Raw genomic sequence first — 52164 nt, 5'->3', positions numbered from 1 at the left:
TGCCGCTCCGGCTGCGGGTGCTGCGGCTCCGGCCGCGGGTGCCAAGGCTCCCGCCGGCGGTGGCGACAAGAAGAAGTAATCGATCAGGTCGGCGCGCGATCCTCTGATGGCGCGCCGACGCGGGATGCCGCGCCATGCGCCTTTTTGTCGGTCTCGGTAATCCCGGCGCGAAATACGCCAGCAACCGGCACAATATCGGTTTTCTGGCGGTCGACGAGATTGCACGGCGTCATGGTTTCGCACCATGGCGCCGTCGCTTTCAGGGCGAGACCTCCGAAGGTGTCGTCGATCGTGAGAAGGTCGTGCTGCTGAAGCCGACTACTTTCATGAACGAGTCCGGACGCGCGGTGCAGGAGGCGGCGAACTTCTTCAAGCTCGCGCCCGCCGACATCACCGTGTTCCAGGACGAGCTCGAACTGCCGCCCGCCAAGGTGCGGGTCAAGATCGGCGGCGGGATCGCCGGCCATAACGGGCTGCGCTCGATCTCCGCACATATCGGCAACGAATATCGGCGGGTGCGGCTCGGGATCGGTCATCCCGGCGTCAAGGAGCTCGTGCACAGCCACGTGCTGTCGGACTTCGCCAAGAGCGACCGGGCGTGGGTGGAGGCCTTGTGCCAGGCCGTCGCCGACAATGCCGGCCTGCTGGCAGCGGGGCACGATGCGTCGTTCGCGAACAAGGTGCATCTGACAATGCAGGCCAAGGGATTTTTCGACAAGGGTGAGAACGGCGGCGAGCCGGCCTGATCCCCTTGTGTCCGGCGCGAGGCCGGGCATGACGAAGATGGATAGAGGAAGACATGGGATTCAAATGCGGGATCGTCGGGCTGCCTAACGTCGGCAAGTCGACGCTGTTCAATGCGCTGACCGAGACGGCGGCCGCCCAGGCGGCGAACTATCCGTTCTGCACCATCGAGCCGAATGTCGGCGAGGTGGCGGTTCCCGATCCGCGGCTGGAGAAGCTCGCCGCGGTCGCGAAGTCGGGGCAGATCATCCCGACCCGGCTCACCTTCGTCGATATCGCGGGCCTGGTCCGCGGCGCGTCGCAGGGCGAAGGCCTCGGCAACCAGTTCCTCGCCAACATCCGCGAGGTCGACGCCATCGCCCATGTGGTGCGCTGCTTCGAGGATTCCGACATCACCCATGTCGAAGGCAAGATCGCGCCGCTCGCCGATATCGAGACCATCGAGACCGAGCTGATGCTGTCCGACCTCGACAGCCTCGAGAAGCGCGTCGACAATCTCACCAAGAAGGCCAAGGGCAACGACAAGGAAGCCAAGGAGCAGCTCGAGCTGGTCAACCGCGCGCTGGCGTTGCTGCGCGACGGCAAGCCGGCCCGCGGCATGGAGCGCAAGCCGGAAGAGGAGCGTGCGTTCCGCATGCTCGGGCTCTTGACCTCCAAGCCAGTGCTCTATGTCTGCAACGTCGAGGAAGGCTCGGCCAAGGACGGCAACAATTTCTCCAAGGCGGTGTTCGAGCGTGCCAAGGAGGAGGGCGCGGTGGCGGTCGTGATCTCCGCCAAGATCGAATCCGAGATCGCGACGCTGTCGCGCGAGGAGCGTACCGACTTCCTGGAGACCTTGGGTCTCGAAGAGGCCGGGCTCGACCGGCTGATCCGCGCCGGCTACCGGCTGCTCGACCTCATCACCTATTTCACCGTCGGCCCGAAGGAAGCGCGCGCCTGGACCATCGACCGCGGCACCAAGGCGCCTGCCGCGGCCGGCGTGATCCACACCGATTTCGAGAAAGGCTTCATCCGCGCCGAGACCATTGCGTACGACGATTATGTCGCCGGCAATGGCGAAGCCGGCGCGCGCGATGCCGGCAAGCTGCGGCTAGAAGGCAAGGAGTATGTCGTCGCCGACGGCGACGTCATGCATTTCAGGTTCAATACCTGATCGCAATGTTCAGCCGCGCGTGAGGCGGCAGTGAATTAAGCACCGCTCGTTCCCACGTCGTCCCGGCGAAGGCCGGGACCCATAACCACGGCTCTCTGTGATTGGAGGCGCTGTGGCCCCAGCTTTTCCTTAAGGCAGGCAACGGTGGCTATGGGTCCCGGCCTTCGCCGGGACGACGCTGAATGTGAGGTGCCGCTTTCGGCTCTCCCCCACTCCCTGTGGTTATGGGTCCCTGCTTTCGCGGGGACGACATCGAGTATGCGGTACTTCTGACGCGTTAGCGATCCGCCCGCCCGATCACATCCATCAGCTCGGCGATCTTGCGCCGCTGGTCGGCCCTGTCGCCGGACGAGATCGCATGCTCCACGCAATGCGCCACGTGATCGCGCAGCACCTCTTCCTCGACGCGGCGCAGCGCTGCGCGCGCCGCGGCGATCTGCGTCACCACGTCGATGCAATAGCGGTCGTCCTCGACCATGGTGGCTAGCCCGCGGATCTGACCCTCGATCCGTTTGAGCCGTTTCAGACAGGATGTCTTGACCTCGTCTCTCATAGGTCTCATATACCCCCCTAGGGTATCTAAATCAAGAGGCCGGGATACCGGCCGGGAAGAGTTTCGTGGCACAGGCAAAGCACGACCATTCGCACGCCGATCATCACCATCATGGCGCGGCCAAGCATTCCTGTTGCGGCGGCAAGCATGATCACGCCGCCGCGCCGGCCGAGGCGGCGTTCGCGATCGATCCGGTCTGCGGCATGAAGGTCAACCCGGCGACGGCCAAGCACCGCTTCAGCTACAAGGGCGAGGAGTATTTGTTCTGCAGCGGCCGCTGCCGCGAGCGCTTCGAGGCCGAGCCGGAGAAGTACCTCAAGCCGCGCGAGGCGGAGCCGCCGGCGCCTGCCGGCACGATCTACACCTGCCCGATGCATCCCGAGGTGCGTCAGGTTGGTCCCGGCAGCTGCCCAATCTGCGGCATGGCGTTGGAGCCCGAGCAGGTCTCGCTCGACGACGGACCGGATCCTGAATTGATCGACATGACCAGGCGGTTCTGGATCGGCCTCGCGCTCACGCTGCCGGTGTTTGTGCTCGAGATGGGCAGCCATCTCGGGCTGATGCATCTGGTGCCGCAGTCCACCTCGAACTGGATCTCGTTCGTGCTGGCGACGCCGGTCGTGCTGTGGGCGGGCGCGCCGTTCTTCGTGCGCGGCTGGCAGTCGCTCGTGACCCGCAATCTCAACATGTTCACGCTGATCGCGATCGGCACCGGCGTCGCCTATGTCTACAGCGTGGTTGCCACGCTGACGCCGCAGCTGTTCCCGCCTGCATTGCGCGACATGCATGGCGCGGTCGCGGTGTATTTCGAGGCGGCGGCCGTGATCACGGTGCTGGTGTTGCTCGGCCAGGTGCTGGAGCTGCGTGCCCGCGCACAGACCTCGGGCGCGATCCGCGCGCTGCTCGGCCTTGCGCCCAAGACCGCGCGACGCATCACCGAGCATGGCGACGAGGACATCGACATCGACGCGATCAAGGTCGGCGATCGCCTGCGCGTGCGTCCCGGCGAGAAGGTGCCGGTCGACGGCGTCGTCATCGAGGGCAGCGCCGTCATCGACGAATCCATGGTGACGGGTGAATCGATGCCGGTCACGAAGGCCGAGGGCGCCAAGGTGATCGGCGGTACCGTCAACCAGAGCGGCGGCCTCGTGATGCGCGCCGAGAAGGTCGGCCGCGACACCATGCTGTCGCGCATCGTTGATATGGTGGCGAAGGCGCAGCGCTCGCGCGCGCCGATCCAGCGGCTCGCCGATCGCGTCGCCGGCTGGTTCGTGCCGGCGGTGATCGCCGCAGCCGCGCTCGCCTTCATTGCCTGGTCAGTGTTCGGCCCCGAACCGCGCCTGACTTTTGCGCTGGTCGCAGCCGTCACGGTGCTGATCATCGCCTGCCCCTGTGCGCTCGGATTGGCAACGCCGATGTCGATCATGGTCGGTGTCGGCCGCGGCGCGCATTCCGGCATCCTGATCCGCGATGCGCAGGCGCTGGAGCGGATGGAAGCGATCGACACGCTGGTGCTCGACAAGACCGGCACGCTCACCGAAGGCAAGCCGAAGGTCGTGCGCGTCATTGCCGCCGAAGGGGTCGACGAGAGCGATCTGCTGCGCCTGGCCGCTAGCGTCGAGCGGGGCAGCGAGCATCCGCTGGCGCAGGCGATCCTTGCTTCCGCCCGGGAGCGCAAGCTCGCACCCGCCGCCGTCAGCAATTTTACCTCGTCCTCCGGCAAGGGCGCGACCGGCACGGTCGACGCCAAGCAGGTTGCGCTCGGCAACGCCGTGCTGATGGCCGAACTGAAGATCGCGACGGCAACGCTGGATCAGGCCGCCGAGACTGCGCGCCGCGACGGTGCCACGGCGATCTATGTCGCGGTCGATGGCAGCATTGCCGGCGTGATCGCGATCGCCGATCCGGTCAAGCCGTCGGCAGCCAGCGCGCTGCAGGCGCTGCGCGCCGAAGGCCTGCGCATCGTGATGCTGACCGGCGACAACGAGACCACCGCGCGCGCGGTTGCGAAGACGCTTGGTATCGACGAGGTCGAGGCCGGCGTGCTGCCGGAGCGCAAGAGCGAGGTCGTGCAGCGGCTGCGCGGCGAGGGCCGCACCGTCGCGATGGCGGGCGACGGCGTCAACGATGCGCCGGCGCTCGCCGCCGCCGATGTCGGCATCGCGATGGGCGGCGGCACCGACGTTGCGATCGAGAGCGCGGGGATCACGCTGCTCACCGGCGATCTGATGGGCCTCGTCCGCGCGCGGCGATTGTCGGTCACAACCATGCGCAACATCCGCCAGAATCTTGCGTTCGCGTTCGTCTACAACGCCGCCGGCGTGCCGATCGCGGCAGGCGTGCTGTATCCGCTGTTCGGCATCCTGCTGTCGCCGATGGTCGGCGCCGCGGCGATGGCGCTGTCCTCGGTCAGCGTGATCGGCAACGCGCTGCGGCTGTCGCGGGTGAAGCTGGATTGAGCCGATGACATCCGTAGCCCGGATGCAGCCAACGGGTCGCGCGAATGCGCGCCCGATGACAGGCTCCGCGAAATCCGGGGTTTTCACCGCGTGGTGAGACCGCCCCGGATTGCGCTGCGCTTCATCCGGGCTACGAAGCTTTCTTACCTCGCCCCGCTTGCGGGGAGAGGTCGGATCGCATCGTGAGATGCGGTCCGGGTGAGGGGGACTCTCCGCGAGTCTGTCTCTCACCATGTCCGCGGAAGCGCCTCCCTCACCCCAACCCTCTCCCCGTAAGAACGGGGAGAGGGGGAAGAGGACTACGCCGGCATCAGCAACTGCGCGCGGCGCTCCATCTCGGCATCGAGCCAGGTCGCGAGGTCCTCGCTCACCTCGACCATCGGCAGCCGCACCTCGGGGCTGTCGATCAGGCCCTGCCGCCACAGCCAGTGCTTGGCCGGCGCGGGGCTGGGTTCCGCGAACAGCAGCCGGGTCAGGCCGACGACGCTCTGCCAAGCGGCCAGTGCCGCGTCGCGCTTGCCCTGCTGCAGCAGCGAGCGGATCGAAGCGAAGGTGTCGGTCTCCAGATGTGCGGACAGCAGGATCGCGCCGTCGGCGCCGTCCGAGAGCGCGTCGAATGTCTGCGCATCCTCGCCGGTCAGCACGCGGAAGCCGGCCGGCCGCCGGTTGAGGAAGTCGATCGACTGCGCGCGGTCGGCGCAGCAATCCTTCATGCCGGCGATGTTCGGATGCTCCGCGAGCGCCAGCAGCGTCTCGTTGGTGAGGTTCACCGCCGTGCGATACGGAATGTTGTAGAGCACGATCGGCCACGACGCGTGATCGGCAAGCGCGTTGAAATGCTGCACGAGCCCGCGTTGCGAGGGCCTGATGTAGTAGGGGCTTGCGATCAGATAGCCGTTGATCGGCCAGTCGGCCGTATCATCAAGCGCATCCTTCATCTTGGCCGTCGAGGCGCCTGACAGCCCGAGGACGACCGGCAAATGGCGGGAGTTGGCACTGAGCTCGTCGAGCACGACGCTGACCAGCCCCTCCAGCTCATCGGTGCTGAGCGCCATGCCTTCACCAGAGGTCGCGCCGAGAATGAAGCCGTCGACAGGGCCGCTGGCATAGTGCCGCACGAGGCGGCGCAGCGAGGTGACGTCGAGTTCGCCGTCACGGAACGGCGTGATCAAAGGCAGCCAGAGGCCCTGCAATTGCTGGTGTAGCTCAGTCATGTTCCATCTCCTTAAGGGGACAAAGCCGGAGACGGGACCAACAAAAAACCCCGTCCAGGCGGCGGGGTTTCGGGATCGTTGAATGCGAAGGTGATCTTATCGCGCGCGATCTCGTGTCCCCGGGAGGGGAGCTTTTTTCGACGAGAGAGCGGCGCACGAAGTCGTGATCATCTGCTAATGATGCTGCGCTGCGAGGTTGTTGTCAATGCACATGCTGACCGTGACGTGCAGCACGTTTCAGCATGACATCGAGGTGAAGGGACGTGACGATGAAAAAAAGCCGGGCTCAGCAGAGCCCGGCTTAAGGTATTGGCCACGTGAGGCCGACACAATCACCTTCCAAGAGGGATTACTGAACTTCCGCGCCACTGGAGGAGGGGGACATATGCGCGACGCGACCGCTCAGCGTGGCAACACTATGATCCCCATCGACGCCATGCAGCAACTATCCAGGTCGCATGTCAGTCATGCGGAGATTCAGGGGCGTCTTGGGGCAGCACGGACATCCCTATAAACCAGCCCTATAAGACCGGCTTAATCAGGACGGCCAGCGCTGCGCCTTGCTGACCACGAAGTCGCGGAACACCTGCACCCGGGCCACTGTCTTCAGCTCTTCCGGATAGACGAAGTAGGTGTCGAGCGCGATCGAGTCGGACTCGCCGAACAGCTGCACGAGGTTGTTCTGTTCGACCAGATAGTCCGGCAGCGCGGCGATGCCGAGGCCCTGCTGGCAGGCGCGCACCAACCCTAAGATGTTGTTGACCTTGAAGTAGGGTTCGCGCGGACCAGAGCCGTTGCGGCCGGCATCGATCAGCCAGCTGCGGTTCTGCAGATGCGGCGGCACCTGCGAGTCGCCGAGCATGATGATGCGATGCGAGTCGAGATCATCCAGCGTCCGCGGCGTGCCGAAGCGCTTGATGTATTCCGGCGAGCAATAGGCATGGAAGCCGATCGAGAACAGCTTGCGCTGGATCAGATCCGGCTGGGTTGGCTTGCGGGTGCGGATCGCAACGTCGGCCTCGCGCATCGACAGATCGAGATCCTCGTCGGTGACGATCAGCGAGATTCGGATGTCCGGATAAAGCGCGGTGAATTCGTCGAGCCGCGGGATCAGCCAGTTGATGCCGAGCGCCGGCGGCGTCGTGATCTTGAGGTCGCCGCTCGGCCGCTCGCGGCTGTCGGTGAGCTTGGCGCGCGCCGCCTGCAACTGCATGAACACGTCATGCGCGGTGCGGAACAAGAGGTCGCCCTGTTCGGTGAGGATCAGGCCGCGCGCATGGCGGTGAAACAGCGAGACCGAGAGCTCCTGCTCCAGCGCACTGACCTGGCGGGAGACCGCGGATTGCGACAGGCCGAGCTGCTCGCCGGCATGCGTGAAGCTGCCAGCCTCCGCCGCTGCGTGAAAGACCTTCAGCTTGTCCCAATCCATATCCGTAAATCCGTCGCGAGATCGTGCCATGATTATTCCGCCGCTGCGCGATCGCTCGCGCGAAGAGCCAGGAAGCGTTCGGCCTCGAGCGCAGCCATGCAACCGAGGCCGGCGGCGGTGACCGCCTGCCGGAAGGTTTCGTCCGCCACGTCGCCCGCGGCGAACAGGCCGGGCATCGAGGTCGCCGTGGAGTTCGGTGCCACCTCGACATAGCCCGACGGTTTCAGCTTGATCTGGCCTTTGACGAGCTCCGTCGCCGGCGCATGGCCGATCGCGATGAAGACGCCGTCGGTCTTCAGGTCGGTCAGGGCGCCGGTCTTGACGTTCTTGAGCCGCACATGGGTGACCTTGTTCGGATTCTCCGATCCGCAGATCTCGTCGATCGCGGAGTCCCACACCACATTGATCTTGGGATGCTTGAACAGGCGCTCCTGCAGGATGCGCTCGGCGCGGAAGTGATCGCGGCGGTGCACGATGGTGACCTGCGAGGCATGATTGGTCAGGTACAGCGCTTCCTCGACCGCGGTGTTGCCGCCGCCGACCACCACGACCTCCTTGCCGCGGTAGAAGAAGCCGTCGCAGGTCGCGCAGGCCGACACGCCGCCGCCTTGGAACTTCTCTTCCGAGGGCAGCCCGAGCCAGCGCGCCTGGGCGCCGGTGGCGAGGATGACGGACTCGGCAAGATAGACGTCGCCGGAATCGCAGGTCAGGCGGAACGGCCGCTGACTGAGTTCCAGTTTGTTGACGAGGTCGGTGACGATCTTGGTGCCGACATGAGCCGCCTGCTTCTCCATCTGCTCCATCAGCCAGGGGCCCTGGATCACGTCGGCGAAGCCGGGATAGTTCTCGACGTCGGTGGTGATGGTGAGCTGCCCGCCCGGCTGAATGCCCTGGATCAGGATCGGTTCGAGCATCGCGCGCGCCGCGTAGATCGCTGCGGTGTAACCGGCGGGGCCGGACCCGATGATGACGACCTTGGCATGGGTAGGCGCGGGCATTTTGAGATCCCTCTCTTTTGGGGATTTTGATCAAGGACTTGTGCGGGAAGCGCCCCGGAAACGCGTCACGGCGGCGCCAAAAGTGTCAAATCCAAGTCTAGGATATCTGGGAAGCTATGCAAGATTTGCAATCCATGGCAGCGATTTTTCCCCGGAACTGAAGTCACATTCGCGAAATCATGCGCTGCACGCGCAATAAAATTGCGCAATGCTGGCTGGCTGCGCTATGAGAGTTGCCGGCAGACCTGCCAAACTTCCAAACCCCAGGGAACCGTAGTCGCGTGTCGAAGAACCTTGACGAGATCGACCTCAAAATCCTCGCCGAGATCCAGGCCGATGGCCGAATCACCAATGTGGAACTCGCCAAACGCGTCGGGATCTCGCCGCCACCCTGCCTGCGCAGGGTCCGGGCGCTGGAAGAGGAAGGCTACATCCAGGGATATCGTGGCCTGCTCGATCCGCGCCGCCTCGGCTACGACGTCACGGTGTTCGCCTCGGTGCATCTGTCGAGCCAGGCCGACGCCGATCTGCGCGCCTTCGAGAATTTCGTGCGGGCCGAGCCGCTGGTGCGCGAATGCTGGATGCTGTCGGGCGAAGTCGATTTCATCCTCAAATGCGTCGCCCCCGACATGGCGACGTTCCAGGATTTCGTCACCCATCTGACCGCCGCGCCGCATGTGCGCAACGTCAGGACGTCGCTGGTGCTGCACAATTCGAAGTATGAAGCCGCGGTGCCGCTGGGCGTGAAGGCGGCGAGCTGAGGTTTGCGCTATTCCGCAGCTTGTCTGAATTGCGGCTCCTCGTCGCGCGAAGCGCGCTGCCTTCCGATCGCCGTGTCTACGCTCGTCGGCCCACCGCCCGCCACCGCGAGGTAGAGACAGGCAAAGCAGAACAGGATTGCAGCTGTTCCACCGTTGTTGAGCGGCAGAAGCACCGGCTCGCCCGTCTTCAACACGTGGCCGAGGAAGTAGGCAAAGGCCATTTCACCGGACAGGATGAAGGCAGACATCCGCGAGAGCATCCCGATCATCAAGAGCGCGCCGAGCACCAGTTCAAGCCAGCCCGCAGCCTGGATCAACGGCGGGATGTTGGCGAAGTACGCCAGCTCCGGAAACTTGAAGATTTTTGCAACGCCGTACTGGAACAGAAGCAGGCCGGTGATGAACCGGAACAGGCTCAAGAGATACGGCTGAAAGCTCGCCGCAGGTCGATCCACATTCATTGCGCTCTCCACCATTGATCCCCAGCGTCAACAATGGCGGAGCTGTTTGGTTCAAGAGGTTGCGGGATCGCGAGACCGCAACCTCCTCACAATTTCGTGGATACACAATTTCGTTGATACATGCGTGGGGCGCATCTTACGCCCTCTTCGTTACGCCCCGGTGGAATGGAACTCGCGCTTCTGGAATTTGCCGCAGGTCCATCATATCAGCATGCTTCTGCCGCCAGCGCGCTATGGCCTGCGCTTTCGCAATGCCTCGAGGCCGAGCGGCCCGCCGCCTGCCGCGGCGAGGTAGAGGCAGACGAAGCAGAACAGTATCGCAAGCGTGCCGTCGCTAAGCAGCGGAAAGAAGCTGACAGGCGCGTGCTCGATGAAATAGGCGAATGCCATCTCGCCGGAGAGGATGAAGGCAACGATCCGGGTGAACAGGCCCAGCATCAGCATCCCGCCGAGCACCAGTTCGAACATGCCCGCAACGCCCCATAGCGAGAACGGCGTCACCTCCGCGAAGATCTCGACATGCGGAAACTTGAACAGCTTGGCGACACCGAACTGGAAGAGCAGCAGCCCGGTGATGAAACGGAGAAGGCTCAGCAGATAAGGCTGAGCAGTTGAACTGAGGCGGTCCAGGTCCACGCTACCCTCCATAATGCAATAATGCGCGCCGTTGCCGGCGCGCATTATGGAGAACGAGGCGGCGCTGTCACGCCCTCCGCGTGCAATTCATTGGGAGCGCTATGCGGTCTTGCCTTCGCGGATCGTGTCCAGGCTCAACGGGCCGGGGCCGGCGAACACGAAATAGAGGAAGACGAAGCAGTAGACCGCGGCGAGCTCGCCGCCATTCAGGATCGGATAGAAGCTCTTGCCCGCATGCGCCATGAAATAGGCGACCGCCGTGAAGCCCGAGAGGAGGAACGCAACCGGACGCGTAAACAGGCCGAGGATGAACAGCGCACCGCCGATAAGCTCGATCAATCCGCCGACGCCCATCAGCGACCCGATTTCGACGTTGGCGAACGTCGGAACGGTCGGAAAGTGGAGAATCTTCGCGGTGCCGTGCTGCAGCAGGCTGAGCCCGATGTAGATACGAAGGATGCTGAGAAGGCTTGGCGAATATCGCGCAGCCAAAGTGCTGATCATGTTGCTGGTTCCCAGATAGTTATGCTTTATAACCATTCCGGGGCGGATTCATTAACAAGTTAATCAGCCTTGCCAAGTCACAATCGTGTCAGCGGCTGTGGAGAGATGTCGCACAACCCGCGCAGCAAAAAAGCCGCGTGCAGGACGCGGCCTTTTTGCACCAGTCACATCGAGGTAACTACCGCCACTCGACCTTGGTGATCTCGTAGGCCTTGGCGCCGCCGGGCGCCATCACTTCGACGGTGGTGCCCTTCTTCTTGCCGATCAGCGCGCGCGCAAGCGGCGAGGTGATCGAGATGCGGCCCTTCTTGGCGTCGGCTTCGACCTCGCCGACGATCTGCCACACCGCCTTCTTCTCGGTGTCCTCGTCGATCAGCGTCACGGTCGCGCCGAACTTGATGGTGTCGCCGGACAGTTTCGAGATGTCGATGATGTCGGCGCGCGCGAGCTTGTCTTCGAGCTCGGCGATGCGGCCCTCGTTGTGCGACTGCTCTTCCTTGGCGGCGTGATACTCGGCGTTCTCCGAGAGGTCGCCATGCGAGCGCGCTTCCGCAATGTGTTCGATGATGCGCGGACGATCCTCCGACTGGCGTCGCTTCAACTCGTCCGTCAGCGCGGCGTATCCGCCCGCGGTCATCGGAACCTTATCCATCATCTTCGTCCTTCACCCTGCGCGCCCGGCGGCCGTGCAGGAATATCCAGTTCAGCTAACGCAGGAATCAGGACGCACGCGCGCCCGGAAGCCCAGTGATTTTCGGCCCCGCTAAGGGCCGTGACAACATCCAATCGCGCGGTGAGTTCCAGCCATTCGGCTAATTGACCGCTGCGGGCCTGCAGCCCGGACAGCGGTCAGCTTTCGGAAAAGTAACTCTGAAGCGTGCGGACCTCAAGGTCCCCGTCCCGATAGGCCCGGATCCCCCGTGCGGCCGCCACCGCGCCTGAAAGAGTGGTGTAATATGGCACTTTATGCAAGAGGGCAGCCCGCCGCAGCGAGCGGCTGTCGGCCAGCGCCTGCGGACCTTCGGTGGTATTGAAGACCAGCTGGACGTCGCCATTGGTGATGGCGTCCACGATGTGCGGACGGCCTTCGAGCACCTTGTTGACCTTCTCCGTCGGCACGCCGTTGTCGCTGAGATAACGCTGCGTGCCCGAGGTCGCCATCACCTTGAAGCCGAGCGAGTGCAGCAGCCGCACCGCATCCGCGATGCGCATCTTGTCGTCGCCGCGCACCGAGACGAACACCGTGCCCTGCCGCGGCACGCGCGTGCCGCCGCCGAGCTGGCTCTTCGCGAACGCGACCTCGAACGAGCGATCGATGCCCATCACTTCGCCGGTCGAACGCATCTCCGGTCCGAGTACGGTGTCGACGCCGGGGAAGCGTGCGAACGGGAACACCGATTCCTTCACGCCGACATGGCCGAGCTTCTTCTTCTTCAGCTTGAAGTCGGCGAGCTTCTCGCCGGCCATGATCCGCGCCGCGATCTTGGCGACCGGCGTGCCGATCACCTTGGCGACGAACGGCACGGTGCGGGATGCGCGCGGGTTGACCTCGAGCACGTAAATCTCGCCGTCCTTGATGGCGTATTGCACGTTCATCAGGCCGACCACGTCGAGGCCGAGCGCGAGCTCGCGGGTCTGCCGCTCCAACTCCTCGATGGTCTTGGCGTCGAGCGAGTGCGGCGGCAGCGAGCAGGCGGAGTCGCCGGAGTGGATGCCGGCTTCCTCGATGTGCTCCATGATTCCGACGATGAAGGTATCCTTGCCGTCGCAGAGGCAGTCGACGTCGACTTCGGTCGCATCCGACAGATATCGATCGAACAGCAGCGGATTCTTGCCGAGCACGGTGTTGATCTGCCCGGTCTTGTCGTTCGGATAGCGCGCCTTGACGTCGGCGGGCACCAGCTCGGGCAGCGTTCCCAGCAGGTAGTCGTTGAGCTGGGTTTCCTCGCGGATGATCTGCATCGCGCGGCCGCCGAGCACGTAGGACGGACGCACCACCAGCGGCAGATCGAGATCGGCGGCGACCAGGCGGGCCTGCTCGACCGAATAGGCGATGCCGTTCTTCGGCTGCTTGAGACGGAGCTTGTCGAGCACGCGCTTGAAGCGGTCGCGGTCCTCGGCGAGGTCGATCGCCTCAGGCGAGGTGCCGAGGATCGGCACTTCGGCGGCTTCGAGCGCGCGGGCGAGCTTCAGCGGGGTCTGGCCGCCGAACTGCACGATCACGCCGTGCAGCGTGCCGTTGGTGCGCTCGGTCGCGATGATCTCGAGCACGTCCTCGGCGGTGAGTGGCTCGAAATACAGCCGGTCGGCGGTGTCGTAGTCGGTCGACACCGTCTCCGGATTGCAGTTGACCATGATGGTCTCGTAGCCGGCGTCCTCCAGCGCGAAGCAGGCGTGGCAGCAGCAATAGTCGAACTCGATGCCCTGGCCGATGCGGTTCGGTCCGCCGCCGAGGATGATCACCTTCTTGCGGTCCGACGGCGCGCTCTCGTCGGCAAACTCGCCCGCGAACGGCCGCTCATAGGTCGAATACATATAGGCGGTGGGCGAGGCGAACTCCGCCGCGCAGGTGTCGATGCGCTTGAACACCGGACGCACCCCGAGCGCATGGCGCCTGGCGGTGACGTCGGCTTCGGTAGTCTCCGTCAGCACGGCGAGCCGCGCATCCGAGAAGCCCATCGCCTTCAGCATGCGCATCGAGAATGCATTCGACGGCAGGCCGCTGCTGCGGACCTTGTCTTCCATCTCGACGATGCTGCGCAGTTCGGCGAGGAACCAGGGATCGATCTTGCAGGAGTTGAAGATCTCCTCGTTCGACCAGCCGAGCCGCATCGCCTGCGCGACCTGCAGCAGGCGGTTCGGCGTCGGCGTGCCGAGGGCGGCGCGGATCGCGTTCTTGTCGTCGCTGCGGCCGAGGCCTTCGATGTCGATCTCGTCGAGGCCGGTCAGCCCGGTCTCGAGCCCGCGCAGGGCTTTCTGCAGGCTCTCCTGGAAGGTGCGGCCGATCGCCATCACCTCGCCGACCGACTTCATCGAGGTCGTCAGCGTGGAGGAGGCGCCGGGGAATTTCTCGAACGCGAAGCGCGGAATCTTGGTGACGACGTAGTCGATCGTCGGCTCGAATGAAGCCGGCGTGGCGCCGCCGGTGATGTCGTTGGCGATCTCGTCGAGCGTGTAGCCGATCGCGAGCTTGGCTGCGACCTTGGCGATCGGGAAGCCGGTGGCCTTCGACGCCAACGCTGAAGAACGAGAAACCCGCGGGTTCATCTCGATCACGACCATGCGGCCGTCGTCCGGATTGATGCCGAACTGCACGTTGGAGCCGCCGGTCTCCACGCCGATCTCGCGCAGCACCGCAATCGATGCGTCGCGCATGATCTGGTATTCCTTGTCGGTCAGCGTCAGCGCCGGAGCCACCGTGATGGAATCGCCGGTGTGTACGCCCATCGGATCGACGTTCTCGATCGAGCAGATGATGATGCAATTGTCCTTCTTGTCGCGCACCACCTCCATCTCGAACTCTTTCCAGCCGAGAACGGATTCCTCGATCAGCACCTCGTTGGTCGGCGAGGCATCGAGGCCGCGCTCGATGATGTCGAGATATTCTTCCTTGTTGTAGGCGATGCCGCCGCCGGTGCCGCCGAGCGTGAAGGAGGGGCGGATGATCGCGGGCAGGCCGATGTCGGACAGCGCCATCAGCGCTTCGGCCAGGGCCTGCTGTTGGTAGCGCTTGCGCCGCTCGTTCTCGCCGGCTTCCCACTTGCGTTCGAAGGCTTCGAGCTCGGTGCCGGACAGCTTGGCCTGATCGGCGAGGTACTTGTCGCGGTCGGACTTCTTCAGCGCGGAGGCGTTGGCTAGCCGCGACCGTGGCGTCTGCAGCCCGATCTTCTCCATGGCGTCGCGGAACAGCTGGCGGTCTTCCGCCTTGTCAATCGCGTCCGCCGTGGCGCCGATCATTTCGACGTCGAACTTCTCCAGCGTGCCCTGCTTGCGCAGCGACAGCGCGCAGTTCAGCGCGGTCTGGCCGCCCATGGTCGGCAACAGCGCGAAGCCGCCGGGCAGGACGTAGCGTTCCTTTTCGATGATCTTGGCGACGATTTCGGGCGTGATCGGCTCGATATAGGTCGCGTCCGCCAGCTCCGGGTCGGTCATGATCGTGGCCGGGTTGGAATTGACCAGGACGATCCGATAGCCCTCTTCCTTCAGCGTCTTGCAGGCCTGCGTGCCGGAATAGTCGAATTCGCAGGCCTGGCCGATCACGATGGGACCGGCGCCGATGATCAGGATGGTGGAGATGTCGGTTCTTTTGGGCATCAGCTCTCGCGGACTGGAATTTAGGCACAAAAAAAGGGCGCGCTTCCCGCGCGTCCCTCGAGCCATGCGCTACATTTTGTAGCGCCGGAAGCGCGAACCCTCGCGCGCGGGTGGTCTTTAGACCAGTTTCCGCACCCGCGAAACCCCCAAAAGCGCCCAATCAACCGCGATTCTGGGGGGAATTCCTCATTCGACCTATGCCCGGTTGGAGGAGCTGAGGCGGGGGATGGGGCCCGGCTTCGCCCTGCGGGCTACGCCGCGGCAGCCTTCGCTACGCGCGGGCTTGCCGAGCCGAAGCTGCGAGAGCAGCGAAGGCTGGAGGCCCGGCCTGGATTTGAACCAGGATAAACAGTGTTGCACCACTGCCGCGTCGAAGCTTCCGCCACCGGGCCGAGTGGATCATTGCTGATTATTTCAGCGGCCGCTACGTTTACTTTTGGTTAACCCTAATTTTTTCTGCAACCTTTGATCAGTGGTGCGCCACGAACGTCATCCGCCACGGATTGTGCCCGATGTTGCGCGGCGCGCGCGTGGCGCTGAAGCCGGCGGCGGCGAGCTTTTTGATCATCTCATCCTCGCGGTAGCGTTGCAGCCCGATCCTGGTGCGCAGCTGCCGGTAATCGGACAGTGCGGTTGAGGCCAGCCCGACCAGCGCGTCGCGCAGGAAGCCGTGGACCGCCGCAAAGCGCAGCAGCGCGACGACGTCCTTGGCCATGCCAACTTCGGGCCGCAGGATATCGCCGAGCACGAAACGGCCGGTCGGCTTCAGCAGGCGATGGATCACGTCGAACGCGGAATCGAGCTCCTGCGGCGTCATGTATTGCGCCACCGAGTTCATCACCACGAGGTCGATCGAGTCGGCCTGCATGTTCTTCAGCTCATCGAGCGAGCGGACGCGGATCCGGGTGTCGTACGCAAAGCGCGCAACCAGACGGCCGCGCACGCCGGGCGCAGGCTCCGCCAAATAGAGCTGGGCGCAGGCATTGGCGACCTTCGCAGCCGAGAGCGCCTCACCGCAGGCGTAATCCAGCACCACGGCGTCGGGCGAAGTGATGTATCCGATAATGTCGTTTGCGATGACCTGGAAATGCAGGTCGCGGTGCAGTCGGCTCGCATAAATCGTATGCGTGGAATCGTAATAGTCGATCCATTCATCCATCGCGTTTGGTATCCGGCAGAATGGGTTCCTGACTTCCAGGAACGGGTGGGCTGACGATGCGTTAGCGGTCCGGCGGCCAATGTTCAATGCGCCGAAATACGGGTTCCTAACAGGAAGGTTCAACGTGAGCAAAGCCAAGATTGACGCCAACAAGACTGACAAGATCTCGCCCGACCTCGACACGCCGAGCGATCTGCCGCAGGCTGCGGTGGATACGATCTCGACCTCGCTCAACACGCTTCTGGCTGATGCCTTTGCGCTCTATTTGAAGACCAAGAATTTTCACTGGCATGTCAGCGGCCGGCATTTCCATGATTACCATTTGTTGCTGGACGAGCAGTCGGACGCGATCTTCGCGACCACCGACCAGCTCGCCGAGCGGGTGCGCAAGCTCGGTGGCGCGACGCTGCGCTCGATCGGCGACATCGCCAGGCATCAGACCATCAAGGACAATGACGAGGACTATGTCCCGCCGCGCGAAATGCTGCGCGAGCTGATGGAGGACAACAAGCACATCGCGGCTGCGATGCGCAAGGCGCACAAGCTCGCCGACGACCACGAGGACTCCGGCACCGCCGGTCTGCTGGAAACCTTCATCGACGAAACCGAGCGTCGCACCTGGTTCCTGTTCGAGGCAAGCCGCCAGGAAGGCAGCAACGCGGCTTAGTCTTCACCCTCTCCCCTTGTGGGAGAGGGTGGCTTCGATGCGGAAGCATCGAGGCCGGGTGAGGGGTTTGTCTCCGCGGATGCAGACCCCTCATCCGGCTCGCATCTGTCGATGCGAGCCACCTTCTCCCACAAGGGGAGAAGGGAAGGGGCACCGGCGCCAATCCCTAACGCCGCCACAGCCGCAGCAGCGGCCCGTCCTTGCCGAGCACCGGATCGGTCGCGGGGATCGTGACCAGCGGGATCGTCTTCAGCGCCCGCGCGTGGTTCTCCGGCGTCGGCCGTTGCAGGTCCATCGGCGGGCCCGGCGGATAGGCGCCGACCACGCTGAAATCGCCGCTCGCCGACAGGCATTGATGCCCGGTGCCGGCCGGCAGGATCGCGACATCGCCGGCTGCGATCTCCAGCGCACGGCCATGCTCGCCGCCGAACTGCACCCGTGCGCTGCCGCGCGCGACGCCCAGCACCTCGTGCACGGTGGCGTGGTAATGCGCAAAGTCATAGACGCCGTTCCGCCACATCGCGCCCCAGCCATTGCTGCCGAACAGCTGCTCGATCGTTGCCTCCGGATTGCTGCCGACGTCGATGGCGGCCCTGTAAACCAGGAACGGCATCGGATTGTTCGGCACCAGGCCGTCGTCCTGGAAGACGAAGGTCTGGGGCTCGGCATCGGGACTCACGACGGGCATGGCTATTCTCCAGCGTTGCGAGCGGCGGTGATGTCACGACAGACCAAGCGGCCGGTCCGGAAACCGTTCCAGCTAGATCTTGAACTTCAACACCTCGTCCCTGAATCTGAGCCCGTGCCCCGGCCGCTCCGGCGCCGTGATCATGCCGTTGGCGATCTCTGGCGGATCGACCCAGAGGTCGTCGATCAGCGCCATGTTCTCGCACCAGATGCCGTTCGGGATCGAAGCCAGAAGGTGCACGTTGAGCTCAGGGAACAGATGCGGTGCGATCGTGATGCCGAACGTGTCCGCCAGCGTCGCGATCTTGCGCAGGTCGGTCATGCCGCCGCGCATCGGGTCGGGTTGCAGGATCGGCAGGCAGGGATTGAGAAAGAACGGCCGCAGATCGTAGCGCGTGAAATGCGTCTCGCCGCCGACGACGCGCATGTCGAGCGCCGCGGCGATGCGCTGATAGCCGGCGAAATCATCGGCCGGCACCGGCTCCTCGAGCCAGTAGATATCGTACTTCTCGAACTTGCGTCCCATCTCGATCGCGACATCGGCGCTCCAGCCCATGTTGACGTCGATCATGATGTCGATGTCGGGGCCGAGCGCCTCGCGCATGCGGCGCACATTGTCGAGGTCCTGCGCCGGCGTGTGAACATGCGCGACCTGCATCTTGATCGCCTTGTAGCCTTGTTTGACGAAATGCAGCGCCTTCTCGATCATCCCGTCGCCGCCGGCGCCACGGAAGCAGCCGGAACCGTAGACCGGGATCTCCGAGCGATAGTGCCCCCACAGCCGATGCAGCGGCAGACCGGCGCGTTTTCCGAGCGCATCCCACAGCGCGATGTCGAGCGCCGACATCGCCATCGCGGCGATGCCGCCGCGGCCATAGGTCATCGTCGCGGTCCAGAGATCGCGCCAGATCGCCTCGATCGCGCTGGCGTCCTTGCCGATGACGCGCGGGATGATGCATTCGTCGAGACAGGCCGCGAGCGACTGCATCGCCGGGCGGAACACGAACAGATAGCCCATGCCGGTGACGCCGCCTGATGTCTCGACGTCGCAGATCAGGATGTCGCGCGTGACGCCGAGCGCTGCGCCCTTCAGCCAGGGATCGTCGGCCCAGGGGAGCCGCAGCATCGTCACGCGGATGTCGCGGATGGTCATGTCTGAACTGGCTGAAGTCATCGGGCGTTTCCTTATTCCGGGCCGGATCATGTTTGCCTGATCTCGGACAAGGGAAACTCAATCACAGAGCGCAGGCTGCAATCCAGCGCGCTTTGTCATGCCTCCAATGCGCCAGGACCTTGCACCAAGACGCGATTGCCTTCAGGTCTTGGGCAGCTCAAACACCAGGCAGGTCGTGGTGGCATGCGCGATCAGCTTGCCCTTGCCGTCGGTGATCCGCGCTTCGGCGGTGGCAACCCGGCGGCCCGCGTTGAGGACCTGGCCTTCGGTGCGGATCGTGCCGGTGTCCTGGCTCATGCCGCGGACGAAGGAGATCTTGAACTCCAGCGTGGTGTAGCCAAAACCCTTCGGCAGCGTGGTCTGCACCGCGAGCCCCATCGCGGAATCCAAGAGGATCGCGGCGTAGCCGCCATGCACCGAGCCGATCGGGTTGTAGTGGCGCAGGCCGGGGATGCTGTGGATCACGACATGGCCGGTCTCGGCGGTGCAGTCGAACGGCTCGACATTCTCCATGATCGGCGGTTCCGGCAGGGTGCGGGCGAAGATGCCGCGCACGAAGTCGAGCCCCGGCATCGATGCCATCACCTCCATCGACGAGACGCCGTAGGTGGGCTTCGGGGGCGGGCTGTCGTTCATGGGAAGGATCTCCGTCATTGCGAGCGGAGCGAAGCAATCCATCGCTCCATGCGGGGATAGATGGATTGCTTCCGCCTTCGCCAAGGCTGCGGCGGGCAAGCCGTCGCTGGGCGCCTCGCAATGACGGATGTTGTTAGGCGGCCTGCTTCTTCTGCCGCATCAGGTCGGCAAAACGCTGGAACAGATAGTGCGAGTCGCGCGGGCCGGGTGAGGCCTCGGGGTGGTACTGCACCGAGAACACCGGCTTGCCCTCGAGCGCGATGCCGCAATTGGAGCCGTCGAACAGCGAGATATGGGTCTGGGTCGCGCCTTTCGGCAGCGTCGCCTGGTCCACGGCAAAACCGTGGTTCATCGAGGTGATCTCGACCTTGCCGGTGGTCTCGTCCTTGACCGGATGGTTGGCGCCGTGATGGCCCTGATGCATCTTCATGGTCCTGGCGCCGACGGCGAGCCCGAGCATCTGGTGGCCGAGGCAGATGCCGAAGGTCGGCGTCCCCGAGGCGATCACCTTCTGGATCACGGGCACGGCATATTTGCCGGTCGCGGCGGGATCGCCGGGGCCGTTCGACAGGAACACGCCGTCCGGCTTCATCGCCAGGATGTCCTCGGCCGCCGTCGTCGCCGGCACCACGGTCACCTTGGCGCCGACGCCGGCGAGCAAGCGCAGGATGTTGCGCTTGATGCCGTAGTCGATCGCGACCACGTTGAATTCCGGCGCGGTCTGCTGGCCGAAACCCTTGCCCCACACCCAGGGCGTCTCGTCCCAGGTGAAGCGCTGGCCGGAGGTGACCATCGGCACCAGATCCATGCCCTCGAGGCCGGGCCATTCGCGGGCCTCTTCCTTCAGGGCGTGCAGGTCGAATTCGCCGGTCTTCGAACGCGCGATCACCGCATTGGGCATGCCCTTGGAGCGGATCAGCGCGGTCAGCGCGCGGGTATCGATGCCGGACAAGCCGATGATGCCGCGCGCCTTCAACCACTGGTCGAGGTGGCGGGTGGCGCGGAAATTCGAGGGATCCGTGATCGCCGAACGCAGGATCACGCCGCGCGCACCGGGTGTCGCGGCCATGTTCACCGTCTCGATGTCTTCCTCGTTGGTACCGACATTGCCGATATGGGGGAAGGTGAAGGTGATGATCTGGCCGGCATAGGACGGATCGGTGAGGATCTCCTCATAGCCGGTCATCGCGGTGTTGAAGCAGACCTCGCCGACGGCGTGGCCTTCCGCGCCGAGACCGAAGCCTTCCAGCACGGTACCATCGGCGAGCACAAGGAGCGCGGTCGGTTTGTGGTCCGGCCAGGCGGGAGCGTTTTCGGATGTTGTCATGAGCCCTTTAAATAGAGACCGCACGCTGCGGCGTCAAAGCGAAAGGGCGCGGATTCACACGGCAATCCCGGCCGATTTGACAGGCCGGAACGGCCTTTTAATCTAAAGTTCCTCGAAGCGGCTGTTTGCTTGCCGAAAATGACCCGGTCCGGAGCCCCCTATGGACAACACGATGCCGATCCTGCTCGTCCCGGGCCTCATCTGCTCGCCGCGGATCTTTGCCCCGGTCATCCCGGCGCTGTGGCGGTGCGGCCCGGTCACGGTCGCCAACCACGTCAGGGACGACAATATGGGCGCGATCGCCCGCCGGATCCTGGCCGAGGCGCCGCCGCGCTTTGCCCTCGCCGGGCATTCGATGGGCGGCTACATCGCCTTCGAGATCATGCGGCAGGCGCCCGAACGGGTGGCGAAGCTGGCGCTGATGAGCACCCAGGCGCGGGCCGACACGCCGGAGGCGACCGCGCGCCGCCGCGGCATGATCGAGCGTGCCAAAAGCGGTCAGTTCAAGAGCGTGGTCGATGAGCTGTTTCCAGGCTTCGTGCATCCATCGCGGCAGGACGATGCTGGCCTGCGTCAGGTTGTTGATGAGATGAGCGAGGACGTCGGCGCCGAGGCCTTCATCCGCCAGCAAAACGCGGTGCTCAGCCGGCCGGATTCGCGGCCGAGCATGGCCTGGATCAAGTGCCCGACCCTGGTGCTGACGTCGGATACCGACAACACCGTGCCGAATTCATTGTCGGACGAGATGGCGAATGGCATCCCCGGGGCCAAGCTCGTCGTGCTCGCCAATTGCGGTCACCTGCTGCAGCTGGAGCAGCCGCAGGCCTGCGCCGACGCGCTGGTCGATTGGTTGCGGAACTGAGGCATCCGCTCGAAGCGGATATTGGCGATCTCCGCCTCAAGCCGGCAGCCTTGCGGTTGGCGCGGCTGCGTCCGGCGGCTGCATGGCTCGCACGAACTTGATGAATTCGACGGTCGCAGGCGACAGCGTTCGATGGCGTCGCACAAAGAACGCGAAGGTCGCGCTCAGTGTCAGCTCCCGGATTTTCAGCGGCGTGAGCCCGCTGCCTCTGACGTGGCTTGCGAGCAGTGAATCCGGCGCCCAACCGAGCGCATCGCTGTGAAGCACGGCCTGCACCATTGCCGAGAAGCTGCCGACCGAGATGCGCGGCACAAGCTGTTCGCCCGGCGAGACGTTGAGCGCGATCTTGCCGAACGTTCCGAGATTGCGACGGGCAAGCGCTCTGGAGAGCGGCGGTCCGGCGAAAGGATAGCCGACAAAGTCCTGCGGCCGGATGCTGCTGCGCCGTGCGAGCGGGTGCGAGCTCCGGCAAAATAGCGACATGCTTGTCGTCGCCAGAATTTCGCTGTCCAGGTTATCGCGTCCCTCGGCCTCGGTCGCATCGGCGATGGCGATGTCGGAAATGCCTTCCAGCACGTCGTCCACCGCCTGCCTGCTGTCGACCGTTCGCAGCACGCATTTGAGCTTGGGGTGAGCGACCGCCAGGCGCCCCAACGCTTGCGGCGCCCACAGCTCCCCCGGAAACACGCTCGCGCTGACTGTGATTCCGCCCGTCTCCAGTCCCTTCGCCAGGTCGACCTCCCTGACAAGCTCGGACACGTCGCGCAGGATTGTCCGACCATGAGTCAGCATGATCGTGCCGAACATGGTGGGCTCCAGCGTGCCGGCGCCCCTGTCGAACAGGCGCACGCCCAGTTCGTCCTCGAGCGCCTGCACGCTTTTCGTAAGGGCGGACTGCGTAACGCCGAGCGCGTTCGCCGCGCGCGTGAAATGCCTGTGTTCGGCCAGGGCGCGAACCATCTGGATTTGTCGAAGCGATGGCATGATGAAATGCACTCATATGATGAGTAATATTATGAATTTGACATATATCGAGGCGGAGAGCTACTGCGGCCGAAACCTACTCATCCAGGGAGGGAAGTTTCGATGACCGGACGCTCGACGATGGTCGGTGTTGTGATGGCTGCGACGATTGGGCTCGGCACGGAAGCCGCGCCGGCGCAGGTGCCGTTGAGTGCCGCGGACTCCGATCCCGTGAAGCTGGGATGGATGGTCGGCTCGCCGCCGCCCGCGGACAAGCTGATCCAGTTCTCCAACGGCTCGCACTTTGCTTTCCCGCAGACGCGCTGGTCGTTCGCGAATTTCCGCCGCTTCCTGCCGACCAGCAACGTCTGGCGGGGCGACAACGCTGCATCACCGCTGCCGCGCGCCGAACGAAACGACATCGACGCCATCACGTTTCAGCCCCTCGGCCAATCCGGAACCATGACATGGGCGGAATCGCTCGCGGCGAACTACACGGATGCAATCGTCGTCCTGCACAAGGGCAAGATCGTCTATGAGCGCTATTTCGGTGTGATGAACCCGCACGCCGCGCACATCGCGATGTCGGTGACCAAGTCCTTCTTCGGCACGCTCGGCGCCACACTGGTTGCCGAAGGCAAGCTCGACGAAAAGGCTCCGGTTTCGAAGTATATTCCGGAGCTCACGGACACGGCCTATGGCGACGCCACCGTGCGGCAGGTTCTGGATATGACGGTCGGCGTCAAATATTCCGAGAACTACGCCGATCCCAAGGCGGAGATCTTTGATCACGTCAGGGCAGGCGGCCTCGTGCCGCGCCCGCCCGGCTATGCCGGACCGACGAGCTTCTACGGCTTCCTCAAGACATTGAAGAAGGAAGGCCAGCACGGCGAGGCGTTCGCCTACAAGACCGTCAACAGCGATGTGCTCGGCTGGCTGATCCGTCGCGCGTCCGGAAAGACTGTCGGCGAGCTGCTCTCCGAGCGGATCTGGCAGAAGCTCGGCATGGAGCAGGACGCCTACCTGCTGATCGACAGCGAGGGAACGGAATTTGCCGGTGGCGGGCTGAATGCGGCCGTGCGGGACCTGGCGCGGTTCGGCGAGATGATGCGGCTCGGTGGAACCTACAACGGCCAACAGATCGTGCCGAAAGCCGTCGTCGACGACATCCGCCGGGGCGGCAGGACGTCCGATTTCGAGAAGGCCGGCTATGCGACGCTTCCCGGCTGGAGCTATCGCGACATGTGGTGGGTCACCAACAACGAGGACGGTGCGTTCATGGCGCGCGGCGTCAATGGACAGGCGATCTATATCGATCCCAAGGCCGAGATGGTCATTGCCCGCTTCGGCTCGCATCCGCTGGCCGCCAACGCCCACAACGACCCGACCACGCTGCCGGCGTTCGCTGCGCTGGCCAGGCGTCTCATGCAGTGAATTGCCCGGCTCGCCGGCGGACCGCGGGCGGGCGCCAATGCCCGAGGCTGGCCTGGTCAGCCCCGGTTCTGGGGTCGCCAGAACCGGGGCTCAACTGTTGTTCTGGCGTCGCGGAGGGCTTAGATCAGCATCTTGCCACACGAGAGGACACCAGGATGCTGCGCGACGATATTAACAATGCGGTCAAGGAAGCCATGAAGGCGAAGGACGAGCGCAAGCTCTCCACCCTGCGCATGGTTAATTCGACCATCAAGAATGCCGACATCGACGCGCGCGGGCAGGGCAAGCCGCCACTCTCCGATGCCGATCTGCTCGGCCTCTTGCAGAAGATGATCAAGCAGCGCCAGGAGTCGGTCGAGCTGTACGACAAGGGCGGCCGCGCCGAGCTCGCCGACCAGGAGCGTGCGGAGATCGCCGTGATCTCGGCCTACCTGCCGAAGCAGATGTCCGACGACGACGTGAAGGCCGCGATCTCGGCGATCATCGCCGAGACCGGTGCCGCCGGGATCAAGGACATGGGCAAGGTGATCGGTGCGCTGAAGGCGAAATACGCCGGCCAGATGGATTTCGGCAAGGCCAGCGGCCTGGTGAAGGCGGCGCTGTCGTCCTGATTTCGTAGCCCGATGAAGCGAAGCGAAATCCGGGTAAGTCTATGCGATCGGTGAGGCCCCGGATTACCTTCGCTTCATCCGGGCTACGCAAGACCCGCACGGTGCCGGGTCGGACAGTCGCGGAGGTTTCCAATGTTTCGTGTCGCCGCGGACAGTCTGGAAGCCTATCTCGCCTTTGATCCCGGCCGGACCGCGGATCTCGAGCAGCTGCATGCGGCGATGCGCAAGGCGGCGCCTTCGCTCAAGCGGCATTTTCATGCGGGCACGCCGGCCGGTGAGGCCGGCATGCGCATGAACATGATCGGCTACGGCGAGTTTCGCTACGCGATCAAGTCCGGCAAGACGGCCGCCTGGCCGGTGATCGGGGTGGCGCTGCAGAAGAACTACATCAGCGTCTATGTCGCGGTAACCCGCGGCGGCAAGCCGCTGGTGTCCTGCTACGCCGGCAAGCTCGGCGAATTGCGCGCCGGCGGCAACAATTTCAGCTTCGAAGCGTTTGTTGATCTGAAGGCTCCCGCCGTTGCGGCGCTGTTCGCCGAGGCCGCCGATATCTTCAAGGCGGATCGGGAGAACCCGGTTCGCTACATGCAGGGAAGCTGATAGCGACAAGGCCCCGTGAAAAGCGGCGGGGTGAAGTTCTGGATAAACTGGAGAACAGGCCATGGCCGATCAGCAGGCTCCTTCCGGTCCGGATCTGACGCAAGGCGTAGCCCTCTCCGACTTCCCGGGCGCGATGCTGCTCGGTCATGTCGGCGAGGACGACGTGCTGCTGGTGCGCTCGGGCGCAGATATCTTCGCCATCGACGCGCATTGCAGCCATTACCATGGCCCGCTCGCCGACGGCCTGGTGGAAGGCGAGACCGTCCATTGCCCCTGGCATCACGCCTGTTTCGACATTCGCACCGGCGAGGCGACCGCCGCGCCCGCCTTCAACGCGCTCGCGGTCTGGAAGGTCGAACGAGAGGGCGATCGCATCTTCGTGCGCGAAAAGCGTGCGCAGCCGAAACCCCGCGTCAAGGGCGCACTCGATGCGCCCGGCAGGATCGTGATCGTCGGCGGAGGCGCAGCAGGCTTTGCCGCCGCCGAGATGCTGCGGCGGCAGGACTATCGCGGCAGCATCGTCATGATCAGCGGCGAGGCCGGGTCGCCGGTGGACCGGCCGAACCTGTCAAAGGACTTCCTCGCCGGCAGCGCGCCGGAAGACTGGCTGCCGCTAAAGCCGGACGATTTCTATGCTGACGCGGCGATCGATCTGAAACTTGCGACCGAGGTCAAGTCGATCGACACCGGCCGCCGCAACGTCGTGCTCGCCGGCGGCGAGGTGCTCGCGTACGACCGGCTGCTGCTGGCGACCGGCGCGGAGCCGATACGGTTGCCGATCCCGGGCGCGGACCAGCCCCACGTTCATGTGTTGCGCACGCTCGATGATTGCCGGGCGATCATCGCCTCGGCCAGCGGCGCGCGCCGCGCGGTGGTGATCGGGGCAAGCTTCATCGGGCTCGAGGTTGCGGCCTCATTGCGCGCGCGGGAGATCGAGGTTCACGTGGTCGGGCTGGAAGCGCGGCCGATGGAGCGCGTGCTCGGGCCTGAGATGGGCGATTTCGTCCGCGCGCTGCACGAGGAGCATGGCGTCGTCTTCCATCTAGGTGACACCGTGACCGCGATCGAGGGCAAGCGCGCGCAACTGAAGAGCGGACCCGTGCTCGACGCCGATCTCGTCGTGGTCGGGGTCGGCGTGAAGCCGCGGCTGGCGCTGGCGGAAGCCGCCGGGCTCGCGATCGATCGCGGCGTGACAGTGGACGCCTATCTCGAGACCAGCGCTCCCGGTGTCTACGCGGCCGGCGATATCGCGCGCTGGCCCGATCCGCACAGCGGCGAGATGATCCGGGTCGAGCACTGGGTGGTGGCCGAGCGCCAGGGTCAGACCGCCGCGCGGAATATGCTGGGGCAGCGCGAGGCGTTCGATGCGGTGCCGTTCTTCTGGAGCCAGCATTACGACGTGCCGATCAACTATGTCGGCCACGCCGAGCAGTGGGACGAGATCGCGGTGGAGGGCAGCATTGCCGGCAGGGATTGCGTGCTGCGCTACAAGCGGGGCGGGCGCGTGCTTGCGGTCGCCTCGATCTATCGCGACCTCGATAGCCTCAAGGTCGAGGCCGCAATGGAGCGGGCGGCCTGACGGCTTTCCCCCTCAAGGAGGGGTTTGTGGTCCGGCGGCTCAAGAGCGTTTTCGAGCGAAGTGGATACCGGTTCGCGTGAAGAAAACGCGTCAAAAAGAAGAATTGAGAGCCCTGTTCCGATTCCATCGGAACAGAAAAGACTCTACTCTGCCGCCATGCTTCAGGAAGCCAAGACCTACGACGAGCTCTATCGCAACTTCCGCTGGGACGTTCCCGCGCGCTTCAACATGGCGACCGCGTGCTGCGATCGTTATGCCGACGGCACCGGCCGGCTTGCGCTGGTCTATGTCGACGAGGATGGCGGCACCACGCGCACCTCGTTTGACGAGGTCGCGGATGCGTCGCGCCGCTTCGCTAATGTGCTGACCGCCGACGGCCTGGCGCGCGGCGACCGCGTCGCGGTGTTCCTGTCGCAATCGCTGGAATTGCCGGTCGCGCATCTTGCGGCATTCCGCGCGGCGCTGATTTCGATCCCGCTGTTCGCGCTTTTCGGCGAGGATGCACTCGAATTCCGCCTGTCGAACTCGGCGGCGAAAGCCATCGTCACCGATCAGGCCGGCTGGGAGAAGGTTGCAAAAATCCGCGATCGTCTGCCCGAGCTGAAGAGCGTCTATATTGTTGGCGACAAAACGCCGGCGGGGACAAAACCGTTCTGGAGTGCGATCAAATCGGCGTCGTCGGAATTTGCCACCGTCGACACCTCGGCCGACGATCCCGCGCTGATCATCTATACGTCAGGCACAACGGGCAATCCAAAGGGGGCGCTGCATGCGCACCGCGTCGTGCTCGGCCATCTGCCCAATGTCGAGATGTGTCACAACTTCCTGCCCAAGCCGGGTGACCTGATGTGGACGCCGGCCGATTGGGCCTGGATCGGCGGGCTGATCAACGGCCTGTTCGCGTTCTGGTACCACGGCATTCCGATGGTCGGTCACCGCGCCCGCAAGTTCGAGCCGCAGGCCGCGATGCAGATGATGGCCGAGCTCGGCATCCGCAACGTCTTCCTGCCACCGACCGCGCTGAAGTTGATGCGGCAGGCCGATGTGAAGAATTCGGGGGTGAAGCTGCGCAGCATCTTCACCGGCGGCGAGTCGCTCGGCGGCGAATTGCTGGGTTGGGTGCGCAAGACCTTCGGCATCGATGCGCACGAAGTGTTCGGCCAGACCGAATGCAATCTCGTGATCGGCAGCAATTCCAATTTGTTTCCGATCCGGCCGGGCTCGATGGGCCGCGCCACGCCGGGCTTTGACGTTCGCATCGTCAACGACAAGGGTGAAGAGTTGCCGCGGGGGCAGCGTGGCATCATCGGCGTGCGCCAGCCGTGCCCCTGCACCATGATCGAGTATTGGCGCAATCCGGAGGCGACCGCGAAGAAATATGCCGGCGAATTCCTGCTGACCGGCGATCTCGGCGTGCAGGATGAGGATGGCTATTTCTGGTATGTCAGCCGCGAGGACGACGTCATCACCACGGCGGGCTATCGCGTCGGCCCGTCCGAGATCGAGCACACGCTGATGAAGCATCCGGCGGTCGCGATGTCGGCCGTGGTCGGCATTCCCGATCCGATCCGCACAGAATCGATCAAGGCCTGGATCGTGCTGCGGCCGGGCTTCGCTGCGAGCGATACGTTGGCGCGCGAGATCCAGGAGTTCGTCAAGGTGCAGCTCGCCGCCCACGAATATCCGCGCTTCGTGCAGTTCGCCGACAGCCTGCCAATGACGGCGACCGGCAAGGTGCTGCGGCGGGAGCTAAGGGCGCTGGGCTAGCTCCGCAGCACAGTATTGATCCGCGTCAATGCGGCTAACGCGATCACCTGCATCGATGCGCATTCAATTATTCGCGGCGGGGTTGATGTCCGTCTCTGGCAAATTCGATCCGGTGGTGCGCAGGATCCGCGTGGCTGATATTGCGGAAGCGCTGGGGCAGGGACTGCGCGACTTCCAGGCAGTCCCGCTCTACGGTTTGATGTTCGGCGCGATCTACATGCTCGGCGGCAACGCGATCCTGCTGTGCCTGACTGCGCTCGGCATGGTGTATCTCGCCTATCCGCTGGCAGCGGGTTTCGCCCTGATCGGCCCGTTCGTCGCGATCGGACTCTACGAGATCAGCAGGCGCCGCGAGGCGGGCGAGCCGATCTCGCTCGGCCAGATCTGGTCGAAGCTGCGGTCGCGCAGCGAGATCGGCTGGATGGCGTTCGTTACGCTGTTCGTGTTCATCATATGGATGTACCAGGTCAGGCTGTTGATCGCCCTGATCATCGGCCTCAACGCCTCCTTTGCCAGCCTTCGCGAGTTCCTGACGGTGGTGCTGACCACCAACGAAGGCCTGCTATTCCTCGCCATCGGCAACGCCGAGGGGGCGGCGCTGTCGCTGATCCTGTTCTCGCTGACGGTGATTTCGTTCCCGTTGCTGCTGGATCGCGAGGTCGATTTCGTTACCGCGATGATCACGAGCGTGCGTGCGGTGGTGACGAGCCCGCTGCCCATGATCGGATGGGCAGCGGTCATCGTCGTGCTGCTGATCGTCTCGGTCATCCCGTATTTCCTGGGACTCCTCGTGACGATACCCGTGCTGGGACACACCACCTGGCATCTCTACCGCCGCATCGTGGTCCCGGTCGGCTCCCTTGCCGATCCGATCCTGCGCAGGGAGTGAACTCACGTCGGCATCGGTATCCCCAGTTCCTTCAGCGCCGCCAGCATGCGCGCTGGCGGAGGCATCGGGATCACCATGGCCTTGCCGGTCTCGAGCAGGCTCTTCAGGCTGGAGAGGATCGCCGGCCAGCCGGCGCGGCCGCCGGACAGGATGTCGTCACTGATCGGGCGATCATGCGATTGCAGCAAGGTCAGCTTCACGCCGTCGCCGGCCGGCTCGATCTCCCAGGTGACGAGCGTTGGCCCGAGCTTTTCGACCAGCTGCGGCCAGTTGACGTTGAAGGTGACCGTGAGCCGCTTCAAGGGATCGCACGCGATCACCTCGCCGGAGATGTGCAGCGCGCCATCGGGCGTGCGCACGATATAGGCGCCGCCGACCCGGAGATCGACCTCGACCGCGTTGCCGGAAAAGTATTTCCGGCTGAGCTCGGCGTTGGTCAATGCCTGCCACACCTTCTCGGGCGTGGCGGCAATGTAGATCGCGTAGACGATGGCCGGCTTGAATGTCTCGATGTTCATGTCCGCACGCGCCCTTCGATAGATCTTCATTGTCATTCGAAGCCTTCGATCCCGAGCGCGGCAGGTGGGATCGCGACCACCTTGCCGGTCTCGAGCAGGCTCTTGAGGCCGGACAGGATCGCGGGCCAGCCCTTGGAAATGCCGTCGAGCAGCTTGCTGCCGACGCCGAAGCCCTCATGGGTCACGGTCAGCTTCACGATCTTGCCGAACGGCTCGAGCGTGAACACGACCTTGGTTGCCGGCTCCTTGCGCAGTTCGGGATCGGCCTCGTGCTTGAACGTGTAGGCGAGGCGCCGCGGCCGGTCGGCCTCGAGGATCTCGCCGGTGTCGGTGGTCTTGCCGCTCATCACCAGCGCGAGCGGCGAGCCGACCTTCCAGTCCGATTGCAGCTCGGTGTCGAACCAGTATTGCCGAGTGAATGCGCTTGATGTCAGTGCATCCCAGAGTCTTTCCGGCGTGGTCTCGATGTAGGTGACGTAGACGAATTCGGGCTTAGGCATGGTAGGGCTCCCTGGCGCCGCTTGCGAGCAGTTCGGCCGGCAGTTCGCGCCCGGTCTCCAGGAAGCTCTTCAGGCTCGCGATGACCATCGGCCAGCCGCCGGAGATGTCGCGCAGCGTCTTCGGGCCCAAATTGTCATGGGTCATGGTCAGCTTGACGATCCCACCGTGCGGCTCGATGTCGAAGGTCACGCGCGAGACCTGCTCGCGCTCGACGCCTTCCTTCACCACGTCCCAGCTGTAAGCGAGCCTCTTGGGCGGATCGGCGATCAGCACCTCGCCCTGCACGGCGCGGCGGCCGTCTTTGCTGAGATGGTGGGGCGAGCCGACCTTCCAGTCGGAGCTGGCGCGATAACCGAACCAGAAGCGTTCGGTGAACTCGCTTGATGTCAGCGCATGCCACAGCTTCTCGGCCGTGGTCTCGATATAGGTGACGTAGACGTAGTCGGGTTTACTCATCACGCTTCTCCAATTGTCGTTTTAATTCGCTGAGCGCGGCGAGTTTCCCGCGCTCGAACTTCTTGATCCACCGTTCGCCGATCTGATGGATCGGAACCGGGTTGAGGTAATGCAGCTTCTCGCGGCCATGCTTGATCGTGGTGACGAGGTTGGCCTCCTCGAGAATCACAAGGTGCTTGGTGACGGCCTGACGCGTCATGTCGAGCCCGTCGCAGAGCTCGCCGAGCGTCTGCCCGTTCTGTTCGTGAAGCCGGTCAAGCAGCGTGCGCCGTGAGGCATCCGCGAGAGCTTTGAAGACTTCATCCATGGGGTGGATAATAGGCAACCAAATGGTTGCATGTCAAGAGCGTGTGTTTAGGCGGCGGTATCGCCGTGCTAGCGTTCCGCGCAGCCAACACAGATTGGCAGGGAACTCGGGGTGGTGCGCATGGGTGGTCGCGTTACGGCGGTTTGCTGCACGTTCTTTCTCGCCCTGCTCGCACATGGTGCGAGCGCCCAGCAGATGATCGGCGATCCGCCCGAAGCCTCCAACATGAGGCTGGTTGGGACCAACGATTTGCAGGCGCGCAGCGCCTATCAGCCGACCATTCATCATCAGGGCGACCGCTGGATCGCCTATATCGGCCACCACGGCGGCACCGACGACATCCCCGATCCGGTCAATCCGATGACCGGCAAGCCTGAACCAAACGGCACCTCGATCGTCGACGTCACCGATCCCGCGCATCCAAAGTATCTCCGGCACATTCCGGGCCAGGAGGGCAGATATGAAGCCGGCGGTGCGCAGATGGTGCGTGTCTGCGACGGCAAGGATCTGCCGAAGGGCGATCGCAACGCGGTCTACATGCTGCGCACTTTCGGCAGCGAGGCGCATGAGATCTGGAACGTGGCCGATCCCGCCAATCCCGTGCTGGTCACCCGGATCGGCGGGTTGAAGGACACGCACAAGAATTTCTGGGAGTGCAACACCGGCATCGCCTACCTGGTGTCGGGCGCGCCGGACTGGCGGACGCGGCGCATGACGCAAATCTACGATCTCTCCGATCCCGCGCATCCCGTGAAGATCAGGGACTTCGGCCTGCCCGGGCAGGAGCCGGGCGCGACCGGCGCGGTGCCGACCGAACTGCACGGGCCGATCTCGACCGGGCCGAAGGGCAACCGCGTCTATTTCGGTTACGGCACCAACAAGGGCGGCTTCCTGCAGATCGTCGATCGCGACAAGCTGCTGAGCGGACCGAAAGAACCGACGCCGGACAATCTGACATTCCCGGAGATCGCGCGGATGCCGCTGTCGGCGATGAACGGCGCACACACGGTGTTTCCGATGCCGGGCATGCCGATCGCGGAATTCGCCCGTGACAAGGACGGCAGGGCCCGCGACATCGTGATGATCGTCGACGAGGCGATCCAGAACGAATGCGGCGAGGCACGGCAGATGGTGTGGTTTGCCGACGTGACGACAGAAGCACGGCCTATGATGATCTCGAGCTACACCGTGCCCGAAGCCTCCGGCGCGTTCTGCGAGCGCGGCGGCCGGTTCGGCTCGCATTCATCGAACGAGAGCATGGCCCCGGTGTACTACAAGAAGCTGGCCTTCATCGCCTTCTTCAACGCCGGCGTCCGCGCGCTCGATATCCGCGATCCCTATCACCCCAGGGAGGTCGGCTACTTCATTCCCTCTATCACGGCGGCGACCGACAAGCGCTGCGTCACCGTCGACGGGAAGGACCGCTGCAAGGTCGCGATCCAGACCAACAATGTCGAGACCGATGATCGCGGCTACATCTACGCAGTCGATCGCGCCAATACCGGCCTGCACATCCTCGAATTGACCGGCGCCGCACGCGCCATCGCCGGCCTGCCGTGAGAGTTTCATGATGCGCTCATGGCCGGTCATCGCGGCGATGTTCCTGGCGCTCGGCGGCCTGTCGGCCGTGGCCGGTTACGAGATGGCGCCGCCGCTTGGCGCGAAATCGCCTGGCCGTTCCCGCGCGACGGCTGGCCCGCCGGCCGAGCTTTCCGCTGCGGCATCGTGGAATGCGGCGCTGAGGTCGAGGTCTATCTCAGGCCGAAACTCGGCTTCTGCAATTGCGACAGCGGCGTCGCCGATGACGACGAGGTCGACCGCGTTGCCGATGTCGACATGATCAGCCCGCGCTTCGTGCCGCTGAGGGCGGGCGACGCTGTTGATGTCGCCGATATGCCGGGACGGATCAGGGTCTATCGTCTCGACGGAAGCCGCACGGCGATCGGCATCGCGGTCTCGCACCACTGCGATCTCATGGCAGTGGCTGCGCAGGGCAGTGGAGATGCAGTGCAGATCCAACGTGCGACGTTGAAGTTTCTGGAGGGGCGAGAGATCAGAAGGTGGATGGCGGCGGCGATGGAAGGCCGTTGAGCTTGGCACTCTTCACCTCGCCCCGCCTGCGGGGAGAGGTCGGATCGCATCGCACGATGCGATCCGGGTGAGGGGGTACAGGTCTATCTGTTGGCACCGCCTGACGGAGGGGGCCCCTCACCCCAACCCTCTCCCCGTGAAGGACGGGGAGAGGGAGCGGCGGTGCCGCTTTCATCCACCTTCACCGGCATGCATAATGGCGCAAACGAGCAAAGAGCCCCCCATGTCCCTGCAAGCCTATTTCGCTTTCGTCGCCGCCTGCATTGCGCTGGCGCTGTTGCCCGGTCCGATCGTCACGATGGTGATCGCCAACGGGCTGCGCTACGGCACGCGCGCCGCGCTCACCAATGTGCTGGGCGCGCAGGTTGGGCTGGCGATCGTGATCGGCATCGTCGCGGTCGGCCTCACCTCGCTGATGGCCACGATGGGCTATTGGTTCAACTGGGTGCGCTTTGCCGGCGCCGCCTATCTGGTCTGGCTCGGCATCAAGCTGATCCGCTCGCCCGTCGAGGGCGTCGGCACCGACGACAAGCCGCCGCCGCCGCGCGGCGGGTTTTTCCTGCAGGGCTTTCTGGTGCTGCTCTCGAACCCGAAGGTGCTGGTGTTCTTCGGCGCCTTCATTCCGCAGTTCATGGACATGGACAAGCCGCACCTGCCGCAGGTGGCGCTGCTCGGCGTCACCTTCATGGCGACCGCGGTGCTGACCGACGCCGCCTACGCGCTGGCGGCCGGCCGCGCCCGCAAATTCTTCTCCAAGGAGCGGACGCGGCTGATGTCGCGCATCTCCGGCGGCTTCATGATCGGCGGCGGCATCTGGCTGGCGCTGACCCGGGCGCGGTGAGCCCGGCGCCGAAACGGTCGCCTGCGCTACACGGCAATCCGCTCGACGACGTCGCGCACCAGGCCGGTCAGCAGCTCGAGCTTGTAACCCGTCATCGGCAGCGGCTTTGCTCCCGCTGTTGTCAGCGCAGCGGCTTGCGCGATGGTCGCCGCATCGGCCGGCTTCCCCTGCAGCGCCGCTTCACTTGCCACAAGACGCAGCGGCACCGGAGCGATGCCGCCGGCGGTGATGTGGACCTGCTGAAACACGCCGCCTGATATCACAGCCCGCACGCAGATCTCGACCAGCGGCCATTCCGCATATGAGCGGCTGATGGCGCGCTTGTAGAGTGCGCGCTCGCCGGCCAGCGGGGCAGGGAGCTCGATCCGCTCGATCCGCTCGCCCGGTGCGAGCAGATTGTCGGCTGCGCCATTGCTGCCGTCGCCGAGCAGGTCGGTAATCGACAATCCGCTGCGCCGGTCCGTGGTGACCTTCGCATCATAGGCGAGCAGCGTCATCGCCATCGTCGACGGATGCGGCGCGACGCACGGGCCGAGATCGAACGCGACGTGATAGAGATGGTTGCCGGTTCGCGCCGGGCAGTCGGAGCCGCCCTTCTTGAGGCAGGCGATCTGCGGATTGCGGAAGTACCAGCAACGCGAGCGCTGCGCGAGGTTGCCGCCGAGCGTCGCCATATGCCGGATCTGCGGTGTGGCGAGGCCCTGCGCGGCAGCAGTGATGCCGGGATAGGCTTGCGCGAGCCGCGCGTCGGATGCGATCGCCGCGATCGCGGTCAGGGCGCCGATCCGCGCCGCGCCATCCGTGCCCCACGCAATTCCAATCATATCGGGACTGGCGGTGAGATCGATGACCTCTCCGCATGACAGGCCGCTGCGGCGACGCTCCGACAAATCGGTGCCGGCGGCACGGAATTCGGGTCCGGACATTGCCATTGCAGTTGCGGCGCTCATGCGGCGTCCCTCCCTTTCAGCGCGGCGACGATGCGGTCGGGCCGGATCGGAATTTCGGTGAGGCGGACGCCGATCGCGTCGTGGATCGCATTGGCGACCGCGGCAGAGGTCGGCACCGTCGATGCCTCGCCGATGCCGACACTATTGCCGAGCACATGATCGAAGCCGGCCTCGTCGAAATGCACATCGATCTCCGGCGTGTCGGCGATCCCCGGGATGCGATAGTCCTCCATCCCCGCTGTCAGAACGTCGCCGGTCTTCGGATCAAGCTCGCGCGCCTCATAGAGCGCGTAGCCGAGGCCCTGGATCACAGCGCCGCAGGCCTGGCTGTGCGCCAGCGCGGGAGAAGCGATCTTGCCGACCGCGATGCCGGTATGGACGTTGAGCACACGGACATGGCCGAGCCAGGTGTCGACTTCGACCTCGATCACCTGCACCGAGCTCGGCACGCCGGCGCCGACCGCGATGTTGGAGAAGCGGCGCATCATCCAGCCGAACACCATGCCCATCAGGCCGACTTCGCGCAGCGGCGAGCGGATGCCGGGCGCGGTGTTCTTGCCGTCCTCGCCGCGCGTCTCCACGACCGCGATGTCGGGCGAGCGCGCGATCAGCTCGCGCCAGGGCGCGTTCGAGCCGGGCGCAGGTTTTCGCGTCGCCTGTTCGAGGATTTGAGCCTTCAGTTTCCGGACCGCCTGCAAGGTCGGCGGCATCACCGAGGCGGTGACGCGGCTGCCACCGGAGCCGGGTCCTTCGGGCAGCGATGAATCGCCGATCCGCACATCGATGTCAGACGGTTCGAGGTCGAACTCGCGCGCGATCGTGTCGGCAAGCACGCTGCGGGTGCCGGTGCCGATGTCCTGCGTCGCGGTGCTGGCGACGATGCGGCCGCCCTTGACCGCGACCTCGACCTTCACATTGGGTTGCCAGAGATAGAGCCAGTAGCCGGTCGCGACGCCGATGCCGCGGCGATAGCGCCCGGTCTGTTGTGGTTTGCGATTGCGCCAGATGTCGAGCCCGGAGGCCCAGTCGTAGAGGCGCTGACGGTTGGGATCGGGATCCCAGCGCTTGCGCAAGGCGATCGGATCGACCTTGAGCCGCAGCGCGGCCTCGTCGATCGATTGCTCGACTGCAAACGCCATCGGCGGTCCGCCGGGGCCGCGAAAGGCCGCGCCGGGCGGCAAATTGCTGATCACGTCGAAATCCGACAGGTCCTTGGCCTCGGCCGGATAGATCAGCCGCGCCAGGCCCGCGATCGTCGAATTGGTCGCGGCCCCCGTATCGGCATGGGCCGTGACGGAGAGCGCTTTCAGGGCGCCCTGCTCGGAGGGGAGCAGCGCGACCTTCAGTTCCGCAGCCGGCCGGTAGCCGGCGACCGAGAGCTCCTCCTGCCGATCGTAGGCGACGCGCACCGGTGCTTTCGCCTCGCGCGCGAGCTCGATGGCGGCGATCGTCTCGGTACCCAGGCTCGCCTTCGATCCGAAGCCGCCGCCGACATGATCGGCGATCACGCGGACCTTGTCGTGATCGAGCTTGTAGCGCTTTGCGATCTGCTCCTTCAAATGAAACACCTGCTGGGTCGAGGCGTGCAGCGTCAGCCGGTCGCCGTCGAAGCGCGCCACCGCGGCGTGCGGCTCGAGGCAGGCATGCTGCTGCGTGGCGGTACGGAAGGTTGCTTCGACAAGCAGCTTGTTGTTCGCCTGGCGCGCTTCGTCCACCCAGCTGCGCGCCTTCTTGGCGCGGGTCGAGAACACCGCCGTCGGACCGCGGATGTTCTGCTTCCACGGCGCCGGCCCGCCGGCCGCTTCCGAGACGTTGCCAGCCCGCTTGCGGCTCGCTTTGTCGAATACCACGGGTGCGCCGTCCTTGCGGCCGGCGTCGAGCCCGACCACCGCCGGCAGCTTTTCATAGGCCAGCTTGATCGCGGCTAGCGCGGCTAGCGCCGACTTGCGGTCGCTTGCTGCGACCGCCGCGATCGGCTCGCCGACAAAGCGCACGATGCGGTCGTCGCCGAGCAGCGACACCGCCGCGACGCCCGCGAGCGCGCGTGCCGGCGCGAGATCGAGCGCGGTGATGCGCGCATGCGCCTCGCGCGAGCGCAGGATCAGGCCTTCGAGCTGGCCGTCATGGTTTATGTCGACGGTGTATTTCGCCGCGCCTGTCACCTTGTCGCGCGCCTCGATGCGGGGCGCTGCGACATGGTCGCCGTCGAAACGGCCGGCGCAGGCATCCGCCACCGCGCGAAAAATCCCGTCATAGGCGCCGCAGCGGCAGAGATGGCCCGACAGCGCCGCGCCGATCTCCTCGCGCGACGGCACCGCCGTCCCCCTGGTCGCGCGCCATTGGTCGCAGAACGCGGTCGCTTCCACGATGAAGCCCGGCGTGCAGAAGCCGCATTGCAGGGCATCGTGCGCCATGAATGCCTTCTGCACCGGATGCAGCCTGGCAGCACCGATGCCTTCCACCGTCGTCACCGCCTTGCCGGCCGCGGCCTGCGCCGGCATCAGGCAGCTTGCGACCGGCGCGCCGTCGACCAGCACCGTGCAGGCGCCGCAGACGCCGGCGCCGCAGACGAGCTTGGTGCCGGTGAGCTTGAGCTGGTCGCGCACGATGTCGATCAGGAGCGCGTCGGGATCATCGGGTAGGGATTCGACGCGGCCGTTGACGGTCGTCGTGGTCATGACTGTCCTCCAGTTGTCCTGCGTGTCGGCTTCTTTGCGGGCGCCGCCTTCTTGATGGGCGGCTTCTCGGATTTCGGCTTGGCGCCGGCGCAGAGCGTCCGCACCATGATCGCCATGTCCTTCAGGAATGCGTCCGCCGGCTGCATCGCCGGGTATTGCGACTTCGCGGCGTAGATCGACATTTCGACCAGGCGCGCGAATTCGGCCGGCGACAGGTCCTGCGGCAGCGCAAGCTGCTGCCGGCGCACGGTCCGCGCGATGGTCGCGACCATGCGCTCCGCATAACGCGCCGCATAGGTCTGGTAGAGGTCGCGGGCGTGCACGAGGTGTTCGGAATACAGTTCCTCGAGATGCGGTGAGCCGTCGAGCGAGGCGATCATGGTCGACATCCGCGCGGTCATGCCCGCGGCAAGGATGTCGCCGAGATTGCCGCCTGCCGTCTCGGCTTCGGCCACGGCTGCTTCCTCGGCTGCGATCGCGGATTCATGGATGCGCTCGATCACGGCGCGGAACAGCGCTTCCTTGGATTCGAAATGATGATAGAGCGCCTGCCGCGTCAGGCCGGCCGCCTCGGCGACCTGCTCGATCGAGGAGCGGCGAAAGCCGTGCCGGCGGAATACCAGCATGGTGGCATCGAGGATGCGGGTCTTCGGTCCCATTTGACGAATTTGACAAATGAAGGAGAATTGTCAAATCGCGATTTGGTGAGGCGGCCTGCCGGGCCGCCTTGCGCCTGTGTGAGGCGCGTCACGGAAGGTCGCGTCCCGGCTGCGTAAAGCTTCGTCATGCAGGGGCAAACCTGTTCGCCCCGGAGCTCGCGAGGATACGCACATGGCCCAAGGCATGACGCAGGTTTATTTCCATTGCTCGAACACACGCGGGGTGTTGATGGATCGCCGCGGCACCTCGGTGACTAGCCTCTCCGAGGCCTGCGAGGCGGCGACGCGCATGATCCGATCGCTGGTCGCGACGGTCAGTCTGGAAGATTGGCGCGATTGGGCCGTGCATGTCAGCGACGAGGCCGGCGAGGAGATCGTGATCCTGCCCTTCGCCTTCGTTCTCGGCAAACCGCACTGAGAGGCAGCCATGCCGTCATTGCTGCCTCTTTGCCGCAGCCTGAATGCGATCGCGACCGGCTGGCAGAATCTGATCGCGCGAATTCGCGATCCCTACCGCCCCGAGCTCCACTACATGCGCGGGCCGGGCCCCAAATGGCGCGCCAAGCACGCCGTTCAAGCCGCGGCAGCCGGTTGAACGCGGACCCGATCCTGGCTAGGCCGCGCAGGTCTCTCGCATCGGGGCCGGCAGGGATTCCCAGGTGCGAACCAGATCGCCGATCGAGCTCGCCTGCATCTTGCGCATCACGTTGGCGCGGTGCAGCTTTACTGTCACTTCGCTGATGCCGAGATCAAAGGCGATCTGCTTGTTCACACGGCCGCGCGCAACCTCGTAGAGGACCCGGCGTTCGCGCGGAGAAAGCGATTCCAGCCGTCGGACATTGCGTTCGACGATCCTCTCATCGGCGCGTTGCGCGAGATCCTTCCTGATCCCGGCGGTTACCGCATCCAGCAGGGTCTGATCGCGCACCGGCTTGGTCAGAAAGTCGATGGCGCCGGCCTTCATGGCCTGTACCGTCATCGGGATGTCGCCGTGGCCGGTCAGGAACACGATCGGCTTGCGCTTGCCGCTTGCCGCGAGATGATGTTGCAGATCGAGACCGCTCGATCCCGGCATCCGAACGTCGAGAATCAGGCATCCGGGCCTCTCCCATACGCTTGCCGCGAACAGTTCTTGAGGCGAGGCAAAGCAGGCGCACTCCATGCCGGTCGACAACATCAGTTCCTGCACGGCTTCGCGAACCGCCGGATCGTCGTCCACGATGATGACAAGAGGCTGCTCGGCTTCATCCTTTGGCCGCATCCAACCCGAAGCGGGGTTCTGCGACGTCTCGAGTTCATGCGTCATATTTTCCTCCTCATCGAACTTGCGCCACGCGCCAGTTCACCGACTCGAACAGTTGCTCCAGCATCCGCTCCAGCATCTTTGGGTCGTCACCAACGACGGCGATAATCGACGTTCGATGCGCGGTCATCACACTGCCACGGCCTCGTCGGCCTCCACCGGCAACGTGAACGTGAACGTTGTCTCGCCGGCCGGGCCGGTCTCCGTCCACAGCCGGCCGCCATGGGTTTCGACAATGGAGCGGCAGATTGCGAGCCCCATTCCCATGCCGTCCGTCTTCGTCGTTACGAACGGCTCGAATATCCGGTCCGGCGATTCCACCCCGGGACCGCGATCGCTAATCTCGATCCGCACGCTGCCGCCGGATCTGCGCGCGCGGATGGCAAGCGACTTGGCGTCTGCGAGACCCTCCATGGCCTCGATCGCATTGCGTATGAGATTGATCAAAACCTGCTGGATCTGGATCCGGTCGCAGACCACGGCGGGCAGGCCGGCCTCGATCTGCATCGCGACGCTGACGCGGTTCTGCCGTGCGGCGTCGATCATCAGATCGCGCGCTTCCGCGATGATTTCGCCGATCGTCGCGCGTCTCTTCTCTTGCGTCGATTGTTTGAACAGCGCGCGAATGCGGCTGACCACGTCCGCCGCTGCATTGGCGTCGCGAATGATGCGCGTAACGATCACTTGCGCGCGTTCGACATTCGGCGCATCCGCGGCCAGCCACCGTTGGCATGCATGCGAATTGGCGACGATGGCGGCGAGGGGCTGGTTGACCTCGTGGGCGATCGAAGCGGAGAGCTCCGCCAGGCTTGCCGCCTGGCTTGCGCGTCCCAGGGTGTCCCGGGTTCGCCGCAGCTCATCCTGCGCCTGGACTTGATCTTCGATATCGAGACAGACACCGTACCATTGCACCACGACACCTTCAGCATTGCGCATCGGCGCAGCGCGTGCCTCCACCCAGCGATGCACGCCGTCCGAACGACGAAGCCGATGCTTCAACGAGAACGGCTCGCCGGTCACCATCGAACTGCGAACCGCGTCGGTGACGACGACGGCGTCATCCGGATGCACGATGATCTTGATCGTCGCGGCGAGCCGTCCAGCGTCGAGATGACTCAATTGGTCAATCGACAGCCCCGTGAATTGCACCATTCGCTTGTTGAAGTAAGTGGGTTCGCCATCCGGAGCCAGACTCCAGATGAGGCCGGGTACGGAATCGACCAGTCGGGAAAGTTGTTGTTCGCGTTCGAGCAAGGCTGCTTCGGCCTGCTTCTCGTCGTCGACATCGATGGTGGTGCCGTACCAGGCGGCGATCCGCCCGTCCTGGTCGCGTTCGGGCGATGCGAAATTGCGGAACCAGCGATAGACGCCGTCAGACAGCGCAATGCGATGCTCCAGATCATAGTAATCGCCGGTCGCGAGGCTGTGCTGCCACGCTGCCACGAGCCGATCATAGTCATCGGGATGAACGAGGCTTCTGACGCCGAAGGCATCGCGTCCAAGCGGCGACAGGTCTTTCTTGGAGAGCCCCGTGAGGGTCCTGATACGGCGGCTCATATAGAGAAACTTGCCGTGGGCATCGGTCGACCATGCGAGCGCCGGCATGCTTTCGATGATGCGCAGTGCCTGCTCGGCCTTGTCTGTGCGCTTCGCCGCCCGCCGGCGCCCGGACCAGATGCAGCAGATGCCGACGAGAAGGCAGCAGCACGCCGCGACGGCAGCCCAGAGGCCGCTCAGCCCAAGCATCGACCCAGCCAGCAGCAGTCCGACACCGCAGCCCGACAGGGCGAAGCCGAAGTCCTCAGCGAAACGCGACGTGCCTGTCATGGGCCGCCCTCCCGCTTCGACCTGCGCGGTCGTCGCTTCGGCGACTTGTTGGGGTCGTCGGTCGGGTCGGATCTTCGGGGGCGATCCCTGACGCGGTCGCTGATCCAGTCCTGGACGTCCCCGAAGAACGCTGCGGGTGCGACACGCCCGAAACGCTGCGCAACGTCGGCGAGGGTCTGTTCGGCCAGGGCGTCGCGCATGGCCTTCTCCGCGCGAAGCATTACAGCGTGAACGGCGCACGTTCCCTTCGCGGCCCATGTCGGCGGTCTTGCGCCGAACAACTGACATCGCAAGCGGACATCCTGGCAATCGAACAGCGGCTTATCGCCCTCGATGGCATCGACGATGTCGAGGAAGCTGATCTGCTTCGGCGCCCTCGCAAGCACGTATCCGCCTCTGGCGCCTTCGGATGCCTGCACGATGCCGGCCTTCTCCAGCTTCGGAAATATCTTGGCGACAAAGCTCGGCGAAATGCCCTGCAACTCGGCGAGGTCACGGCTGCTCAACGGCTTGTCGCCGGAGCCGACCAGCCACAGCAGGCAATGGATGCCGTATTCGACGCTCACGGTGACGTGTGCCATAACGCGGACCATAGCAGTCCGAGTTGTCCCATGCAATACGCGGATAGTATTTGTCCGAGTTATGCGGATCCACGACACCGTGATGACAGCGATGCGTCGATGCCGCCCTAAGTTGCTGAAGCGACGACGCATTCCGGCGTATGCGTCGGCATTGCTTCGGCGTGCGCGGTCCAGTCGACCTAGCCCTCGGTACAGGCAACCTATCCTCGCGCACGATATCGACCGTTTGACGGACGTGGCAGTCGCTTCGATCGAACGTTTCCTGCTCCGAAAACGAGCCCGATATCATGACCGAGCCGCTGTTGCGTGATGCCCCAGAGAGTTTGTCGCCCTCGTCCGAGGCGCGTCAGGCCAACCAGCCGAGTACGGAGCATCGTGCCGCCGATGTGGAGATGGCGCGCGTGCTCGGCACCACTCCGTTTCGCATGGCTTTGGATGCCGCCGGCGGCGGGATCGCCCACTGGAAGCACGAGCCGCTGCACGACGTCGTTGAGCCGATGAGCCACCATGTGATCATGGCCTACAACGGTACGATGCAGCGCATGGAGCGCCGGTCGGGACGGTCGGTCGCGATCGGCACGTTTCGTCCCGGGGTCGTGATCATCATTCCCGAGGGATCAAGCTCCCGATGGGATATTCCGAAGCCTGTCGACGTCATTCAGCTCTATCTTCCACGGACAACGCTCGCGCGCGTCGCCGATGAAGCCGACGCCCCGTCGACTGATCTGCTGGAGCGGACGGCGCATCCGGACCCCATTACGTCCCGGTTGCTGTTGAGTGCGGCGGATGTGCTGCAGGGCAACGAGGCCCTCGATGCACTGTTCAGGCAGCAACTGACGGATCTTCTAGCCACGCGGCTGCTGGCGGCGCACACCGGCGCGCCGGCGCCGGTCCGGCCGGTTGGTGGCGGGCTGGCGCCGCAGGCGCTGCGCCGTGCCATCGAGCGGTTGCGCTCGGACAGCGAGGCCGACGTCTCGCTCGCGGCATTGGCAACAGATGTCGGCCTATCGCGCTTTCACTTCTGCCGTGCGTTCAAGGAAAGCACCGGGCTCTCGCCGCATGCCTGGTTGCGCCAGCACCGGCTCGAGCAGGCCATGAACATGCTGCGCGACACCGATGCATCCGTCGTCTCGGTCGCCGCGGCGCTCGGTTACGGCTCGCAGACCGCATTTGCCGCCGCGTTCCGCAAGCTGACCGGCGAAACCCCGAGCGATTGGCGGCGGCGGCGGCGGTAGCCGCAATCGCTCTTCAGGTCGGGCAATCGCTCTGGGGCACTCCTAACCCCTATTCGCTAGATCACCGTGGCGCCCATACCAACAACGGAGACAAGCGATGGTTTGGAAGGATTTCGGCAGTTCTCTTGCAATCACGCGCCGACGGCGGATTGTAGCGACTGCGCTCATGTACGGACTGACGCTGACCGTTCGCTTTACGTCGACAACGAGTGCAGACGCGGATGCTTCGGCACAGGCGTTTCAGGGTGCCAATCCCATCACCTCGGTCATGATCAACGACAGCGCCCCGATCGTCGACGGGGACTGGCTCGCGGCCGCGGTCCAACCGATCGCCTTCCGCCGCGGCGGGTCGCTCGCCTCCCGCGCGTGTCGTCCGGCTTGCGAGACGGCCGTGCGGACGCCGTTCGTGTCGGGCTGCGCCGAGCGCCGATAGGCGGTCGCCGCATTTGCTTCACCGATTCACGCCGTGATCGCCGCAAGATCCATCTGCGGCGGCGACGCGCGGACATCAGAGACTGCCAACCCCAAGGAGATATTACATGCGACTGGTCATCATCGGCGCCGGCTTTGCCGGCATGTATGCCGCACTCTCTGCAGCCCGCCTGCGCGACATCCAGGGCGTATCGCCCGAGGAGCTCGAGATCGCACTGGTCGCGCCGCAGCCGACCCTCGTGGTCCGCCCGCGGCTCTACGAGCCGAAGCCGGAAACGCTGACCGCGCCGCTGCTCGACCTCTTCAACGCGATCGACGTCGTCTATGTGCAGGGCAGCGCCGAGGCGATCGACACCGCGGCGCGCACCGTGCAGATCGTCACCGCCGGGGATGCGCGCAAGACGCTGCCCTACGACCGGCTGGTAGTGGCGACCGGCAGCCGGCTGTTTCGTCCGAACGTGCCCGGCCTTGCCGAGCACGGCTTCAGCGTCGCCAGTCTCGAGGACGCGATCGCGCTCGACCAGCATCTGCACGGCCTCGCCAGGCAGCCGGCATCAGTGGCGCGCGACACCGTGGTCGTTGCCGGCGGCGGCTTCACCGGCATCGAGGCGGCGACCGAGATGCCGGGGCGCCTGCGGGACATCCTCGGCAAGGACGCGAAGCCCCGCGTCGTCATCGTCGATCGCGGCGCCGCGATCGCGCATGACATGAGTGCGGATGCACGCCCAATCATCGAGGATGCGATGCGCAAGCTCGGCGTTGAGGGCCGGTTCGGCGCCGGCGTCGCCGAGGTGAGCAAGTCCGGCGTCACGCTCTCCGATGGCGAGCATATCGAGGCCGCGACCGTGGTGTGGTCGGCCGGCCTTCGCGCCGCGCCGCTGACCCAGCAGATCCCGGCCGAGCGCGACAATTTCGGCCGGCTGCTGGTCGACCGCGATCTGCGCGTGCCGTCGGTCGCGGGCGTGTTCGCCACCGGCGACGCGGCGCGGGCCGCATGCGACGACGTCGGCAACTATGCGCTGATGTCGTGCCAGCACGCGACGCGGATGGGCGCCTTTGCCGGCAACAATGCCGCCGCCGAGCTGCTCGGCGTCCCGACCCGGCCGTATCACCAGAAGGTCTATGTCACCTGCCTCGACCTCGGCGAGGCCGGCGCGCTGTTCACCCGCGGCTGGGAGCGCAAGGTCGAGCTGGTCGGCGACGTTGCCAAGAGGACCAAGCGGGAGATCAACACGGTTTGGATCTATCCGCCGCGCGCCGAGCGTGCCGCAGCGCTCGCATCTGCCGATCCGGAGCATGTCACCGAGGTCTGAGGCTGTTTCGACATCGGCGGCGCTCTGTGGCGCCGCCGATGATTCAGTTTAGAACCATCCTAAGAGCTGCGCCAAAAGGCGAGACGCTTGGTCGCAGTTCGCTGACGCGCTCGTTGCGAGTTCGCAACACGGCCAACGATATGTCCAACACTGGACGGGTTCTAATCGTCACACGGCCGCGCGCATCCTTCATCGTGTTAGTGACGGCAACAATGGAGACTCTGGAATTCAGGTAACGACGTTGACTGCGACGACCAAATCCCTGCGGCGATGGAGCGCCGTCCACAAATGGACCAGCCTGATCTGCACATTGTTCATGCTGCTGTTGTGCACCACCGGCCTGCCGCTGATCTTCCACGATGAGATCGATGATCTCTTGCACAGTTCGGTCAAGCCGGCCGAGGCGCCGGCAGGCACGCCGCCGGCCAACCTGGACCATCTGCTCGCCAATGCGCTGGCGCAGGCGCCGGGCAAGGTGCCGCACTTCCTGATCTGGGACCGCGACGAGCCCGGCGCGATATGGGTCAGCGTCGGTCCGACGATCGACGCCAATCCGGTCAACAACCTGCTGATCCGGATGGATACCCTTACCGGCGCCTATCTCGATTCCCCCGATGTGACCGGCCGCTTCACCTACATCATGCTGAAGCTGCACACCGACATGTTCGCAGGGCTGCCCGGCAAGCTGTTCCTCGGATTGATGGGGATCCTGTTCTGCGTCGCGATCATCTCCGGCATCGTCGTCTACGCGCCGTCGATGCGAAAACTGCGCTTCGGCGCCTACCGTGCGCAGCGGACCCGTGTCGTGCGCTGGCTCGATGTGCACAATCTCGCCGGCATCCTGCTGGTTGCCTGGACGCTGGTGGTGGGCTTCACCGGCGTCATCAACACCTGGGCCGATCTCGTGCTCAAGATGTGGCAGTTCGGCCAGCTCGCCGAGATGACCGCGCAGTACAAGGACCGGCCGGTGCCGTCGAAGCTGACCTCGCTGAACGGCGCGGTTGAGGTGGCGAGGCACGCGGTGCCCGGCATGACGCCGAGCTTCGTCGCCTTCCCGGGAACGCTGTTCAGCAGCAAGAGCCATTACGCGGTGTTCCTGCACGGCGATACGCCGCTGACCTCGCGGCTCTTGAAGCCCGCGCTGATCGATGCCGAAACCGGGACGCTCACCGACAGCCGCGATATGCCCTGGTATGTGTCGACGCTGTACATCTCGCAGCCGCTGCATTTCGGCGACTATGGCGGCATGCCGCTCAAGATCGCCTGGGCGCTGCTCGACATCCTGACCATCTTCATTCTGGTGACCGGCGTGTATCTGTGGATGCGCCGGCGCAAAGCGGGCGTGAGCCAGGAGCGCGCCATCGCCAACGCCGCCGCGATCGACAACCCCGCGCTCACATCGTGACATCGCCATGGTCGCACATCGCTCATTGAGCCAGATCTTCGCCGCCCCGCTCGTCATCGCGATCGTGAGCACGGTGGGCTTGGTCAGCGCGCTGGTCGGCGACGGTTGGTGGGATGCCGTCTCATGGGCGGCGCTCGGCCTGCCCGTGCTGCTCTACCTGCTGTTCGTCTGGCGACGCCGGCCGAATTGATCGAACGATGTCCTAGATCAGCGCTTCCGCGCGCAGCGTCGTCTCGATCTCGCCGAGGATGCACGCCAGCCGCTCGGCCCATGCGGTCTCGCCGGCCTGGTCGGAGATCAGGTCCTGGCGGATCTCGATGCCCGAATTCATCAGGCCGCGCTGCTCGCCATGCACGGGGATGGTGTAGTCGGTCTCGTCGCTGACCGCATAGGGCTCGTTGTCGCCGACTACGAGATCGCCCTCGGCGCGCAGATGCTTCAGCAGCAGCGGCGGCAGCGCCTTGTCGTGGTGATACAGCGTGCCGATGTGCCAGGGCCGCGCGATGCCGGCATAAACCGGCGTGAAGCTGTGCAGCGACACCAGCACCGTCGGCATGCCCTGACGCGCACGTTCGTCGATGATGTCGTCGATGCGCCTGTGGTAGGGATCGAAGATCTGCGTGCGGCGCAGCTCGGCGGCTTCGCGCGACAGGCCTTCATTGCCGGGAATGGTGGTGGCTTCGCTGATCAGCGGGACCGAGCTTGCGACATGCGGCGGACGGTTGCAGTCGATCACCAGCCGTGAGTAGGGCTGCGCGATCAGATGCGCGCCGAGCAGGTCGGAGAGCTTCGTTGCGACACCGGCGATGCCGATGTCCCAGGCGATGTGCCGCACCAGCTCGCTTTCGGGCAGGCCGAGATCGCCGAGCGGGGAGGGAATCAGCCTGCCGTAGTGATCGCAGGTGAGCAGGAACGGCGAGCGGCCGGCAGGATTGTGTTCAAGAACCGGCGAAAGATCGGTGCTTGCAAGCAGGAGGGATGGACTGCCGCCGTAATTCAAGGGCCTTTTTCCTCAACTTTGCCTATTCGAGCGGCATCTGGTCTGGAATCGAGCAACTTTCTCTATAGATTAAGCGGTCCGAAATCACGATGATTGTTTGAAGATGCCGCTGCTGACTATTCATCACAAGACCGTTTATCGCTACGCGCGCCCGGTGGCGTTCGGCGAGCACCGCATCATGCTGCGCCCGCGCGATGGCCATGATCTGCGCGTGCTCGACAGTGCGCTTGTGATCGATCCGCAGCCGATGTCGCTGCGCTGGATCCATGACGTGTTCGGCAACAGCGTCGCGATCGCGGCGTTCGACGAGCGCACCGACACGCTGTCCTTTGTCTCGACCGCGACGGTGGAGCACAATCCGGCCGACAGGTTCGCGCTGACGCCGGACGACGCCGCCTACTTCTATCCGTTCCTCTACGACGATGAGGAATTCCCCGATTTGCAGCAGTTCATCACGCCGCAATATGGCGACCCGAACGGCGAGCTGTCGGCCTGGGCGCGGCGTTTCCTCGATGTCGAGGCGCCGACGCTGACTTTCAAGATCCTCAGCGACATGACGCATGGCATCCGCGAGACGTTCAGCTACCGCAAGCGTTACGAGCAGGGCACCCAGCATCCGCTCGATACGCTGCGGACGAAGTCCGGCACCTGCCGCGACTATGCGCTGTTCATGATCGAGGCGCTGCGCCGGCTCGGCATCGCCGCGCGCTTCGTCTCCGGCTATCTCGCGATGCCTCCCGGCAGCGCGCATGGCTATGTCGGCGGCGGCTCGACCCATGCCTGGGTGCAGGTCTATCTGCCGAGCGCGGGCTGGATCGAGTTCGATCCGACCAACGGCATCGTCGGCACGCGCGATCTGATCCGCGTCGCGGTGGCGCGCGATCCGCGGCAGGCGATCCCGCTGCATGGCGTCTATCTTGGCGCCGCGGATGCCTTTCTCGGCATGGACGTCGACATCAAGGTCGTCTCGGTCGGCGAGGCCATGGCGGAGCGGGAGACGGCCTGACGATGCAGATCAGGGTCGGCTTCGAGATCACCTACACGGCGGCGCAGCCGACCCCGATGGTGATCATGTTGTCGATCCATCCGTCGCGTTACGCCGACATCGTCGGCACCGAGCGCATTGCGACCGAGCCGGATGTGCCGATCGGCCACTATCGCGACGGCTTTGGCAATGTCTGCGGGCGCCTGGTTGCTCCGGCCGGTGGCGTCACCTTCCGTGGCAGCGCGCTGGTGCGCGATTCCGGGCTGCCTGACATCGTCAATCCGGCGGCGCAGCAGCTGCCGGTCGAGCAACTGCCCGACGATTTGCTGCTCTATCTGATGCCGAGCCGCTATTGCGAGACCGACAAGCTGACCGACATCGCCTGGTCGCTGTTCGGCAGCACACAGCCGGGCTGGGCGCGGGTGCAGGCGATCACCGATTTCGTGCACCACCACGTGACGTTCGGCTACCAGCACGCCCATCACATGAAGTCGGCGCACGACGTCTATGAAAGCCGCGCCGGCGTCTGCCGCGACTTCGCGCATCTGGCGCTGACGTTCTGTCGCTGCATGGGTATTCCGGCGCGCTACTGCACCGGCTATCTCGGCGACATCGGGGTGCCGCCGGATCCCGCGCCGATGGACTTTTCTGGCTGGTTCGAGGTCTATCTGTCCGGCCAGTGGTACACCTTCGATGCTCGCCACAATGTGCCGCGGATCGGCCGCATCCTGATGGCGACCGGCCGCGACGCCGCCGACGTCGCGCTCACCACAAGCTTCGGCCGCATGACGCTGACGAAGTTTGTTGTCGTGACCGACGAGGTGGCGGCGGCTTGATAATGGCTTCCCGTCATCGCGAGAAGCGACGACTTGTCCGCCGAAGCCTTCGGCGAAGGCGGAAGCAATCCATGTCTCCGCACGCTGCGCAATGGATTGCTTCGCTTCGCTCGCAATGACATAGAGGGCCATGACCTCCGACCTCCTCTTCGTCTACGGCACGCTGATGCGCGGTTTCGACCACCCGATGGCGAAGCTGCTCGCGGGCAATGCCGAATTCCTCGGGCCGGCGCAGTGCCGCGGCCGGCTCTACCTCGTGAAGCATTATCCGGGCCTCGTCGTGTCGGATGATCCCGCCGACATCGTGCACGGCGAGTTGTTCCGCCTGCGCGAGCGCGAGGCCATGCTGCGCGAATTCGACATGTACGAGGCCTGCGGCGAAGGCTTTCCCCAACCGACCGAATATCTCCGCGAGATGCTCGAGGTCACGCGCGCCGACGGCAGCGTGAGCAAGGCGTGGACCTATCTCTACAATTGGCCGGTTACCGAGCTGCCGCGGATCGCCTCAGGAAAATTCCTCGAGCACTAGCGGCTTCACACTTCCCGCTCGACGCGAATGTCGACCTCGCGCTCGACGAAGCTCCATTCCTCGGTCGCGCGCAGCATGGCGACCAACTCGTCGAACAGGCTCGCGTGTTCGGGCGCGAACTCGAACCAGGTCAGGAAGTCGAAGGGCATGCCAAGGTCGCGGGCGTGAAACAGCTGGCGGGCGATCGCGGGCAGGTATTTCAGCGTCCCTGCGATGTGGTGCGACTTGTCCTCGAAGATCTGGCGGCGCTCCTCCTGGGTGAGGTCCCACCACGCGGCGGATTTCCTGATCGGGATCAGCGCCGCATGCGTGGCCTCGCTGCGGCCGAGCCCGGCCTGCACGGCGGCGAGCTTCTCGCGCTCTTCCTTCTCGGTGTAGCGCAGATGGCTGGCGACGCCGGCGAGCCGCCAGGAGGTCTGCGCCGGCAGCAGCGGCAGCGCGATCGCGTCGCTCGCAACGATCGACAGCGCCGCGACCTTCGGCAGCGTCTCGCCCTTCACCCGCGTGATGGACGTGACCTGCCAGCCGCCGCTCTGCCCGCCTCTGAATGTCGTGAACATGGCCTATCCAATCCCGGAAGCGGGGAGGGGGCAAGCTTGCCGTGCAGGCCCTCCACCGTGGATTCGGGGGTAGCCCGCTCGACGGAGCCGTGACAGACGAGGCCTGTGAATAGCCCGGAAAAGCCCCACATTGTTCGGCATGCCCGGTCGTGCCGCTATATGGCTAACCGGTTGTCCGCGATTCGTCGCCCGAGCTCAGAATCACCCACATGCGTTTCACGCCCCAATTCCTCGAAGAGCTGCGCGCCCGGCTTCCTGTTTCGGAAGTCGTGGGCAAGCGCGTCAAGCTCAAGAAGGCCGGGCGGGAGTGGAAGGGGCTGTCGCCGTTCCAGCAGGAGAAGACCCCGTCCTTCACGGTCAACGACCAGAAGGGGTTTTACCACGACTTCTCCTCCGGCCAGCACGGCAACATCTTCGACTTCGTGATGCAGACCGAGGGCGTCACCTTTCCGGAGGCGGTCGAGCGGCTGGCGTCGATGGCCGGCATGGCGATCCCGGCGGCGAGCCCGGATGCGGCGCGGCACGAGCAGCGCCGCCGCACCCTGCACGACGTGATGGAACTCACGACCAAATTCTTCGCCGACACGCTGGCCTCGCGCAATGGCGCCAAGGCGCGCGGCTACCTCGCCGACCGCGGCATCTCGCCGGCGACCCAGCTCCAGTTCCGGATGGGCTACGCGCCGCCGGATCGTTTCGCGCTGAAGGAGCATCTGGGCGCGCAGGGCATCTCGACCGAGGACATGGTGGAGGCCGGGCTGCTGGTGTCCGGCGAGGACAAGCCGGTGCCGTTCGATCGCTTCCGCGACCGCGTCATGTTCCCGATCACGGATGCCCGCGGCCGCGTCATCGCGTTCGGCGGCCGCGCGCTGGAGAAGGACGTTCCGGCAAAGTACCTGAACTCGCCGGAAACCCCGCTGTTTCACAAGGGCGACAATCTCTACAATCTGTTCACGGCGCGGCAGGCTGCGCATGACGGCGCGCAGCTGATCGTCGTCGAGGGCTATGTCGACGTCATCGCGATGGTGACGTCCGGTTTTCCCGGCGCCGTCGCGCCGCTCGGCACCGCGCTGACCGAAAACCAGCTCGCGCTGCTCTGGAAGATGGTCGACGAGCCGATCCTCTGCTTCGACGGCGACCGCGCCGGCCAGAAGGCCGCCTATAGGGCTGCGGATATCGCTTTGCCGCAGCTCAAGCCGGGGAAGAGCCTGCGCATCGCGCTGCTGCCAGAGGGGCAGGATCCCGACGATCTCGCCCGCTCCGGCGGCCGCGCTGCGATCGAGGACGTGATCTCTGCGGCGCGTCCGCTCGCCGACATGATCTGGTCGCGCGAGATCGAGGGCGGCAATTTCGACACCCCCGAGCGCCGTGCCGCGCTGGAGGCGCGGATCGGCGAGCTGACCAATGGCATCCGCGACGAGGTGGTGCGCCGCTATTACCGGCAGGACCTGCAGGAGCGGCTGCAACGCAATTTCGCCCCGGAGGGCGGCCGTGGCGGTTACGGCGGCGGCTTCGGCAGGGGCAATTTCGGCGGCGGGCGCGGCGGCGAATCACCCCGCCAGTTTGCCCCCCGCGGCCC

General features: G+C 64.9%; 53 protein-coding genes and 1 tRNA gene. 26 read left to right on the top strand and 28 right to left on the bottom strand.

What is annotated here, in order from left to right:
* Positions 1 to 134: 134 nt before the first annotated feature.
* Together pth and ychF are read left to right on the top strand one after the other, a co-directional pair.
* A complete protein-coding gene (gene pth / locus AC628_RS17340; protein WP_050424927.1) occupies positions 135 to 746 on the top strand; it encodes an aminoacyl-tRNA hydrolase in 612 nt (203 codons plus the stop codon).
* Positions 747 to 799: 53 nt separating this feature from the next.
* Complete coding sequence (ychF, locus tag AC628_RS17335; protein ID WP_074128000.1) at positions 800 to 1897, top strand: redox-regulated ATPase YchF; 1098 nt, start codon at positions 800 to 802, stop codon at positions 1895 to 1897.
* Positions 1898 to 2174: 277 nt separating this feature from the next.
* Here ychF and AC628_RS17330 read toward each other — a convergent pair whose 3' ends face one another.
* Positions 2175 to 2450 carry a metal-sensitive transcriptional regulator gene (locus AC628_RS17330; RefSeq protein WP_074127999.1) on the bottom strand — a complete coding sequence of 92 codons (276 nt, stop codon included), beginning with the start codon at positions 2448 to 2450 and terminating at the stop codon, positions 2175 to 2177.
* 65 nt (positions 2451 to 2515) lie between these two features.
* Between AC628_RS17330 and AC628_RS17325 the strand changes: the two genes are divergently transcribed.
* Complete coding sequence (locus tag AC628_RS17325) at positions 2516 to 4909, top strand: heavy metal translocating P-type ATPase (protein WP_074127998.1); 2394 nt, start codon at positions 2516 to 2518, stop codon at positions 4907 to 4909.
* A 299-nt stretch (positions 4910 to 5208) separates the two neighbouring features.
* Here the strand turns inward: AC628_RS17325 and dapA are convergent, their stop codons facing one another.
* The 3 genes from dapA to trxB all read right to left on the bottom strand — a co-directional run bounded on the left by dapA (position 5209) and on the right by trxB (position 8550).
* A complete protein-coding gene (gene dapA / locus AC628_RS17320) occupies positions 5209 to 6123 on the bottom strand; it encodes a 4-hydroxy-tetrahydrodipicolinate synthase (RefSeq protein WP_074127997.1) in 915 nt (304 codons plus the stop codon).
* A 538-nt stretch (positions 6124 to 6661) separates the two neighbouring features.
* A complete protein-coding gene (locus tag AC628_RS17310; protein WP_028344089.1) occupies positions 6662 to 7582 on the bottom strand; it encodes a LysR family transcriptional regulator in 921 nt (306 codons plus the stop codon).
* A gap of 2 nt (positions 7583 to 7584) precedes the next feature.
* On the bottom strand, positions 7585 to 8550 hold the full coding sequence (gene trxB, locus AC628_RS17305) for a thioredoxin-disulfide reductase (RefSeq protein ID WP_074127995.1): 966 nt from the start codon (positions 8548 to 8550) through the stop codon (positions 7585 to 7587).
* Positions 8551 to 8831: 281 nt separating this feature from the next.
* Between trxB and AC628_RS17300 the strand changes: the two genes are divergently transcribed.
* Positions 8832 to 9311, top strand: coding sequence for an Lrp/AsnC family transcriptional regulator (locus AC628_RS17300; protein ID WP_050402725.1), 480 nt, complete (start codon positions 8832 to 8834; stop codon positions 9309 to 9311).
* Positions 9312 to 9319: 8 nt separating this feature from the next.
* Here the strand turns inward: AC628_RS17300 and AC628_RS17295 are convergent, their stop codons facing one another.
* The 7 genes from AC628_RS17295 to AC628_RS17270 form a co-directional block, all read right to left on the bottom strand.
* The gene (locus AC628_RS17295) at positions 9320 to 9787 is read right to left on the bottom strand and encodes a DoxX family protein (RefSeq protein ID WP_143201653.1); all 468 of its coding nucleotides are present in this window, start codon (positions 9785 to 9787) and stop codon (positions 9320 to 9322) included.
* 216 nt (positions 9788 to 10003) lie between these two features.
* Complete coding sequence (locus tag AC628_RS17290; protein WP_502689745.1) at positions 10004 to 10420, bottom strand: DoxX family protein; 417 nt, start codon at positions 10418 to 10420, stop codon at positions 10004 to 10006.
* A gap of 87 nt (positions 10421 to 10507) precedes the next feature.
* Positions 10508 to 10912 carry a DoxX family protein gene (locus AC628_RS17285; RefSeq protein ID WP_074128006.1) on the bottom strand — a complete coding sequence of 135 codons (405 nt, stop codon included), beginning with the start codon at positions 10910 to 10912 and terminating at the stop codon, positions 10508 to 10510.
* 178 nt (positions 10913 to 11090) lie between these two features.
* Positions 11091 to 11564: a transcription elongation factor GreA gene (gene greA / locus AC628_RS17280; protein WP_089025704.1), complete on the bottom strand. Its 474-nt coding sequence runs from the start codon at positions 11562 to 11564 to the stop codon at positions 11091 to 11093.
* A gap of 197 nt (positions 11565 to 11761) precedes the next feature.
* A complete protein-coding gene (gene carB, locus AC628_RS17275; RefSeq protein WP_074127993.1) occupies positions 11762 to 15226 on the bottom strand; it encodes a carbamoyl-phosphate synthase large subunit in 3465 nt (1154 codons plus the stop codon).
* Positions 15227 to 15542: 316 nt separating this feature from the next.
* Positions 15543 to 15618 (bottom strand) — tRNA-OTHER (locus AC628_RS44045).
* 77 nt (positions 15619 to 15695) lie between these two features.
* Complete coding sequence (locus tag AC628_RS17270; RefSeq protein ID WP_074127992.1) at positions 15696 to 16385, bottom strand: class I SAM-dependent methyltransferase; 690 nt, start codon at positions 16383 to 16385, stop codon at positions 15696 to 15698.
* A gap of 139 nt (positions 16386 to 16524) precedes the next feature.
* Between AC628_RS17270 and AC628_RS17265 the strand changes: the two genes are divergently transcribed.
* Complete coding sequence (locus AC628_RS17265; RefSeq protein WP_143201654.1) at positions 16525 to 17052, top strand: Dps family protein; 528 nt, start codon at positions 16525 to 16527, stop codon at positions 17050 to 17052.
* A 166-nt stretch (positions 17053 to 17218) separates the two neighbouring features.
* Here AC628_RS17265 and AC628_RS17260 read toward each other — a convergent pair whose 3' ends face one another.
* From AC628_RS17260 to carA, 4 genes are all read right to left on the bottom strand, one after another.
* Complete coding sequence (locus tag AC628_RS17260) at positions 17219 to 17740, bottom strand: cupin domain-containing protein (protein WP_074127990.1); 522 nt, start codon at positions 17738 to 17740, stop codon at positions 17219 to 17221.
* Between the two features lie 72 nt (positions 17741 to 17812).
* Entirely contained in the window at positions 17813 to 18913 is a 1101-nt protein-coding gene (locus AC628_RS17255; RefSeq protein WP_168193393.1) for a mandelate racemase/muconate lactonizing enzyme family protein, read from the bottom strand.
* A 141-nt stretch (positions 18914 to 19054) separates the two neighbouring features.
* Positions 19055 to 19549 carry a PaaI family thioesterase gene (locus tag AC628_RS17250; protein WP_074128005.1) on the bottom strand — a complete coding sequence of 165 codons (495 nt, stop codon included), beginning with the start codon at positions 19547 to 19549 and terminating at the stop codon, positions 19055 to 19057.
* A gap of 133 nt (positions 19550 to 19682) precedes the next feature.
* Positions 19683 to 20876: a glutamine-hydrolyzing carbamoyl-phosphate synthase small subunit gene (gene carA / locus AC628_RS17245; RefSeq protein ID WP_074127988.1), complete on the bottom strand. Its 1194-nt coding sequence runs from the start codon at positions 20874 to 20876 to the stop codon at positions 19683 to 19685.
* A 160-nt stretch (positions 20877 to 21036) separates the two neighbouring features.
* Here carA and AC628_RS17240 point away from each other — a divergent pair, with 160 nt between their 5' ends.
* A complete protein-coding gene (locus tag AC628_RS17240) occupies positions 21037 to 21738 on the top strand; it encodes an alpha/beta fold hydrolase (RefSeq protein WP_074127987.1) in 702 nt (233 codons plus the stop codon).
* A 36-nt stretch (positions 21739 to 21774) separates the two neighbouring features.
* On the opposite strand, the gene AC628_RS17235 is transcribed toward AC628_RS17240, so the two are convergent.
* Complete coding sequence (locus tag AC628_RS17235) at positions 21775 to 22722, bottom strand: LysR family transcriptional regulator (protein WP_143201652.1); 948 nt, start codon at positions 22720 to 22722, stop codon at positions 21775 to 21777.
* A gap of 102 nt (positions 22723 to 22824) precedes the next feature.
* Here AC628_RS17235 and AC628_RS17230 point away from each other — a divergent pair, with 102 nt between their 5' ends.
* The 6 genes from AC628_RS17230 to AC628_RS17205 all read left to right on the top strand — a co-directional run bounded on the left by AC628_RS17230 (position 22825) and on the right by AC628_RS17205 (position 29581).
* A complete protein-coding gene (locus AC628_RS17230) occupies positions 22825 to 24135 on the top strand; it encodes a serine hydrolase domain-containing protein (protein WP_074127985.1) in 1311 nt (436 codons plus the stop codon).
* Between the two features lie 155 nt (positions 24136 to 24290).
* Positions 24291 to 24746, top strand: coding sequence for a GatB/YqeY domain-containing protein (locus AC628_RS17225; protein WP_074127984.1), 456 nt, complete (start codon positions 24291 to 24293; stop codon positions 24744 to 24746).
* Positions 24747 to 24878: 132 nt separating this feature from the next.
* On the top strand, positions 24879 to 25346 hold the full coding sequence (locus AC628_RS17220) for a hypothetical protein (protein WP_074127983.1): 468 nt from the start codon (positions 24879 to 24881) through the stop codon (positions 25344 to 25346).
* 61 nt (positions 25347 to 25407) lie between these two features.
* Positions 25408 to 26925 carry an FAD-dependent oxidoreductase gene (locus tag AC628_RS17215; protein ID WP_074127982.1) on the top strand — a complete coding sequence of 506 codons (1518 nt, stop codon included), beginning with the start codon at positions 25408 to 25410 and terminating at the stop codon, positions 26923 to 26925.
* Between the two features lie 156 nt (positions 26926 to 27081).
* A complete protein-coding gene (locus AC628_RS17210; protein WP_074127981.1) occupies positions 27082 to 28692 on the top strand; it encodes an acyl-CoA synthetase in 1611 nt (536 codons plus the stop codon).
* A gap of 85 nt (positions 28693 to 28777) precedes the next feature.
* Positions 28778 to 29581, top strand: a complete 804-nt coding sequence (locus AC628_RS17205) for a DUF2189 domain-containing protein (RefSeq protein WP_074127980.1) — start codon at positions 28778 to 28780, stop codon at positions 29579 to 29581.
* A gap of 2 nt (positions 29582 to 29583) precedes the next feature.
* Here AC628_RS17205 and AC628_RS17200 read toward each other — a convergent pair whose 3' ends face one another.
* From AC628_RS17200 to AC628_RS17185, 4 genes are read right to left on the bottom strand one after another with little or no spacing between them, the layout of a single operon-like run.
* A complete protein-coding gene (locus AC628_RS17200) occupies positions 29584 to 30099 on the bottom strand; it encodes an SRPBCC family protein (RefSeq protein ID WP_074128004.1) in 516 nt (171 codons plus the stop codon).
* 32 nt (positions 30100 to 30131) lie between these two features.
* Positions 30132 to 30599 carry an SRPBCC family protein gene (locus tag AC628_RS17195; protein WP_074127979.1) on the bottom strand — a complete coding sequence of 156 codons (468 nt, stop codon included), beginning with the start codon at positions 30597 to 30599 and terminating at the stop codon, positions 30132 to 30134.
* The gene (locus tag AC628_RS17190) at positions 30592 to 31056 is read right to left on the bottom strand and encodes an SRPBCC family protein (RefSeq protein WP_074127978.1); all 465 of its coding nucleotides are present in this window, start codon (positions 31054 to 31056) and stop codon (positions 30592 to 30594) included. The genes AC628_RS17195 and AC628_RS17190 overlap by 8 nt, the downstream gene beginning before the upstream one ends.
* Positions 31049 to 31363 carry an ArsR/SmtB family transcription factor gene (locus tag AC628_RS17185; protein WP_074127977.1) on the bottom strand — a complete coding sequence of 105 codons (315 nt, stop codon included), beginning with the start codon at positions 31361 to 31363 and terminating at the stop codon, positions 31049 to 31051. Before AC628_RS17185 ends, AC628_RS17190 begins: the two co-directional genes overlap by 8 nt.
* Before the next feature lie 120 nt (positions 31364 to 31483).
* On the opposite strand from AC628_RS17185, the gene AC628_RS17180 reads away from it, so the two are divergent.
* The 3 genes from AC628_RS17180 to AC628_RS17170 all read left to right on the top strand — a co-directional run bounded on the left by AC628_RS17180 (position 31484) and on the right by AC628_RS17170 (position 34295).
* Positions 31484 to 32923: an LVIVD repeat-containing protein gene (locus AC628_RS17180; RefSeq protein ID WP_143201651.1), complete on the top strand. Its 1440-nt coding sequence runs from the start codon at positions 31484 to 31486 to the stop codon at positions 32921 to 32923.
* 18 nt (positions 32924 to 32941) lie between these two features.
* Positions 32942 to 33454 (top strand): hypothetical protein, encoded by a 513-nt coding sequence (locus AC628_RS17175; protein WP_245321207.1) that lies wholly within the window; start codon positions 32942 to 32944, stop codon positions 33452 to 33454.
* Between the two features lie 223 nt (positions 33455 to 33677).
* Entirely contained in the window at positions 33678 to 34295 is a 618-nt protein-coding gene (locus AC628_RS17170; RefSeq protein WP_050426284.1) for a LysE family translocator, read from the top strand.
* A 26-nt stretch (positions 34296 to 34321) separates the two neighbouring features.
* Here the strand turns inward: AC628_RS17170 and AC628_RS17165 are convergent, their stop codons facing one another.
* Genes AC628_RS17165 through AC628_RS17155 form a run of 3 tightly spaced genes read right to left on the bottom strand, consistent with a single transcriptional unit; the run spans position 34322 to position 38582 of the window.
* Complete coding sequence (locus tag AC628_RS17165; protein ID WP_074127976.1) at positions 34322 to 35245, bottom strand: FAD binding domain-containing protein; 924 nt, start codon at positions 35243 to 35245, stop codon at positions 34322 to 34324.
* Positions 35242 to 37923 (bottom strand): molybdopterin-dependent oxidoreductase, encoded by a 2682-nt coding sequence (locus AC628_RS17160; RefSeq protein ID WP_074127975.1) that lies wholly within the window; start codon positions 37921 to 37923, stop codon positions 35242 to 35244. The genes AC628_RS17165 and AC628_RS17160 overlap by 4 nt, the downstream gene beginning before the upstream one ends.
* Complete coding sequence (locus AC628_RS17155) at positions 37920 to 38582, bottom strand: TetR/AcrR family transcriptional regulator (RefSeq protein WP_074127974.1); 663 nt, start codon at positions 38580 to 38582, stop codon at positions 37920 to 37922. Before AC628_RS17155 ends, AC628_RS17160 begins: the two co-directional genes overlap by 4 nt.
* A 184-nt stretch (positions 38583 to 38766) precedes the next feature.
* Between AC628_RS17155 and AC628_RS17150 the strand changes: the two genes are divergently transcribed.
* Positions 38767 to 39000 carry a DUF6894 family protein gene (locus AC628_RS17150; RefSeq protein WP_074128002.1) on the top strand — a complete coding sequence of 78 codons (234 nt, stop codon included), beginning with the start codon at positions 38767 to 38769 and terminating at the stop codon, positions 38998 to 39000.
* Between the two features lie 9 nt (positions 39001 to 39009).
* Positions 39010 to 39177, top strand: coding sequence for a hypothetical protein (locus AC628_RS44040; protein ID WP_168193392.1), 168 nt, complete (start codon positions 39010 to 39012; stop codon positions 39175 to 39177).
* An 18-nt stretch (positions 39178 to 39195) separates the two neighbouring features.
* On the opposite strand, the gene AC628_RS17145 is transcribed toward AC628_RS44040, so the two are convergent.
* The 3 genes from AC628_RS17145 to AC628_RS17135 all read right to left on the bottom strand — a co-directional run bounded on the left by AC628_RS17145 (position 39196) and on the right by AC628_RS17135 (position 42293).
* Positions 39196 to 39888 (bottom strand): response regulator transcription factor, encoded by a 693-nt coding sequence (locus AC628_RS17145; RefSeq protein ID WP_245321206.1) that lies wholly within the window; start codon positions 39886 to 39888, stop codon positions 39196 to 39198.
* A gap of 126 nt (positions 39889 to 40014) precedes the next feature.
* Positions 40015 to 41712 carry a sensor histidine kinase gene (locus AC628_RS17140; protein ID WP_074127973.1) on the bottom strand — a complete coding sequence of 566 codons (1698 nt, stop codon included), beginning with the start codon at positions 41710 to 41712 and terminating at the stop codon, positions 40015 to 40017.
* Positions 41709 to 42293, bottom strand: a complete 585-nt coding sequence (locus AC628_RS17135) for an RrF2 family transcriptional regulator (protein ID WP_074127972.1) — start codon at positions 42291 to 42293, stop codon at positions 41709 to 41711. The genes AC628_RS17140 and AC628_RS17135 overlap by 4 nt, the downstream gene beginning before the upstream one ends.
* 287 nt (positions 42294 to 42580) lie before the next feature.
* Between AC628_RS17135 and AC628_RS17130 the strand changes: the two genes are divergently transcribed.
* The 5 genes from AC628_RS17130 (at position 42581) to AC628_RS17110 (ending at position 46868) form a co-directional block, all read left to right on the top strand.
* On the top strand, positions 42581 to 43528 hold the full coding sequence (locus tag AC628_RS17130; RefSeq protein ID WP_074127971.1) for a helix-turn-helix transcriptional regulator: 948 nt from the start codon (positions 42581 to 42583) through the stop codon (positions 43526 to 43528).
* A gap of 166 nt (positions 43529 to 43694) precedes the next feature.
* The gene (locus AC628_RS17125) at positions 43695 to 43961 is read left to right on the top strand and encodes a hypothetical protein (protein ID WP_245321205.1); all 267 of its coding nucleotides are present in this window, start codon (positions 43695 to 43697) and stop codon (positions 43959 to 43961) included.
* Between the two features lie 106 nt (positions 43962 to 44067).
* Positions 44068 to 45273 (top strand): NAD(P)/FAD-dependent oxidoreductase, encoded by a 1206-nt coding sequence (locus AC628_RS17120; RefSeq protein WP_074127969.1) that lies wholly within the window; start codon positions 44068 to 44070, stop codon positions 45271 to 45273.
* A gap of 241 nt (positions 45274 to 45514) precedes the next feature.
* Complete coding sequence (locus tag AC628_RS17115) at positions 45515 to 46678, top strand: PepSY-associated TM helix domain-containing protein (RefSeq protein ID WP_074127968.1); 1164 nt, start codon at positions 45515 to 45517, stop codon at positions 46676 to 46678.
* A 7-nt stretch (positions 46679 to 46685) separates the two neighbouring features.
* Complete coding sequence (locus AC628_RS17110; protein WP_074127967.1) at positions 46686 to 46868, top strand: hypothetical protein; 183 nt, start codon at positions 46686 to 46688, stop codon at positions 46866 to 46868.
* A gap of 12 nt (positions 46869 to 46880) precedes the next feature.
* On the opposite strand, the gene AC628_RS17105 is transcribed toward AC628_RS17110, so the two are convergent.
* Positions 46881 to 47678: an N-formylglutamate amidohydrolase gene (locus tag AC628_RS17105; RefSeq protein WP_074127966.1), complete on the bottom strand. Its 798-nt coding sequence runs from the start codon at positions 47676 to 47678 to the stop codon at positions 46881 to 46883.
* A gap of 103 nt (positions 47679 to 47781) precedes the next feature.
* Here AC628_RS17105 and AC628_RS17100 point away from each other — a divergent pair, with 103 nt between their 5' ends.
* The 3 genes from AC628_RS17100 to AC628_RS17090 all read left to right on the top strand — a co-directional run bounded on the left by AC628_RS17100 (position 47782) and on the right by AC628_RS17090 (position 50028).
* Positions 47782 to 48684 carry a transglutaminase family protein gene (locus tag AC628_RS17100; RefSeq protein ID WP_074127965.1) on the top strand — a complete coding sequence of 301 codons (903 nt, stop codon included), beginning with the start codon at positions 47782 to 47784 and terminating at the stop codon, positions 48682 to 48684.
* 2 nt (positions 48685 to 48686) lie between these two features.
* Positions 48687 to 49499, top strand: coding sequence for a transglutaminase-like domain-containing protein (locus AC628_RS17095; RefSeq protein ID WP_074127964.1), 813 nt, complete (start codon positions 48687 to 48689; stop codon positions 49497 to 49499).
* A gap of 130 nt (positions 49500 to 49629) precedes the next feature.
* Positions 49630 to 50028 carry a gamma-glutamylcyclotransferase family protein gene (locus tag AC628_RS17090; RefSeq protein WP_074127963.1) on the top strand — a complete coding sequence of 133 codons (399 nt, stop codon included), beginning with the start codon at positions 49630 to 49632 and terminating at the stop codon, positions 50026 to 50028.
* 5 nt (positions 50029 to 50033) lie between these two features.
* Here the strand turns inward: AC628_RS17090 and AC628_RS17085 are convergent, their stop codons facing one another.
* Positions 50034 to 50588: a chlorite dismutase family protein gene (locus tag AC628_RS17085; RefSeq protein ID WP_074127962.1), complete on the bottom strand. Its 555-nt coding sequence runs from the start codon at positions 50586 to 50588 to the stop codon at positions 50034 to 50036.
* A gap of 209 nt (positions 50589 to 50797) precedes the next feature.
* Here AC628_RS17085 and dnaG point away from each other — a divergent pair.
* Positions 50798 to 52164: DNA primase (dnaG, locus tag AC628_RS17080; RefSeq protein WP_074127961.1), on the top strand; the 1367-nt coding region annotated here is incomplete at its 3' end.

It is taken from the genome of Bradyrhizobium sp. NAS96.2 (assembly GCF_001908235.1).
Classification (GTDB): Bacteria; Pseudomonadota; Alphaproteobacteria; order Rhizobiales; family Xanthobacteraceae; genus Bradyrhizobium.
Note: the sequence above shows the minus strand (reverse complement) of the source record. Positions and strands in the feature narration are given on the sequence as shown.

Bases quoted from the DNA above. Each gene is read 5' to 3' on its own strand.
- pth (WP_050424927.1), top strand. From the start codon at position 135: ATGCGCCTTTTTGTCGGTCTCGGTAATCCCGGCGCGAAATACGCCAGC.
- ychF (WP_074128000.1), top strand. From the start codon at position 800: ATGGGATTCAAATGCGGGATCGTCGGGCTGCCTAACGTCGGCAAGTCG.
- AC628_RS17330 (WP_074127999.1), bottom strand. From the start codon at position 2,450: ATGAGAGACGAGGTCAAGACATCCTGTCTGAAACGGCTCAAACGGATC.
- dapA (WP_074127997.1), bottom strand. From the start codon at position 6,123: ATGACTGAGCTACACCAGCAATTGCAGGGCCTCTGGCTGCCTTTGATC.
- AC628_RS17310 (WP_028344089.1), bottom strand. From the start codon at position 7,582: ATGGCACGATCTCGCGACGGATTTACGGATATGGATTGGGACAAGCTG.
- trxB (WP_074127995.1), bottom strand. From the start codon at position 8,550: ATGCCCGCGCCTACCCATGCCAAGGTCGTCATCATCGGGTCCGGCCCC.
- AC628_RS17295 (WP_143201653.1), bottom strand. From the start codon at position 9,787: ATGGTGGAGAGCGCAATGAATGTGGATCGACCTGCGGCGAGCTTTCAG.
- AC628_RS17290 (WP_502689745.1), bottom strand. From the start codon at position 10,420: ATGGAGGGTAGCGTGGACCTGGACCGCCTCAGTTCAACTGCTCAGCCT.
- AC628_RS17285 (WP_074128006.1), bottom strand. From the start codon at position 10,912: ATGATCAGCACTTTGGCTGCGCGATATTCGCCAAGCCTTCTCAGCATC.
- greA (WP_089025704.1), bottom strand. From the start codon at position 11,564: ATGGATAAGGTTCCGATGACCGCGGGCGGATACGCCGCGCTGACGGAC.
- carB (WP_074127993.1), bottom strand. From the start codon at position 15,226: ATGCCCAAAAGAACCGACATCTCCACCATCCTGATCATCGGCGCCGGT.
- AC628_RS17270 (WP_074127992.1), bottom strand. From the start codon at position 16,385: ATGGATGAATGGATCGACTATTACGATTCCACGCATACGATTTATGCG.
- AC628_RS17260 (WP_074127990.1), bottom strand. From the start codon at position 17,740: ATGCCCGTCGTGAGTCCCGATGCCGAGCCCCAGACCTTCGTCTTCCAG.
- AC628_RS17255 (WP_168193393.1), bottom strand. From the start codon at position 18,913: ATGACTTCAGCCAGTTCAGACATGACCATCCGCGACATCCGCGTGACG.
- AC628_RS17250 (WP_074128005.1), bottom strand. From the start codon at position 19,549: ATGAACGACAGCCCGCCCCCGAAGCCCACCTACGGCGTCTCGTCGATG.
- carA (WP_074127988.1), bottom strand. From the start codon at position 20,876: ATGACAACATCCGAAAACGCTCCCGCCTGGCCGGACCACAAACCGACC.
- AC628_RS17240 (WP_074127987.1), top strand. From the start codon at position 21,037: ATGGACAACACGATGCCGATCCTGCTCGTCCCGGGCCTCATCTGCTCG.
- AC628_RS17235 (WP_143201652.1), bottom strand. From the start codon at position 22,722: ATGCCATCGCTTCGACAAATCCAGATGGTTCGCGCCCTGGCCGAACAC.
- AC628_RS17230 (WP_074127985.1), top strand. From the start codon at position 22,825: ATGACCGGACGCTCGACGATGGTCGGTGTTGTGATGGCTGCGACGATT.
- AC628_RS17225 (WP_074127984.1), top strand. From the start codon at position 24,291: ATGCTGCGCGACGATATTAACAATGCGGTCAAGGAAGCCATGAAGGCG.
- AC628_RS17220 (WP_074127983.1), top strand. From the start codon at position 24,879: ATGTTTCGTGTCGCCGCGGACAGTCTGGAAGCCTATCTCGCCTTTGAT.
- AC628_RS17215 (WP_074127982.1), top strand. From the start codon at position 25,408: ATGGCCGATCAGCAGGCTCCTTCCGGTCCGGATCTGACGCAAGGCGTA.
- AC628_RS17210 (WP_074127981.1), top strand. From the start codon at position 27,082: ATGCTTCAGGAAGCCAAGACCTACGACGAGCTCTATCGCAACTTCCGC.
- AC628_RS17205 (WP_074127980.1), top strand. From the start codon at position 28,778: ATGTCCGTCTCTGGCAAATTCGATCCGGTGGTGCGCAGGATCCGCGTG.
- AC628_RS17200 (WP_074128004.1), bottom strand. From the start codon at position 30,099: ATGAACATCGAGACATTCAAGCCGGCCATCGTCTACGCGATCTACATT.
- AC628_RS17195 (WP_074127979.1), bottom strand. From the start codon at position 30,599: ATGCCTAAGCCCGAATTCGTCTACGTCACCTACATCGAGACCACGCCG.
- AC628_RS17190 (WP_074127978.1), bottom strand. From the start codon at position 31,056: ATGAGTAAACCCGACTACGTCTACGTCACCTATATCGAGACCACGGCC.
- AC628_RS17185 (WP_074127977.1), bottom strand. From the start codon at position 31,363: ATGGATGAAGTCTTCAAAGCTCTCGCGGATGCCTCACGGCGCACGCTG.
- AC628_RS17180 (WP_143201651.1), top strand. From the start codon at position 31,484: ATGGGTGGTCGCGTTACGGCGGTTTGCTGCACGTTCTTTCTCGCCCTG.
- AC628_RS17175 (WP_245321207.1), top strand. From the start codon at position 32,942: ATGGCCGGTCATCGCGGCGATGTTCCTGGCGCTCGGCGGCCTGTCGGC.
- AC628_RS17170 (WP_050426284.1), top strand. From the start codon at position 33,678: ATGTCCCTGCAAGCCTATTTCGCTTTCGTCGCCGCCTGCATTGCGCTG.
- AC628_RS17165 (WP_074127976.1), bottom strand. From the start codon at position 35,245: ATGAGCGCCGCAACTGCAATGGCAATGTCCGGACCCGAATTCCGTGCC.
- AC628_RS17160 (WP_074127975.1), bottom strand. From the start codon at position 37,923: ATGACCACGACGACCGTCAACGGCCGCGTCGAATCCCTACCCGATGAT.
- AC628_RS17155 (WP_074127974.1), bottom strand. From the start codon at position 38,582: ATGGGACCGAAGACCCGCATCCTCGATGCCACCATGCTGGTATTCCGC.
- AC628_RS17150 (WP_074128002.1), top strand. From the start codon at position 38,767: ATGACGCAGGTTTATTTCCATTGCTCGAACACACGCGGGGTGTTGATG.
- AC628_RS44040 (WP_168193392.1), top strand. From the start codon at position 39,010: ATGCCGTCATTGCTGCCTCTTTGCCGCAGCCTGAATGCGATCGCGACC.
- AC628_RS17145 (WP_245321206.1), bottom strand. From the start codon at position 39,888: ATGACGCATGAACTCGAGACGTCGCAGAACCCCGCTTCGGGTTGGATG.
- AC628_RS17140 (WP_074127973.1), bottom strand. From the start codon at position 41,712: ATGACAGGCACGTCGCGTTTCGCTGAGGACTTCGGCTTCGCCCTGTCG.
- AC628_RS17135 (WP_074127972.1), bottom strand. From the start codon at position 42,293: ATGGCACACGTCACCGTGAGCGTCGAATACGGCATCCATTGCCTGCTG.
- AC628_RS17130 (WP_074127971.1), top strand. From the start codon at position 42,581: ATGACCGAGCCGCTGTTGCGTGATGCCCCAGAGAGTTTGTCGCCCTCG.
- AC628_RS17125 (WP_245321205.1), top strand. From the start codon at position 43,695: ATGTACGGACTGACGCTGACCGTTCGCTTTACGTCGACAACGAGTGCA.
- AC628_RS17120 (WP_074127969.1), top strand. From the start codon at position 44,068: ATGCGACTGGTCATCATCGGCGCCGGCTTTGCCGGCATGTATGCCGCA.
- AC628_RS17110 (WP_074127967.1), top strand. From the start codon at position 46,686: ATGGTCGCACATCGCTCATTGAGCCAGATCTTCGCCGCCCCGCTCGTC.
- AC628_RS17100 (WP_074127965.1), top strand. From the start codon at position 47,782: ATGCCGCTGCTGACTATTCATCACAAGACCGTTTATCGCTACGCGCGC.
- AC628_RS17095 (WP_074127964.1), top strand. From the start codon at position 48,687: ATGCAGATCAGGGTCGGCTTCGAGATCACCTACACGGCGGCGCAGCCG.
- AC628_RS17090 (WP_074127963.1), top strand. From the start codon at position 49,630: ATGACCTCCGACCTCCTCTTCGTCTACGGCACGCTGATGCGCGGTTTC.
- AC628_RS17085 (WP_074127962.1), bottom strand. From the start codon at position 50,588: ATGTTCACGACATTCAGAGGCGGGCAGAGCGGCGGCTGGCAGGTCACG.